The sequence below is a fragment of the Gilvirhabdus luticola genome, assembly GCF_040117515.1.
Classification (GTDB): Bacteria; Bacteroidota; Bacteroidia; order Flavobacteriales; family Flavobacteriaceae; genus Gilvirhabdus; species Gilvirhabdus luticola.
This window is the reverse complement of record NZ_JBEEEN010000007.1, coordinates 115,343-173,013: the sequence shown is the minus strand read 5'-3', so window position 1 is coordinate 173,013 and position 57,671 is coordinate 115,343. Positions and strand designations below refer to the sequence as shown.

The window sequence follows — 57,671 nt, the reverse complement described above, 5'->3', positions numbered from 1 at the left end:
TATAGGATGAACCCAACATTAATTTTTAGTATCATTTTAGTCATATTCATATTTAGTGGTATTCGCATTATTTTTGAATATAAAAGAGCTTTAAAATTTAGGTTTGGAAAATATGTTAATACTTTAAAACCTGGTTTTAGATGGATTATTCCAATTATAGAAACTGTACAAGTGGTTGATATTCGTGTTATTACCATTAATATAGTATCACAAGAGGTTATGACCGAAGACAATGTGCCTTGTAGTATTGATGGCGTTGTTTTTTTTAAAATCAATGATCCTGAAAAAGCCGTATTGGAAGTAGAAGAATATCAATTTGCCATTACACAATTATCTCAAGCTGCTTTAAGGGATGTTTGTGGTAAGGTAGAATTGGACACAATTCTTTCTAAACGGGAAGAAATGGGAAAGAATATTAAAGGGATTGTGGAATTAGAAACTAAAGAATGGGGTATTAAAATTCTGGATGTTAAAATTAAAGACATTCAATTACCTGAAAATATGAAACGTATGATGGCAGGTCAAGCTGAAGCAGAGCGATCCAGAAGGGCAAGAATTATTCTGGCACTTGCCGAAGAACAAGCTGCAGGAAAACTTTTGGATGCAGGAAAACTTATAGACCAATCACCATCTGCAATAAAACTACGGCTTTATCAGACCTTGTCAAATATCGCGGCCGAAAAGAATTCAACAATTCTTTTCCCATTTCCTGAAGAGGTGTTGCCAAAAAAACCGAAAGATTAATAGTGATCCCAAGAATGTTCATCATCCATATTTTTTGGAGATAATCCTAAAATTTCGTTTTTAGTAGTTACACCAAGACCTAAAACGGTTCTGTTGGCATAATTAAAGTATGCTACCACTTGATTTACTTCTAATATTTCGCCATCGCTATACCCAAACGATTTAAGTTTGATAATATCTTCTTCAACTAATGCACTAGCCTTCAACGTTAGTTTGTTGGCATAATCAATTAAAGCCAATTCCTTTTCCTTTAGTATTTCAGACAAGGTATTATGTTCAATATGATACTTAATTAGATTTGCTTTTTTATCATCATTTAAAAAACGTTTCATTCCAGTAAAGTGGTGAACGTAGCAATATTGGCAGTCATTAATATAACTTGTAGAGGTTCCTAATAATTCCAGAAACCAATTAGGGAATGTATTATTGCTGTGATGTAATGTATTTTTGTAAAGTGCCATGTGCCCAGTTAGAGTATGTGGACGCAAACCATGAATGCTTAATACGTTATCAATTTGATTATTAGGACCTTTTATTCGGTTATAAATGGTTTTTAATTTTGCCTGTGGCATCTTCAAATGGAATGATTTTAATCCAGCTCATTATTGTCTGATTAGTATTTTGTTAAAAATAAGAATAAATTCAAACTAATATTATTGGAAATTTGCAATATGGCATACATTTTGAAATTATATAATTGTGAGTTAATGAAACATAAAGTAAACGTTTTGTCACTAAAAAGAAACATTGACTTACATGCTATTAATCAGTAAAAAAAGCTCTTGATATTCAAGAGCTTTTATTTGTTAAAACAACATTATGTTATTCGTATTTCAATGAATTAACAGGATCCGAATTTGCGGCGATATAAGCTTGTGAGCTTACAGTAATCAAAGCAATTATTAGCGCTAAAAATGTAGCAAGCAGATAAGGTAAAATAGGCATGTCTATTTGATATGAGAAATTGGACAGCCAATCTTTGGCCAATAAATATGTAATTGGCCACGCAAAAATATTAGCAATAAGCACCAATTTTATAAAATCTTTGGTGAGCATTGCCATTATACTAGATACAGTAGCGCCTAGCACTTTTCTTATCCCAATTTCTTTGGTACGTTGTTCAGCCGTATAGGACGAAAGCCCGTATAATCCCATTGCAGAAATGATAATGGCCAGAATAGTTAAGAAAAGAAACATAGTTCCAAAATTTTCTTGTTGTCTCAATAATGCTCCAAAATTCTGATCTAAAAATGAATATCTAAAAGGATGTGACGGTTCTAATTTGCCCCATTCTTTTTCAATAAAATCTATGGTAGCATTCATATCGTTTGGCGTAATTTTAAAAGATACCAAATGTGTGTAGTTGCTAATTCCTATAACCATTGGGCGAATAGGTTGATTAAAACCTTGTATATGAAAATCTTTGACAACACCAATTACGGTTCCGTAATTTGCTCCTTCGCTTGCATCATAGCTTTCAGCTATTCTCTTGCCAATAGGGTTTTCTATATTCAATTCTTTTACAGCGGATTCATTTAGGATATAATAATTCAAAGAATCTGAATCTTTTTTTTGATCAAATACTCTTCCTTCTAAAAGTTGGATACCTAATGTTTTAAAAAAGTCATAATCAACATGAATTTCCCGAATTAGAAATTGTTCATCACTACCTTCAAGTATATAAGATTCAACATCTGATCCTCCTCCGGGATAGTGGTCTGCACGAGAAATACTTTGGATGTTTTTATTCTTATAAAAAATATCCTTGTAATTTCTAAAATTTTCAAGCATAGTGCTAGTCTGAATAGGGACTATCATAACTTGATCACCTTTAAACCCAATATCTTTATTTTGAAGATAAGACAACTGTTTGAAGATAATAATCATACCAATTATTAGAATAGTTGAAGCAGTAAATTGAATTACTACAAGCCCTTTTCTTAACAGAGCTCCACTCTTAGTCTTTGTAAAATCTCCTTTTAATACTGCTATTGGTCTAAAATTAGAAAGGTAAAAAGCAGGATAACTACCCGCAAAGATACCATACAATAAAGTAACAATTAAAGCTAACAAAATAGTCTTGTTAATATTGCTATCAAAAAGAGTTAGCTCTGATTGCATAATGTTATTAAAACCTGGCAGAAATAACTCCACTAATATGAAGGCTAAAAACAAGGCTATAAGGCTTTGTATTATTGATTCTGTTAAAAATTGAAATATCAACATTTTACGAGATGCTCCAGAAACTTTACGTACCCCAACTTCTTTTGCTCTATTCCCAGAACGAGCAGTTGACAAATTCATAAAATTAATACCAGCTATAAGTATCACTAATAGAGCTATTCCTATAAAGACATATATGTAAGTTATATTTCCGTTTTCTCGAATTTCCTGGTCTAGATGTGAATGCAAGTGTATGTCTTTTAGAGGCTGCAGTTGTAATTCAAAGGCATTATTTTCATTCTCAATAAAGTCACTCCATGTAGTCTGTAAAATCCTTTCAATTTCAGGTTCAATTTTTTTTAGGATATTTATATCCATTTCTTTTTTAAAAGTAGTGACATTTACACCTTCATTTAATTTAAGATAAGTATACCAGTTATATCCAACCCAATTGTTTCGAACTTCATTATCAGATAGAAACATTTCAAATTTAAAATGTGCAGGACCTTTAGACTCTTTAACTATCCCTTTTACAATATAGTCCTCTCTTTCATCGAGATTTACAATTTGTCCCATGGCATTGTTATCGCCAAAAAATTTATTAGCAGTTTCTTGAGTTAGAACAATGGCATTATTCTCTTTTAAAGCTGTAATAGGATCTCCATGTACAAATTCATAATCAAATATTTTGAAGAAAGTACTGTCAACACTTGCAAAATTCTGAATATAAAGTTTAGTTTGTTCATGACGCATTAAAACTTCTTGTCTACCCACATTAACTCTCGTCGCAGTTTCTACATTAGGAAACTCTGTTCTTAATGTTTGAGCCATTGGATGTGCAGAAATAGGTGCATTTATTTTTTGCCCCATCAAAGCAGCATTTAAACCTGTTCTGTATATACGATCATATTCAGCCCAATGTTTGTCATAGCTAGTTTCATATTGTACAAATAGATACACTAATATTGAAACTGTTAAACCCAAGGCAAGACCTAGAATATTGATTACAGCATATATTCTGTTCTTATTAAGACTTCTGAAGGCAACTTTTAAATAATTTTTAAACATAACTAACTAAATTATTTAATGTTGTTATTCGTACTTTAGAGCGTTTATAGGATCTGAATTTGCTGCTAAATAGGCCTGAGAACTTACAGTTATTAATGCAATGATTAAGGCTAATACAGTTGCAAAAACATAAGGTAAAACGGGCATATCAATTTGATATGAAAAATTAGATAGCCAGTCTTTTGCCAGTAGATAAGTAATTGGCCAAGCAAAAAGATTTGCAATTAAAACAAGTTTCATAAAATCTGTGGTTAGCATTTTCATGATTTGAGAAACAGAAGCTCCAAGCACCTTTCTTATTCCTATTTCTTTTGTACGCTGTTCAGCAGTATATGATGATAAACCATATAGTCCCATTGCAGAAATAATAATAGCAAGGATGGTTAAGAATAAAAACATCGTTGCAAAATTTTCTTGTTGTCTTAACAATGCACCAAATTTTTGATCCAAAAATGTATATCTAAACGGATGTGATGGTTCTAATTTATTCCATTCTGATTCAATGTAATCAATAGTTGCATTCATATTATTTGGGGCAATTTTGAATGCTGCGAACCATACATTATTGCTATTAGATAAAAGCATAGGTCTAATTTCTTGGTTAAAACCTTCAATATGAAAATCTTTAACAATACCTATAACTTTACCATATATAATATTTTCAGGGTTCGGTCCAAAAGATGTTCCTAAACGTTTTCCAATTGGATTTTCAATATTCAAATTCTTAACAGCCGTTTCATTTAAAATATATGACGGAATAGAATCATTATCCATTTCTCTATTAAACTTTCGTCCTTCAGCCATTTGAATATCAAGGGTTTCGAAAAAATCATAATCTACATCCATATTCCAAAAAGGCAAATATTCAGAACTTCCTTCAAACTTAAACATGTTTTGATTTGGATTATCTCCAGGATAAAATGCTGCTCTAGTAACATTTAAAACGTTACTGTTTTTAAGAAAAATATCTTTATAGTTTCTAAAATTAGCAGTCATTTGATCTGTTTGCACTGGAACTACTATAACTTGATCACCTTTAAATCCAATGTCCTTATTATGTAGAAAAGAAATTTGTTGAAAAATAATTATCATACCAATAATTAATACAGTTGATGCTGTAAATTGTGTAACCACGAGAGCTTTTCGTAACATGCCTCCACCTTTTGTTTTTGTAAAATCACCTTTAAGGACAGCAATTGGTTTAAAGGCAGATAAAAAGAATGCTGGATAACTACCAGAAAATAATCCGTAAATAAAAGTTATAAGAAGTGAAAAAATAATAGTTTGACCTAAATTCTCGTTAAACAGACTAATATTTGTTTCTAAAATATTGTTAAAACCTGGTAAGAATAACTCAACAAGTATAAAAGCTAAAAATAAGGCTATAAAACTTTGAATGATAGACTCTGTTAAGAATTGAAAAATCAGCATTTTTCTAGAAGCTCCTGTTACTTTTCTAACACCTACTTCTTTCGCTCTTTTACCAGAACGAGCAGTTGATAAATTCATAAAATTAATTCCTGCAATTAATATCACTAACAATGCAATACCAATAAAAACATAGATGTACATGATATTTCCATTTGGTCTTATTTCATAATCACCATTTGAGTTTAAATGAATGTCTTGTAATGGCATTACATGATATTCAAAGGCGTTACCTAACGCCATAAATTCTTCTAAAGGCATTTGTGCAAAACGCTCTACTTGTGGCGCTATTTTTTTCATAAAATTTCGATCCATTTCTTCCTTGAAAGTAATAATATTTGCACCTTCTTTTAATTTGAAATATGTATGATGATTATTGCTCATCCAAATTTTATTATTACCATTCTGAGAAAGAAACATATCAAACTCAAAATGTGAATTACCTATTGGCTTTTCAACGATTCCTTTAACGATATAATCATTTCTATTATCATAATTTACAATGCCGCCCATAGCATTTTTATCGCCAAATAGTTTACGAGCAGCTTCTTGGCTTAATACGATAGCATTATCCTCCTTTAATGCGGTTTCAGGATCACCATGAACAAATTTGTAATCAAAGACTTTAAAAAATACACTGTCTGCACGAGCTGCATTTTGAATATATACTTTTGTTTGCTCATGTCGCATCAATATTTCTTGTCTTATACTTTGGAATCTGGTGGCCGTTTCAATATCTGTAAATTCAGTTCTTAATGCACCAGCCATAGGTTCTGGAGAAATGGGACCTGATAAAGTTTGTCCCATCATATTTGCATTGATACCAACTCTATAAATTCGATCAGAATCGCTCCAGTGCTTATCATAACTTGTCTCATCTTTTATAAATAGAAATACAAGTATGGTTACGGTAAGACCTAATGCTAAACCTAATATGTTGATGATTGCATAGGCTCTATTTTTATTTAAGCTTCTTAAAGCTACTTTTAAATAATTTTTAAACATGATTTTAAAGTTTAAATTATACAGCAGCTTGAGCTAATTTACTTTTCTTTTCAGACACTATTTGTCCATCCAATAAATTGATAGTGCGCTGTGAATAGCTTGCATCATGAGAAGAGTGCGTAACCATCACAATGGTCGTTCCTTCTTCATTTAACTCACAAAGTAACTCCATGACTTCATTACCATTAGAGCTGTCAAGATTACCTGTAGGTTCATCTGCCAAAATTAGTGGCGGTCTTGTAATTAAAGCTCTAGCAACAGCAACACGTTGTTGTTGACCTCCAGATAATTGTTGTGGAAAATGTGAGGCTCTGTGTGAGATTCCAATTTTATCAATGAGCTCATTGACACGTTTCTTTCGCTCGGAGGCGCTTACATTATTATAAATTAGTGGTAATTCAATATTTTCAAAGACGGTGAGTTCATCTATAAGGTTGAAATTTTGAAATATAAAACCGATATTCTTTTTTCTTACTTCCGAACGTCCTTTTTCATTTAATTTACTTACTTCATTTCCAAGAAATTCATAGCTGCCACTTTCAGGTTTATCCAACATTCCTAAAATGTTTAATAGCGTAGATTTCCCACAGCCAGATGGTCCCATTACTGAAACAAATTCTCCTTCTTTTATTTCAAATGACACTTCATTCAAAGCGGTTGATTCTATTTCATCCGTTCTGTAGACCTTTGTTAATTTGTTTAATTTAATCATGATTTTTTAGTTTTAATTTATTTTGATTGATTCGTAATTTTTAAAGTCTTCGTATGATGAGGAAATAAATTCTTCACCTTCATTTAAGCCTTCTAATACTTGATAATAGCTCGGGTTTTGACTTCCTAATTTTATATAACGTTTGGTTGCTTCGCCTTCATTATTAATCACAAAAACATATTGACCACCAGAGGATTGGAAATAATTTCCTCTTGGAATCAATAATGAGCGCTGAGCTTTTGATAGTTCTAATCTAACTTGCAATGATTGTCCTATAGTTATTGCTTTTGGCGGATCGTTTACAAATACTAGTTCTATTTCAAACCGTCTATTTATAACTTCTGGTAATACTTTTTTCACTTTTAAATCAATTAGCTCTCCATCAAACGAAAATTGTGCTAATTGTCCTGGTTTTACCATGCTTAAATAGTATTCATCTACTTGGCCTATAATTTTAAAACCAGATTGGACATCTATTTTTGCGACGGTTTGATTACTTCTGTAAGATTCTCCTATCACTGGACTAAAAGATGACAACATGCCTGTAACAGGAGCTCTAACTAGCATTTTTTCTAAATTTTCATGAATCAAATTCAGATTTCGTTGCATTAAAGCAATGGAGTTATCTATTTGTCGAATTTGAATTTCATTATCAGCGCGGCTTTTTTTAACGTTAGTGTTCATGAAGTCACGCTTGTTTTGAAGATATTTGTAAGCTTCGCGCCTATCTATATAATCGTTTTTAGCTATAACATCTTTGGTGTAAAGAACAGAATCTACTTTATAATCGCGTTCAATATCTGCTAAACTGTTTTCACTGTCTATTAACGACTCTGTTAAATCTCTTTGGTCTTTTTCTAACGACAGCTTTAGATTTCTCAAATTATTTATTTGCTCTACAATAGCTGTTTCCTGATTCATATAGCTTAACTCTACAGCTGGATTACTTAATTTTACTAGTGGTGTGTTCTTTTCAACCATAACACCATCTTCAATAAATACTTCATCAACAGTCCCACCTTCAAGTGTATTTACTAATACTAGATTAATAGATTCTACTGTTCCGTCTATTAAAATAACATCTTGAAAATCTCCTTCTATAACCTTCTTTACCGATATTTTTGAGGCGTTAACCTTATATGTTTTTTTATTCATGGCGTAAAAGCCAAAAAAAGCTAAAACAAAAAAGACTACAAACCCTATTAGATAAAGCGTTTTTGTTTTGCTCCAATTTTTCTTTTCTATCTTTTTGTCCATTCCCATTTGTCTCATGACTAAATTATTTTACAATTATATTTTATAGTAAACTCATTCCAACATAGTCTATAATAAATATGATTAATTCAATAAGTATAGATAACATGACTTTTTAAATTATAAATTTTAAATAAAGAATTTTGATGAATGCTAAAATTGATATTTTGCATTGTGCTTGTATAAGCGCTATCGATGTAAGTAATTTCATAAGGTTCGATTTTTTTGATTGATGATTGCTCTTATATTACCAATCCTTATGCCAAAACATTATAACACTTTAACTAACTGATAAACAATTATTTAAATTTATAACTAAATAATAATAGTGTTCATTTTCGAACATAATATTGTTCGTTATCGAACATTTCGTACTTTAGCAATTAGGAATCAATTCAATTAAAATGTCTAAAATAAATGCTACTATTTTAATAATAGATGATGATGAAGATGTATTATTATCGGCTAAATTATTACTGAAAAAGCATTATTTAAATGTGATAACTCAAAATAATCCGAGAGAAATAAATCAAATAATCTCTAAACAGAAAATCGATATTATTGTTTTAGATATGAACTATCGTATTGGATATAATGATGGTAAAGAAGGAATGTATTGGTTGAATCATATATTAAATATTGATTCTAGAATGATTGTAATTTTAATGACTGCGTATGGTGAAGTTAGGTTAGCAGTAAATGCCATAAAGAATGGGGCATTTGACTTTATTCTTAAACCATGGTCTAACGAAAAATTTTTATCAACAATCAGAGCAGGATTGGAGCTTAAAAGAACCAATGAAAAAATAGACATTTTAAAGCAAACCAATGAAACATTATTAATTGAGAATGATAAAAAGTTTGGACCTTTAATAGGCAAGTCAAAAGCAATGAATGTAGTGATGGATGTTGTTGAGAGAGTAAGTGTAACAGATGCCAATGTTTTAATTCTTGGAGAAAATGGAACTGGAAAACAGCATTTGGCCAGAGAGATTCACAAAAGATCAAAACAATCAAAGGGACCTTTTATTCATGTTGATTTGGGCTCGTTAAGTGAAAATCTTTTTGAAAGTGAATTATTTGGTCATAAAAAAGGTTCTTTTACTGATGCCTATGAAGACAAACCAGGTAGATTTGAAATTGCGGAAAATGGAACAATATTTTTAGATGAGATTGGTAACCTTCCAATAAATCTTCAATCAAAGCTTTTAGCTGTTCTGCAAGAACGAAAAACCACGAGAATAGGTGAAAGCATAGAAAGACCATTTAATGCAAGAATTCTTTTTGCTACAAATGCACCATTAAAGCAATGGGTTGCAGAAGGTATATTTAGGCAAGACTTACTCTTTAGAATTAATACTGTTGAGATAGAGATTCCACCTTTAAGAGATCGTCCAGAAGATATTTTAGATTTTATCAATCATTTTTTAAATGTTTATAAAACTAAATACAATAAACCCAATTTGAAGATTTCTAAAGAAGCTATTCAGGCACTAAAATCTCATAATTGGCCTGGGAACGTTAGAGAGATACAACATACCATAGAACGTAGTGTAATAATGTCTGATAGCGGACAAATTATGCCGTCAGATTTTAATCTAACCATTATACCAAAATCAGCAAAGGGTAGGAGTTTAGAATTTGATAACTTTAATATTCAGGAAGTAGAAAAATTGTTAGTTGAAAAAGCGATAGAAAAGCATGACGGAAACATTTCAAAGGCTGCTAAAGAGTTAGGATTAACAAGAGCAGCATTATACAGAAGAATGGAAAAATACGATCTGTAAATTTTAAGGTTTGATAAAAAAGTTTACCATACAAGTTGTCTCCCGCATTTTAATCATTGTAATTTTTTGTTTACTTCTTTCTTATGTACTACAAAAGGAGTATTGGTTTAGTACATCTGGAATCGGGATCCTAATTATTTTGCAAGTTATTTTTTTAATCAAGTATGTTAATAACACAAACTATTCTTTGGTTAAATTTTTAGATGCATTAAAGAATGAGGACTATTCTGTGTATTTTTCACCAACAAAAAAGGGAGATTCTTTTTCAAAAGTATATGATGATTTTAATTTAATAATTAAGATTTTTAAGCGAAACAAGATTGAAAAAGAGGCACAATACAAATACTTCAAATACATTATTGAGCACGTCAATCTAGGTATTATTTCTATTCTAAAATCCGATTTGTTTAGCGCACATTCTGAAAACGAAATATTATTTTTAAACAAAGCTGCATGTAAAATTCTTCATCAACCTGAACATAAATACTGGCATCGCTTATCTAATCAAGTTCCATGGCTGGTAAAAGAAATAAAAAGAATAGCTGATGGAGGCAGGACGTTAGTTGATTATGACGTTGATTTAGAAAGAAAACAACTTTCGTTGGAAGTAATAAATATACAATTACTAAATGAAGACTATCTCATTATAACATTTCAGGATATTAGATCCGAAATTGAACAAAAAGAAATTGAAGCATGGCATAATGTAATTAGAATTTTAGCGCATGAAATGCTAAATTCTTTCACGCCAGTTGCATCTTTAGCATCCACTATTAAATCGCTAACCGAAAATGAAAAAGGAGAGCCTCTTAAAGATGCAAAAATAGATAAGGATGATATTAATGATATCAATGCGGCAGCAACTACCATAAAAAAAAGATCTGATGGTTTATTAACGTTTGTAAAGGATTACAGAACGATTTCTAATGTTCCAGTACCCCAATTAAAAAAGTTGAATATTAAAAAGCTGTTGTTGAATGTAAAGTTACTTATGCAACATTTGGCTGATGATAATAAGATTAATTTAACAGTTGATAATATACCTGCAAATGCTATGATAGTCGCAGACAGTAATTTGATAGAACAAGTTTTAATAAATTTAATAAACAATAGCATTCATGCATTAAATGGTAGAGAAAATCCAACCATTAAACTCCATTGTATAATTGAACCAGACAAGACCTCCATTATTGTTACTGATAATGGAAAAGGTATTGAAGAAGAAATTATGAATCAGATATTTATTCCATTTTACACAACAAAAAAGAATGGTTCAGGCATAGGTTTGAGTCTTTCAAAAAATATTCTAAAAAAGCATGGAGGCAACTTGCTAGTAAGTTCAGAGGTTGGAAAGTACACTTCTTTTTCGCTCGTTTTTAAAAATACTATTTAGCTTAATTAGGTATAATAACTTATAAGGTTTCACTATTATTTCAGTATCTTTAAAAAATGATAAAAGACATAAAACTGGCTGTCTTAATAGATGGCGACAATATACCATCAAAGTACATTAAGGAAATGATGGAAGAGATTACCAAGTATGGTACACCAACCATAAAGCGTATTTACGGAGATTGGACAAAACCACATTTGTCTAAATGGAAAAATATTCTACTCGAAAATGCGATTACACCAATACAACAATATGGTTATACCACGGGAAAGAATGCGACAGATTCTGCCATGATTATAGACGCTATGGACATTTTATATTCTGGAAAAGTTAATGGTTTTTGTTTAGTGTCTTCAGATAGCGATTTTACAAAACTTGCTACAAGATTGCGAGAGGCTGGTTTACAGGTTTTCGGTATAGGCGAAAAGAAGACTCCAGATCCTTTTATTGTTGCTTGTGATAAATTTATTTATCTCGAAATTTTAAAGAAAGATACAGAAAAACCAGACGCTCAAGGAAAATCTAAAAAGGAAAACCTGTATAATATTACACCAAAAGTGATAAGACTTCTTAAAAATTCTGTTTCAGATGCAGCCGATGAAGATGGATGGGCTTTTCTTGGTGATGTTGGCTCCTTAATAATTAAAAAGCAACCGAACTTTGATTCTCGTAATTTTGGTTTTGAGAAATTAACACCATTATTCAAATCTTTAGATCAGTTTGAAATAGAACAACGAGACCAAAGCAATACTCGATTTAAACTTATTTACGTAAGAAATAAATAAAAAAATCAACTCAATTTTCTATTCTTATACAGAGCAATAAGTCCAAATAATGGACCAATAGTCAATATTGTGAACACATATTTGGGAGTCCAATGCCCGATAAGTAAATTGATTAATTGAATGCTGAATATGGTAATTGAAAATCCAATACAATTGACTATAGTTAATGCAGTTCCTTTTATTTCAGCTTCTGCATTTTGTGCAACCATGGTTGAAAACAATGGTGAATCGGCAATAACAACCAAACCCCAGAACATAAGAAAAACCACTATCACATGGGAAGAATTGATATAAAAAATAATTGGAGATATAACGCAACATATACCTGAAAGTAGCAACGCAGTAAAAGCAGTATTCTTAATGCCTTTAATTTGTGAAATATAGCCTCCAAAAACACATGAAACACCTCCTAAACCAATAATTAAAAACGAAAGAAAAGGAACATTAAATTGTGTTTCAGGATGAATTTTGGAATAAGAGGTCAGTATAACTGGAACGAAAGCCCAGAATGTATACAATTCCCACATATGCCCAAAATAACCAAAAGCTGCTGAGCGAAAGTTATTATTTTTAAATACTTTGAACAAAGCTGTGAAATCTAACTTTTGACTTCTCTTTCTGTAAGGTCCATTTGGAACTAACAAAACCAATAGCAAACCACCAAGAGATGCTATTGAAGAGGTAAATATCAGTACTGATTTCCAGGATAACTCTGTTGAGAATTCTTTTATCAGATGTGGGAAAGCTGTACCTATAACCAAGGCGCCAACCAAAAAGCTTAATGATTTTCCTAAACCTTTATCATAATAATCGGCTGCTATCTTCATGCCCACAGGATAAATTCCTGCTAAAAAGAAACCAACCATAAACCTTAAAAAAATTAATGATGTAAAACTGTTAGTTTCTATAATCGTTCCAAGATTAAATAGTGCACCACATAACGCACTGATAAGAAATACTTTTGAAGGAGAAAAGCGATCTGCAATAGTAAGAAGTGCAAAGATTAGTGTGCCAACAATAAATCCAAATTGAACTGCAGAAGTTAAATGGCCAAGAGCTGCACTGTTTAAATTAAAAGCCTCGATCAAATCACTCATGACGCCATTTCCTGCAAACCAGAGTGATGTACAACAAAATTGAGATATTACAATAATTGGTAAAATCAATTTTGTTTTGGCCATAAGCTTAATATTATATTACTTATTCGGAAGCTTCCTCCATAGTATGATATACGTTTTGCACGTCATCATCTTCTTCTATCTTTTCGAGAAGTTTTTCAACGTCAGCAGCTTGTTCTTCAGTTAATTTTTTTGTGACTTGCGGAATACGTTCAAATCCTGAAGATAATATGTCAATATTTCGCTCTTCTAAAGCTGATTGAATAGCTCCGAAACTTTCAAAAGGTGCATAAATTAGAATACCATCGTCATCAACAAAAACTTCTTCGGCTCCATAATCTATAAATTCAAGTTCAATTTCTTCAGGATCTAATCCTTCACTTGGAATTCTAAAATTACAAGTATGGTCAAACATAAAAACCACTGAACCTGATGTTCCTAAACTGCCATCACATTTATTAAAATAACTTCTAATATTAGCAACAGTTCGTGTATTATTATCTGTTGCAGTTTCAACCAATATAGCAATACCATGTGGAGCATAACCTTCAAACAAAACTTCTTTGTAATCGCCTTGATTTTTATCGTTTGCTCTTTTAATAGCACGTTCTATATTATCTTTTGGCATGTTTACAGACTTGGCATTCTGTATCACCGCTCTTAACCTTGCATTGCTATCAGGATCTGGGCCACCTTCTTTCACAGCCATGACTATATCTTTGCCAATACGAGTAAAGGCTTTGCTCATGGCAGCCCAACGTTTCATTTTTCGTGCTTTACGAAATTCAAAAGCTCTTCCCATAAATTTTGTTTAAAGGTTTGTCTTAATTTGAGTTGTCAAATTTAATAAAATGGATTTTTACATTAAAAGTTATTCTTCAACTTCAACAATGGCTTCAATTGCTTCTGCCAATTGAAAATCTTTTAAGGTAACACCATTAGCATCGTGAGTAGAAAGTGAAATAGAAAGAATATTATATACGTTAGACCAGTCTGGATGATGGTTCAAAGCTTCACACTCAAAAGCAATACGGCTCATGGCGCTAAAGCAATCTTTAAAATTTTCGAATTCAAATTCTGCATGTATCGCATTATCAAAATAATCCCAATCCGGAAAATGCAATAATCTTTTTTCTATGTCTTGTTCTGAAAGTTTTTCCATTTTTCTTATTTTTTAAGATTACTAAATGTAATCATTTTTTTAGGTTATAGAAAGTTCAGTAAGGATTTCCTGACTATCAATTTGCAGGTGTTTAGGTAGCTTATTGTTTTTTGGTAGAACAGCCAAGTATCTGTCATTATTAGTGGTAAAAACTTGCTTGAAAACAGGAATTGGATAATTTAATGTATGAATTATATCCTTAATAAATTCGTCGTGATGCACTAAATCTCTACTTCCTAAATGAAAAATACCACTTTTGTTTCTATTTATAATATAATGAATTTGTTGAGTAACTTTATTATCTGTTGTAACATTCATTATTAGATTAGGAAAGACTTCAATAGGTTCATTGGTTTTTAGAAACATTTTGAGTTCCTGTATCCTAGGAGATTGCGAACCAAAAACCATGGGCAGTCTAATGATGGCTACCTGTCTTTTTGGCAAACGCAAAAGCATGTTTTCAATTTTGATCTTAAAATGCCCATAAATACTGTTACTTAATGTTTTGTCTGTTTCATAACTAGGATATTGGCTATAGGCATCAAATACATTGGCTGATGACAAAAAAATAATTTTACTTCTACTGGTTTTTAAGTATTCTAAAATATGGGTATGTGCAATGACTTGCGCAGAAAAATCACCTCTTAATGCCGAAATTATGATGGTTGGCCTAACAGCTTTAAGAATTCCAACCACGTCGTCCTCTTCAACTTGATATTGAAAGAAGTGTTTGTTTTTTTCAAATTCTCGTTTAGGTGTTTGGTAAGTACCAAATGTTTTAAAATAGGAGCAGAGTTCTTTGTAGATGGCATTGCCTATAAAACCGCTTGCGCCTAAAATTAAGATACGATGTTTGCTTTCTTTCTCCTTCATTAATATCACTTAAGTTAAGAAGCATTTTTAACCTTTATAAAAGGGTAGTTTCACAACAGTTGCAGGAACCGCATTTTTACGTATTTGGATTTGGATTTTACTGCCAATTTCCGAAAATATAGTTGGCACATACCCTAAACCAATACCCTTGGCAAGTGATGGTGACATCGTTCCGGAAGTTACTTCACCAATTTTTATACCATGGCCATCTACAATGTCATAACCATGACGAGGAATACCACGTTCGTCGAGTTCAAAAGCTATAAGTTTGCGTTCTGGACCACGACGTTTTTCGTCTTCTAAAGCAAGGGAATTTGTAAATTCTTTTGTGAATTTGGTAATCCAACCTAAACCAGCTTCAATAGGAGACGTTGTATCATCAATATCGTTTCCGTAGAGACAATACCCCATTTCTAGACGAAGTGTATCTCGCGCAGCCAGACCAATTGGTTTAATGCCATAATCTTTACCTGCTTCGAGTACCTTATCCCAAACTTGTTTTACTTCACTGTTCTTGCAATAGATTTCAAATCCACCACTACCAGTGTAACCAGTTGCAGAAATAATAACGTAATCAATACCTGCAAAATCACCAACTATAAAATTGTAGAACTTTATTTCAGATAAATCGTGACTGGTAAGACTTTGCATAGCTTCGATAGCCTTTGGACCTTGAATGGCAAGTAAGGAATAATCGTTACTTAAATCTCGCATAATTGCACCAACATCATTTTTAGAATGAATCCAGTTCCAATCTTTTTCAATATTACTAGCATTTACAACTAGGAGATAGGTTTTCTCTTTAACTCTGTAAATAATTAAATCATCAACAATTCCTCCATCATCATTTGGTAAACAACTATATTGTGCTTTGCCTATGGTCAATTTTGAAGCATCATTGCTTGACACCTTCTGGATGAGTTCTAAAGCATGTTCACCTTCTATTAAAAATTCGCCCATGTGTGAAACATCAAAAACACCAACTGCATGTCTTACGGTTTCATGCTCTATATTTACACCTTCATATTGCACAGGCATATTATATCCTGCAAAAGGCACCATTTTTGCACCTAAAGCTATATGAGTTTCTGATAAGGCAGTGTCTTTCATTCTTTATTTTTATGATAAATAATGAGGCAAAAGTATTGAAAATTATTCGTATTAAATGGTTAAGTTTTAGATTAAAACTTTGTTAAATTCGTATAATTATTTCTTACCATTAAATATTAGGTTTAATTTTACGTATACTTATATTCTTTCTATGAAAACTACACTATTAACTATTTTTTCTATTTTATTTTCATTATTAATTTTTGCTCAAGATGGAATTCCTGATGATTATTTAAGCTCAGAATTTCATAAAGGGAGAAGAGAAGCTTTACGCCAAAGTATGCCAGAGAATAGCGTTGCAGTTTTTTTTGCAAATGCTATAAGAAATAGAGCAAACGATGTAGATTATGTGTATCATCAGGATCCAGATTTTTATTATTTAACAGGATATAAAGAACCCAATTCTGTTTTGGTTATTTTTTCTGAAGACCAAACAAATGAAATGGGAGAAACGTATAATGAATTAATATATGTTCAAAAGCGAGATGCAGTGAGAGAACAATGGGATGGTATTCGTTTAGGTGTAGAAGGTGTCAAAGAAAAGCTTGGTTTCGATATGGCCTTTAACGGAATAGAATTTTTAGATTCTGGTATAGATTATACAAAATTTGACGCAGTTCTTTTTGATGAGTTTAAGAACGATTATCGTGATTCTGAAAAAAACGACGCTGATTTATTTGATTTGATTGAAGCTTTTAAAAGTCAGATACAACAAACTGAAACCGTTATTTCAAATTCCAATTCAAATCCAGATATTAATAATGAGGCAAATCTTAAAGAACGAAAAGTAATAACAGATACTAATACGCTTACTACACTCATGGCTGCTTTACGTCAAATTAAGACGGCAGAAGAAATGAAATTGCTTATAAAAGCAATTAGAATTTCTGCAATGGGCCAGCGCGAGATTATGAAAGCCATGCATGTTGGTATGTCTGAAGCCGAAATACAAGGTATTCATGAATACATTTATAAAAAGTACGGCAGTGAGTATGAAGGCTATCCTAGTATTGTAGGTGCTGGCAATAATGGTTGTGTACTACACTATATAGAAAATACCAAAATGAAAGTTGATAATGATTTGGTGTTGATGGATCTTGGTGCAGAATATCATGGTTATACGGCTGATGTCACTAGAACCATTCCTGCAAACGGTAAATTTTCTCCAGAACAAAAAATCATTTACGATTTGGTATATGAAGCACAAGAAGCTGGTATTGCTGCCTCTGTAATAGGTAATAATTTACATTCTCCAGATGCAGCAGGTAGAAAAATTATAAATCAAGGACTCATTGATTTGGGTATTGCTAAAGACGAGGCTGATGCACATAAATATTTCCCTCATGGTACTTCGCATCACATTGGTTTGGATGTGCATGATGCAAATTTGAGAGGTGATTTTGAGGCTAATATGGTTATTACTGTTGAGCCTGGTATCTATATTCCTAAAGGTAGTGATTGTGATGAAAAATGGTGGGGAATAGCTGTAAGGATTGAAGACGATATTCTAATCACAGAGAAAGGTCCAGTTTTACTTTCTGGTGAAGCACCGCGTAAATCTGAAGAGATCGAAGAACTTATGAAAGAAACCAGCGTTCTGGATGGTTTTAAACTACCAGATTTGGATTAATGCAACTAAAAAAATTCTTTTCATTAATTGTTTTTCTTGTCGTTTTAGTTTCATACGGGCAGAAGAAATATTCTGTTGTCTTACCAGAGAATTTTAATAATGAAAAAAACTATCCTTTATTTATAGCATTGCATGGAGGTCATGGCAATATGAAAGACATGCAAACCTATTGGAAAAGTCCAAAATTGTATAAGGACTTTATTGTAGTTTATATGGAAGCTTCAACTCTGGATAGACCACCTAACCGATATGGCTGGAGAAATATTGAACTTGAACGTAAAAATATTAAAGGTTATTATGACAGCCTTATAAATGAGTATAATATTGATCTTAAAGAAGTTTATATTGGTGGATTTTCTTTAGGTGCAAGAACAAGTATAGATTTGGTGTTGAATAACATAATTCCTACAAAAGGGTTTATTCTGTTAAATATTGGAGGAGGTTTATCTGAAGCTTGTACAGAAGAAAATGTAAAAAGTGCCAAAGAGAGACATGTTAAAGGAGTTGTTATGGTAGGTGAAATAGATTATAAATATAAACAACAATCATTAGCTCTTATAGCATTATTAGAAGCTGTAGACTTTAATTTTAAGTTTATAGAAAATAAAAACACAGGGCATACAACGCCTTCAAATTTTGAATCTGTTTTAGATAATTGTTTGGAGTATATTAAATAATAATATTTAAATTACTAGGGTTCAATCTTTTTATTCCTAGTAAAGCTCACCATTGAAGCTTATTGGTTTAAAAAAGGTAGTATCTTTAGCTCTTTGACCATTGTGAATAATATCATAGATATCTTTGATTATCCGCCAAGATTCACCAAATATGAATGTCCTAAACAGACACAACAATATCTTCAAGTATTTCATCAGAAGGATATAACGAAATATTTATTATTGTCAGAGTTTCTACAAAAACTTCCTAACTCAAATAACCAATTTATTCGAATATCAAAATCGCACTTTTATTAGGCACTTTAATAGTATAATTATCATCAAAATCTGTAATACTTCATGCTGCAGTTCCCTTTAAGGTAGTTGTTGCACCTACTAATTTTGAATCAACTAGTGAAAGCAAAGAATCTTAAATCGTAACAGTACCAATTATTGAGATTTATTTTAACGATAACCAATAGATACTTGTGAGAAAAAAACAATCATATTGAGAAATGTTTGTCATAATTATTGTTTTATTTTTTATAAAATCTCCTTTGGTATGATTTTTCTTGTCCAAGTTTTTAAGCGCTTATAGTTGTTTACCTCTGAATCTGGGTTGTAATCTAGAGTTGTTTCCCAAGAATTTTCTGGTTTAAATTCTTCTTCCATACCTTTCAAAACACTACTTGAGACCTTATCAGAATTTAGAATAACAACACATTCTGTATTTAAATTCGCACTCCTTGGGTCAAGATTAAAAGTACCGATAACTGTTGTTTTATTATCAATAACCATTGACTTTGCGTGTAATCCAAATATTGGTTTATGATCTAATTCTAGTTGTAATTCGCCAGTCATTATTCTTTTTCTTTCAGCAGCATCTGGACGAAATTCGAATATTCTAACACCAGTTTTTAGTAGTTTTTCTCGATCCGTTTGATAACTGCTAAATGCTTCTACATTATCTGTAGATGCAAGACTGTTAGTAAGAATTCTAATTTTTACACCGCGATCAACTGCTTCTTTAAATAAATTCTGACTTAATTCTGTTGTTATTAAATATGGGGTCTGAATATCAATAGATGTTTTAGCTCCCTTTAGTAAATTAATTAATGCAGTTGTAGTAATTCCTCCACCACCTAATCCTTTTTCTTCATTATTTTTGCCTGGTTTATCAGAAATAAACTTAATATCTTCTAGCCAAACTAACTCTCCAGAATTTAAAATTGATTTAAATGCAATTGGTAAATCCTCAATTCTTTGCCTTACTTGTGGCCAAAAATTTTCTGGATTGCATGCATAAGCATGAAGGTTATCAAATCGATTATCAGGATAAACAATATCAGATTCTGTTTTAATTACACTTTCAACGGTTTTACTCAATGGACTATTCCAAAACTCATTAAATGATTTAGTTACATTTTTCGATTCTTTTCCTAGCATTAAAATATCTCTATCTCTAAAATTATACTCATGGTCATAGTCAAAATATTCATCAGCAATATTTCGACCACCTGTAATAACAACTTTCCCATCAACAATAAATGTTTTATTATGCATTCTTTGATTGGCAGATTTAAAATCAGTTGCAAATTTTTCGATCTTCTGAAATAGATTCTTACCTAAATTAACTCCTGGATTGTAAATTTTTACAGAAATATTTTCATGTGAATTAAACATTATTATATCTTCAACATCAGCATCAACCATAATATCATCAACAATAATCCTTACTTTAACGCCTCTATCTGCCGCTCTAATTAGATAATCACAAGCAATTAGTCCTACATTATCTGTTGAAAAAATAAAATATTGTATGTCTATAGTTTTCTCTGAATATTCAGTTAACCAGGCCCTTGCAACCATGGAGCCACTACCATCTTCAAGAACATATACCCCAGTTTTTTTCTCCATAAGTTGAGAGACACTATTAAGCTCTGATGATAGGGTTATGCTATCGTTTCTATGAATATTATTACAGAAATCCAATTCACTTTTTTTTTCCTTTTTTTCATGACATGATGAAAACAAGATTAATAAAATAATATAAAAATTAAAATATTTCATCATAATATCATTTAGTCTTTTTATTAGATAACGTGTTTCCAACTGCAGCTCCAATCGCAATTCCAACGGCAAGCCATAATCCAATATTATCTGTAATAACACCTACCACAGTTCCAATTACAATGCCTAAAGCGACTCCTTTTACTAATTTTTTATTTTTCATATAGAATATGGGTTTAGTTATTTGTTTAAGCACCTAATTTAACAAATACAAACGGAATAGAAAATCAGTAGTATTTTTGGAGTAAGAATTAACCCAAGTTAAATGTAATTTTTTTTGGTTTAGCTATTAGCAAGCAAAGCAATACACGACTTTGTACTGCGTTATTTTAATTTTTTTTAAGAAATTTGAAAATTTTATTCCAAGCATCATCACCTGCCTTTTGATTTCTACCGATAGTTAGATTATTACCAACAGATAGCATTTTTGGACCTTCAGTCAAGTCAAATCCATGACGAGCGTTTGGATAACTTATCACAGATACATTAGTTTTGTTTTGTAGCGATTGTACTAATGAATTACAAATATTAGGGAGTGCAATGTCATCAGCCTCACCAAGAATCATAAGCACAGGTAGTAAGGTTTTCCAAGGTTTATTCGAACTGCATCCTGGATAGACCGCAATTGCAGACTTAACATCCCTTGGCTCTATGTCTAATTTGTTTAGCCATGCTAGCACACCTTCACCTCCGTGTGACCAACCAATTACATGAATTCTGGTTAAATTACCATTTGGTATCGATTTGGCAAATGAGACGGCCTCGTATATGTATTCGCCAATTCGTTTTGGATGGATTTCCCAACCACATGTATTTGAAACACCTTCTGCAGTTAGATAGTCAACCAATAAGACCAAGAAACCAGCTTCTTGTAACCTTACAGCCATTCGTGAATAGTGCCTACGGAAAAGTCTATCAGCCTCATCACCAGGTCTTCCAGTATCAGTTTCTGGCCCATTCAATGAAACCCCACTACAGCCTGGAAAGACAATAACAACAGGGAAATTTCCTTTACCTTCTGGAATATAAATTTTGTGGTTTGCCCTAATTCTTTCATGAAGTACTTGTGCATAAATATTAAAACTGTTGATAAACAAAATGAAAACGATAAGGTTTGATGTGATTATCTTTAGTTTCATGATTAATGTGGTACAACTGTTTTGTGTATAATTCCGTTGCTTGTTTCAGCAACTAAATTAGCAAATACAAACTCAATAGAAAATCCTCGAGGATTTTCGTATGTATTCAGTAATCGAGCAATTTATTATACACAGTATTGTAGTTTTTATTCATCCTTTTTTACTTGAAATTTATAATCTCTATACATTTTGTGCTCAATAACTTGAGAAGGCATTTCAATATTGTTTTTGTCGAGTATTTCTTTAATATCTGAAATAACTTTGCTACGAATGTTATGTCCAAGGTAGCTATCTGGTAGTTTTTTATTTGATAAGATATCTACCCAAAACAGGACTTGTAAATCAGTGGTAAATTCACCTAATTCTTGAACAACTATGTTTGGCATAGGTGTTTTTAATATTTGTTTATTCTGTTTTAAATATTCAATAATTAAGCTTCGAGTTTGAGTTATATCATTTTCAGGTGCAATACCTATCATAAAGCTCATTCTTAAATTACCATCTTTTGTGTAATTTATTAGGGTGTTTTTTATTATTGACGAATTGGGAATATAAATATCTTTTCCTTCAACATTTCTTAAATGAGTTATTCTCAAATCAAGGTCTTTCACATTCCCTTTATAACCATCTACTTCTATTATATCTCCTATTTCAAATGGTCGTTTTAATGCTAAAATAATTCCAGCTAAAAAATTTTCTCCTATATCCTTAAATGCAAATCCAAAGATAATAGCACTAATACCTGCTCCAGCAATTAGACTACTTGCAATACCGCCAAAACCAACAATATTCAATGCTACAATTAAACCAAAAATGTAAAAAAACCATTTAGTAGCTTCTGCCGTGAAGTTCGAAATAATACTGTCTTTCCATTTTAATTGGATTCTTTTACCAATAAATCGATAAAATAACTTTCCAAGAATTATGAAGAATAATATTGCAATTATAGCAGTTATTATTTTTGGCAACATTGAACTAATGTCCAAGTAAAAATCATTAAAAATTTTACTAAAATCTATGTTCATAAACTGTTAATCGTCAAATTGGTTATATGCCATCAAATATATGGATTTATCGACTTAATTTTTGGCACAAGAGAACTTTTGGTTTGGTTTTATAAATTATATTGTATACCAAAACTTAAGTTTCTTCCAATATTGTATATACCTTCTGGTTTTAATCTGGATAAATGGTTAATATACCTTTTGTTGGTGAGGTTATTTCCAGAAATTGTAAGTTGTAAATCTTTTTTAAACAACTTAACTGTACCACCAAAACCAGCACTTAATAACGTGTAGCCATTAGTTTGGGTTTCAAACATACTGACCTTGTCTTGTTTGAGCGTAGTGCGTAATTTTGTAAAAGCATAACCTTTGTTTAACCATTGGTTATTAAATTCTATACGTATGGTGTTGCTAAATGTATTGGCTGGGATTAAAGGTAAATAATCATCATTATTTTGCTTTCCAGTGACTGTTTCAAAACTGCTTTCAAAGTGAAGCCAATCCAATGGATGTGGATGAAAATGTAAACCAAATTCACCTCCATACAATTTAGCATCGTTTTGTAAATAATTATATACAGGAGTATTATCTATAAAACTTCCATTTGGAGACAGGTAGATATAATTGTTAACCATATTGTAAAATGCATTGGCAAAAACCTCTACATGTTCGTTCTTAAATTCTAGGGCTAAATCTGTTTGAAAGTTTTGCTCGTAAGTCAGGTCTACATTTCCAACCTCATACCTATTTGAACCATGATGTACACCATCTGAAGTTAATTCTGCCAGATTTGGTGCTCTAAAACCTGTTGCAAGATTAAGCCTTAATGTAATATTTTCTTTAAGGTTTGTTTTTATTCCAGCTGCACCATTAAAACTTTTGTAATTTGGATTGATGTTATTTAGAACATCAATACTTCTGTGATCATAACGAGCACCGAACTCAAGTTCGGATGTATTTAAGTGAATATGTGTTACTACCAGAAAGCCAATATCGTTAGTTGTTGCATCTGGTATGAGCTGCTCTTCTCCATAATTACTATTTTCCTGAAGCATACCTTGTAAACCAACAATAGTTTCAAACTTTCCAAACATTGGAAGATTATATTTAATATCGTAATTGAAAGTTTTAAGTTTCATTTGTAAAGCAGGTTGTAAGTCGTCATGATGTTCATCTTCATGCTTTTCGTCTTCTTGTCCTACTTCCTCATCATGATCTTCGTGGTCATCTTCATGCTCATCTTCAAACTCTTTTCTATCATTATAAAGCAAACCAAAATTGACGTTTAAACTCGAATTTTTAAAGAATATTGTAGACTTTGAACTCAATACATGATTAGTGACTTCCTGATAAGGTGGAAGCGGTGTTTTGTTGGTAGATTGTATACCAATGTCTTCAGGAATTCCTGGTTTGATTATATTAGCATTATATCTTAATTCAGTTTTAAAAGTTGTTGATTGAAAGCCTAAAGCTGTTTTAAAATCTTTCTCTCCAAAACGTGTATTAGATACTCTGTAATCTTTGGTCTTATAATCTGAATGTTCTGCAAGACTTCCTCTAAAAATAAACTTAAATGTATCTCCAGAAGACTTATAACCTGCATTTGTAGTATAGCCATTTGTATTTGTAAAATAGTTGAAAGTCACATCCCCAGAGTTTGTGTTGGCTTCTGCAAACCGTTCTGGATTAAGATAGAGAACACCACCAAGAGCATCGCTTCCATAAAGCAACGAAGCAGGACCTTTAATGACTTCTACACTTTCAATTCCGGCATCGTTAATACCCAAACCATGCTCATCACCAAATTGTTGATTCTCTAATCTCACACCTTGCGTATAAACTAAAACTCTATTGGAGCTTAAACCTCTTATTACGGGTTTGCTAATGCTCAAACCTGTTGATATGCTTTCTACTCCTGCTATGTCTGTAATACCATCTGCTAATGTCACTGCACCATTGGCTTTTAGATCGTTTATATTTTCTTTTTCAACTTTCATAACATTTTCACTCTGCAGTTTGTGAAAAGGCGTTGAAACTATGATTTCCTCCATTTCAATTGCAGAAGGATTTAATACAATTTGTAAATCTTCGATTTGAGGAACTTCAATATTTTTTGAAAGCGTTTCATAACCAATAATGGAAAAAATGACTTTATAATTTCCTGGGGGAATATTGTTTAATGTAAATGTCCCGTTTTCGTCAGATATGGTTCCTTTTTCCAATTGAGGAATGTAAATATTTACAAACGGAATATTATTGTTTGTATTTGCTTCCTTGATACTTCCTGTAATACTATGTTGTGAATATAGATTTAGTACTGTAAAGAATAGTACAATATGAATTAATATTTTCATGTATTGTTAATTTAATAATTAGTAATAGCCAAAAATTCAGCTTTAAAAAGTACTAAACTAACTGTGGTGGTGCACGAAGCGAAAAGTGAAGAGATTGAAAATGACTTATAAAACTATAATGGGATAGAATTGGTTTATGCTCCTTTTTTAATACGGCTATCTCAATATTAAATACTGGAATAGTAAACGTATTGTTTACTTTGAATTTATAGAATTTACATTCCAGATCTAAAGTATGTAAATGAGTTTTGTGCTGTTCAAGACAAACTTCGTGTTTATGATTCTGAAACACATGAGCGAGTTTTACAGCCGAAGGTATAAGTATTGTTATCAATAAGGCTATTGATAGTATTTTAAAGACTATATGTTGCTTTAATTCTTGCATTAATTAAAAAATCGCTTAAACCCAATTCTGCAAAGCATCTTTTTTTCAAAATTCCAAAAAAACTGAAACTGTCCAAACAACCAACCGAAAAACACCAACATGATCTGATAGACAATAAACAGCAACGAAACTCTGATAAACCAATACAAAACCAAGTTAATATTTTCTGGAGTAATATTAAAAAATCCTAAAATAGGTTTTCCAATGTAGGCAGCTGTAGATCCTGTAATTGAAAATACAATCAGAATGATTGCAATTTGCCAATTTGAAGTAATGTTCCAGCGTTTTTTTAATTTATTCACCTAAAAAATTTTACTGATGCAAAAGTAACAAAACTTCGTTAGATTCTAGGTCTACCAACGCCTAATTCTTGATTGTATTTGATTTGAAAATAGACAAAATAATTGTAAAGCTTATAATTGACCTCATAGCCATAATCAATGCCGCTTCTGTAGTCTATTTGCATTTCATAAAGGTTCGGATTGTAATTAAGTGGTTGGGACGCTCTAATATTCCATTCTGTGACATAGAAAATATTTTTATTTTCTAAATACTGTTGGGAGTAGAATCCTTCTGGTTTTGCAGTACTTACTAACCAAGCATTAAAACCCGGTTCAATAATAATGATTTCGTATTCTAATTCTTCATTAGAGATACTAATAGTATCATTATCGGTATAGCTTACAATCTCTTGGTTTCTATTGTTAATGTCTTTTGTCGAATTGCAGCCAATAAAAAAGACACCAACAAAAAGAATGAATACAAAAGTTTTCATAGTCTTGTTTTACACTAAAAATACGAAATATTTTGCTTAAAGTTTTTGATTTTAAGAGAGTTTAACAAACATGAAACCTGATTAGGATTTCAAAATGCCAATAATTTGTGATGCTAACTCTGAACCGATTCTATCCTGTGCTTCATTAGTAGCAGCTCCAGTATGTGGTGTTAAAGATAATGCAGGATTCATAAGCAATTGAATTTCTGGCTTTGGTTCTTTTTCAAAAACATCTAAAGCAGCTCTAGCTACTTTCCCGCTTTCAATAGCTTGTACCAATGCAACTTCATCGATAACACCGCCACGAGCAGCATTAACCAAGATGACTCCATTTTTCATCTTGTCAAATTCAGGCTTCCCAATAACATAATCTTTTTGTGCTGGAACGTGAAGAGTTATAAAGTCTGATTGCTTTAAAACTTCTTCTTTAGAAATGGTTTCGATATCAAAGTCGAGAGTTCTACCATCAAAGAAATCAAGTTTTAAACTGGCCTTGTCTATAAAAGGATCAAAAGCAATAACTTTCATACCAGCTCCAATCGCTACTTTTGCAGTAGCTTGACCAATACGACCAAAACCTAGAACGCCTAATGTTTTTCCTTTAAGTTCTATACCTTTAGCATATGCTTTCTTGAGATCTTTAAACTTGGTATCTCCATCCAAAGGCATATCTCTATTCGAGTTATGTAAATATCGGGCCAATCCATATAAATGACCAAAAACTAATTCCGCTACAGAATGTGATGATGCAGCTGGCGTGTTGATAACATGAATGCCCTTTTCACGAGCATATTCAACGTCTATATTATCCATACCAACACCTCCACGACCAATAATTTTTAGACTTGGGCAGTTATCTATAATATCCTTTCTTACTTGAGTAGCACTTCTAACAAGTAATACGTCAATATTGTTTTCATTTAGATAGTTAACCAATTGTTCTTGCGCAACTGTAGTTGTATATATTTCTATTCCTGCTTTTTTAAGGTCATTAATTCCACTTTGTGAAATTCCATCATTAGCTAATACTTTCATTTTATATTTTTTATGCTTTGCTTTCTAATTCACTCATAACTTCTACCAATGCCTTTACACTATCTAAAGATAAAGCATTGTACATTGATGCTCTATAGCCACCAACACTTCTATGTCCATTAATACCACTGATTCCAGCTTCTTTTAGCATCGTGTCGAATGTCTCTTTTAAAGTGTCATCAACTAAATTAAAAGTGGCATTCATATAAGATCTATCTTCCTTTACAGAAAACCCTTTAAAAAGAGGATTTAAATCAATTTCAGAATACATCAATCGAGCTTTTTTCTCATTCTCTTTTTCAATGGCTTTAATACCTCCTAAATCTTTTAACCATTCTAGCGTGAGCATAGACGTATATACAGCAAAAACTGGAGGCGTATTGAACATACTGCTTTTACTAATATGAACTTTATAATCCATCATTGAAGGTATCTTTCTTGAAACCTTACCCAGAATATCTTCTTTCACAACAACTAGTGTTGTTCCAGCTGGACCCATATTTTTTTGTGCTCCTGCATAAATCAAATCAAATTTCGAAAAATCTAACTGACGGGAAAAAATATCACTACTCATGTCACAAACCATAGGGATAGGGCAGTCTGGAAATTCTTTTATTTGAGTACCAAAAATGGTGTTGTTTGAGGTACAATGAAAATAATCATAATCTGTAGGAATGTCATATCCTTTAGGGATGTAGTTATAATTAGCACTTTTTGACGAACCTACTTCATAGATATCGTCAAAGATTTTCGCCTCTTTTATAGCTTTATCACTCCAAGAACCAGTGTTTAAATAACCAGCTCTCTTTTCCAATAAGTTTAAAGCAACCATCAAAAATTGAGTACTTGCTCCACCTTGCAAGAACAAGGCTTTGTAACCTTTGCCTTCAAGTCCAAGCAATTCTAAAGCAAGCGCTCGAGCTTTTTCCATAACATCAACAAATGGCTTACTACGATGAGAGATTTCTAATATAGAAAGGTTGTCGTTATTAAAATTTAATACGGCTTCAGAAGCTTGTAATAAGACTTGTGGTGGTAAGATTGACGGACCAGCACTGAAATTATGTATTTTCATCTGTTTATATTTATTGTTTTTTTATCTGTCGGATATAATTCATCAAAACCTGTCGAAACAACATCAAGATTTGTTATGATTCATTTCATTTTTGGGTTAAAAATTTGACAGATGCAAAGTTCCTAATTAATTCGTTATTTTGTGTTATTAAAATGATAATTTTTAGGCTAAATCGTTAGCAAAAATTCAATAATATCTATTTCATCTGCATAATCCCAAAGTTGAGGTTTTTGTGTTTCGCCGAAGCCAATTTCTTTTTCTCTGACATTTTCTGAAACGACACACTGTATATGATCTTTGTCTGCATCTAATTTTTTGTTCAGTTCCTCCAAAAAGTTGTAATTTTCATAAAAAATCGTAGCAATTGGTGATGAATAACTACTATCTTCTTTTAAGATTAGGAAACCATTATCCAACATATCAAACTCGCTCATAAGGTATACAGCCTTATTATAGTCATAATTGTTAGCATACTTGGCTTTCTCTACAATTGGATGCCAATGGTAAACAGCTTCAAAGAATGAATCAAAATTGTAACCTTCGGGTACAAATAGTTTAGATACATTTCTGCAGCCTAAACCGTAGTATCTAAAAATATCATTAGATAATAATTTTAATTGTACTTTAGATTCATTTCCAGTAAGCACGGCAACGGAGTTTCTATTTTTTCTGATAATGGATGGTTTGCCTCTAAAATAGTATTCAAAGTATCTGGCTGTGTTGTTGCTTCCAGTTGCAATAACGGCATCAAAGGAATCTAACTTATCTTCAGTAAACTGTATTTTGTTTTTGAATTCTGGTTCTACATGTTCCAAATATTTAGTCAAAAAGGGTAGAAGGCGTTTGTCGTTTGATGATTGTTTTACAATAACGTCATGACCAGAAATCAACACAGAAATAAAGTCATGAAAACCAACTAATGGAATATTTCCTGCCATAATTATGGCAACTTTTTTTGATTTAACGTTATTAAAGTTATAGTTTTTAATCCATGCATTAATATTGCTTATATTCAATAAGTTAGACCAAGTATTTAATGCAAATAATATATTCTCTTCGCTAAACCAGCCATTGTATTCTTCTGCCAGTTTTATTTGATGTTTAAATCCATCATAAAACAAATCGTTAAATGCAATATCATTTTTTTTATGAATATCTTTATTAGAGAATTGACCTAAAAAACCGCCTAATTTTGCGAATGCGTTAATTCTTTGTTGTAATTGCATACTCTGTTTGGTTATGATAACATTTGGCTTTATTTTTGCCTGCAAAGTTAGAAAAAGAAAATGCTATGGCAATTATAATAACAGACGAATGTATTAACTGTGGAGCTTGTGAACCAGAATGTCCAAATACTGCCATTTATGAAGGCGCAGACGATTGGAGATATAATGACGGAACAAGTTTGGAAGGCGATATCGTTCTGCCTAACGGAAAAGCTGTAAATGCTGAAGAGGCGCAAGAACCTATTAGTGACGAGCTATACTACATAGTTCCAGATAAATGTACAGAATGCAAAGGTTTTCATGAAGAGCCTCAGTGCGCAGCTGTTTGTCCAGTAGATTGTTGCGTACCTGATGAAGACCATGTAGAGGACGAAGAAACATTACTTGGTAAACAAGCATTTATGCATAAAGAATAATTGTAATTAATTATTCATGAATAATAATATTTCCCAGACCTTGAGTTTGGGATTTTTTGTTTAATAGTATTTGTATAAGTAAATTTTACTACTATTGATTTTATAATTTTAAAAACCTAACTCCGCTTATCGTTTGATATAAATCTTTAAAACGATAAATATCATATCGTTGGCAATAATTACATAAGTTATTTATTAGCACATTTAACCAAATTAATTCACCCTTTAACTATTTAAATTTTAAAAAAAGATAATTTTATGTAATTTAATCTTCCTTCATTTCTTTCTAGCTTATCTACTTTTTTAAAATCTTATTTATGAAAAGCTCTATTTTTAGAAGAAGTGTACTTTGTTCAGAATCAATTATTTTATGTTTATTATTTGTATTCAGTATTTCTTTGCAGGCACAAAGAGGAAACAATAATGGTAATAATAGGAATAATTTTAAACAATGGTCTTGGGAAGAAGTTAACAATAATGCAAATTGGAGTCCAAGAGCTGGACTTCAAGTTTTAAATCATCAAGATCAATTTTTTTTATTTGGAGGAAGAACTCCATTAGATCCAGCATCCTTGCCTTTTCCAGTCCCAGGATTAAGTATAATTTGGGGAGATGTTTGGACAAGTGAGGACCATGGTAATTCTTGGAACAATCTTTTACAAACGGACGACGATTCACATTGGCCAGCACGAGCATATTTCCAGGCCGTGAGCAAAGGTGAATACATGTATATAATTGGTGGTCAAAATTTTAATATTGTAGAAAATCCTGGGATACCAGATTTACCTCCTTTTTTCGCACAATCTGATTTTTTTAATGATGTCTGGCGAAGTACTGACGGCATTATTTGGGAAAATATGACTGAAGCTGCGGAATGGAGTGAGCGAGCTGGTTTAAGTGCCGTTGTCTTTAATAACGAAATTTATGTCATGGGTGGATCTGTTAATGATGACTCTTCCATTACTCCTCAAGGTCCTGCAAGAATCTATTACAATGATGTCTGGAAATCTACAGATGGAATAGAATGGGAACTAGTTACAGAACATGCTCCTTGGGCCGAACGAGCTGGAGGTATTGCAGTGGTTAAGGACAACTATATGTACATGATAGGTGGCGAAGAAGGATTTATCTGTCCTTTCGATCCAAGTTATCCTCCGACACAGCAACCACCATGTCTTAATCCTCCATACTTTAATGACGTATGGCGGACACAAAATGGTGTAGACTGGGAATTAGTTACTGATGATGCTCCATGGGTTGCGAGACCTGGTCATCAGGTTGTAGTTGCACAAAACAGACTTGTTCTATTTGGTGGTTTTGGACTTGGACTAGATAATGGTATCAACCCTGCAAATCCAATGGACATATGGATTAGTAATAATGGTAGTAATTGGAAGAAGGTTAGTGATTCACCTTGGAATGCTAACGATCCTTCAGAAATAAAATATGACTTTGATGCAGTTGTCGTTGAGGGAAAAGGAAATAATTCAGATATGATTTTTAGTTTTGGTGGAGATAGAGAAACATTTAATTTCTTTGATCCTTTCAATTATTTAAACGTTGATAATGACGTATGGATATTTTCATATGAGGGTGGAAATAATCGAGGACGATTGAGACTTAATCAAAAATTACCTAGTATTGATAGTAATACTACGACGTTATATTATGAAATACCGTCAAGAGGTGACGTTCTTTTAAATATTTATAATTTAAATGGTCAACAGGTAAAAAGTTTTGAGTTACCGAACCAAATGACTGGAAAACATAAAATAGATTGGAATGAATTTAATTCTCATGGGAAAAAAATAAAGGCTGGAGTTTATATTTCTAAATTAATATTCGAAGGTAATTCTGTGTCAAATAATATTTTGATTTTAGATTAAAAGGAGTTAAAACAGTTATGTTAATATCTTAACTTTTGCCTACATCGAGTGTATAATTAATTGCTTGATTTTAGGCTGCTTACGAAAATTCTATTGAATTTTCTATTCGGTTTGTATTTGCTAAATTAGTTGCTCAAAAACGCAACTGATCATAGCAGAGACCGAAAAGAGTAATTCTAAAAAATTAATGAATCATTCAGAACTTTTAAACTGCTTCATTTCTTCCAAAGGTTCGATCACGTTATAGTCTTTCCAGATATTAGCATCATAACGATCTAATTCTTGATAGATAATATGTTCTGGTTGCGTAAACTGATTGTATTCAGCTTGACTTAAAGGATTGGTCTCTAGAAGTAATAATTCATGTTTTTCTTTAATACTTCCTTCTAAAAGAAAATCGAAAGACACCTTGTCTCTTGAGCTAGAGTTTTCGATAAACTTAAATGGTCTGTGTACATAAATATATCTGCCAATTTCTCTGTAAGCATATTTTAGCTGGTAGTAACCTTCTATGTTCTTATCATATAAAACAGTACCATTGCTTATATTTTCAACATATTTTACACCAATAAGTAGTCTTAAATTAAATTTTTCACCACGTTTTCCTTTGGCAAAACTAAAATCGGTTCTTAAAATACCATAATCTGCACTCGAGATATAATGTGTTCCAGAATATTTTGAGGAAGACCTTCTTGGCTTAAAATTCACAACATAAACCATCTCGTTCATATAGAAAGTAACATCTTGCAATATAAATCTGTACAAATCTGTATCTATAAGTTGTTGCATAAAAGTATCCTGATCAAAAAAGCCTTTATTCAACTGACTAGAAGCTGTCTCTTTGAGGCTTTCTACACCTAGCTCTTTCTTTTCGTTTTCTTCTTGCTCTTTCTTTATTTCTTCTTTCAAGGACAAAGAATCTTCAACCTTAAATAAACCTGTTTTTACTTTGTATGTTGCGTTAGGATCTAGATATTTCAGAATAATTTCTTTGCCTTTTTTTTCAATAGTTTCCATAGAGAAATCTCTTTTCTTATCTAAAAGCAAAGTGGCTTTGTCAACATTTAGTTTTTTGTTTTTAGCATCCAACACAAAAAATGTCCCCGCAAAATCTGTGTAATGTGCAATGTTGGCATTAATCACCACATTTGTAAGCGAATCTAAACTCTTGTTGGCGCTTTCTAATTTCGATTTTCGCATTCCAGAAGCTTTGTCTATATCAAAATTTAACTCATCAAAGTCCATATAAGCTGTACTCCTATGAAAAATTTTGTTGGACACGTTGTTTGGTCTGTAATTGGTTTTAATGTTTCGGTTTGTTCGGGCCATAATGCTATCTATTGATGGTCTTTCGCCAGTAAGAATTACAGCATCCAATTCATTTAAATGTTCACTTAAATAGATAACAGTTCCATCAGATTTTAAGTTGTTTAATAAAACAGATTTAGTACCATAACCCAAACAGGAGATATTTAAAACGTCGGAATCTTTAACAGCATCAAGCGAAATAGTAAAATAACCATCTATATTGCTTATCACACCATGAGTTGTGCTATTAAATTGTATTGCAACATACGGAATGGGTTGTTGGTTAATGGTATCTAAAACTCTACCTGAAAAATTTTGAGCCGATAACAGGCTTGAAAAACTTAACAAGGTGATAAGTAGGAATTTCTTTAATGTCATGTTGATGGTTTAATACAAAAACGACGAATCTTTCAAAAATTTGTTGCACAAACATACATAAAGCTATTAAAGAGTTTTCTTAAAAAAGAATTAAATAAGTACATTTGCAGCCTTAAAAAATATTTACGAATGAAAGCAGGTATTGTGGGATTGCCAAATGTTGGAAAATCGACTTTATTTAATTGTTTATCAAATGCTAAAGCGCAAAGTGCAAATTTTCCGTTTTGTACTATTGAGCCAAACATTGGTGTGGTTAATGTTCCTGATTCAAGATTACAAAAATTGGAAGAATTGGTTAAACCACAACGTGTGTTACCTGCTACTGTGGAAATTGTTGACATTGCTGGTTTGGTAAAAGGTGCTAGCAAAGGTGAAGGATTGGGAAATCAGTTTTTGGCGAACATTCGTGAAACAGATGCCATTCTGCATGTTTTGCGTTGTTTTGATAATGATAACATTGTACATGTTGATGGTAATATAAATCCTATTAGAGATAAGGAAACCATTGATATGGAGCTTCAGCTCAAGGATTTGGAAACCGTTGATAAGAAGTTGGATAAGGTAAGCCGTACTGCAAAAACAGGTAATAAAGACGCCCAAAAAGAACAAGCCGTTTTACAAAAAGTAAAATCTGGATTAGAAGCAGGTATTTCTGTTAGAGCCATTGAGTTTGAAGACGATGATTATATAGACTTTGTTAAACCTTCACAATTTATTACAGATAAACCAGTCATGTACGTTTGTAATGTTGATGAAGGTTCAGCTGTTTCTGGAAATGATTATGTAGAGCAAGTCAAAGACGCTGTTAAAGATGAAAAAGCAGAAGTTCTGGTTTTGGCAGTTGGTACAGAAGCAGATATTAACGAATTAGATGATTATGAAGAACGCCAAATGTTCTTACAAGATATTGGGTTGGACGAACCAGGTTCTTCAAAATTGATTCGTTCAGCGTACAAATTATTAAATCAGCAAACTTATTTTACAGCTGGCGAAAAAGAAGTTAGAGCTTGGACCATAGATGTTGGTGCTACAGCTCCGCAAGCTGCAGGAGTAATTCATACCGATTTTGAAAAAGGATTTATCAGAGCTGAAGTCATTGCTTACAATGATTACGTTTCTTACGGAAGCGAAGCCAAAGTGAAAGAAGCTGGAAAAATGCGTGTTGAAGGAAAGAATTATATAGTTAAGGACGGCGATGTAATGCATTTCTTATTTAATGTATGATAAAATAATAGTCGGGTATGTTTAGATTTTTGATTTAATCTACTAAAACAAGTTTTAATTCTTGGTTAGCCTCATCTTTTGTAAGGACTTCAAAAGACTTTTCTAAATTATGTTTAGAATTTGAAACTACAATTTTGTACTCTGTATTTTTAAGTAATTTAAAATTCAAGAATTTATTCATATCATCTGTAGCATTAGGTGAATAGCCAAAGTCAACAGTTTCGCCATTTTTTAGTACATTAACGCGGCTTGCTAATCTTGAATCGCTTTTGTTAGTATTTTTATCTTTAAATACTACAATTTCAACCATAATTTCATCGTCAGAAAGACCAGTGTTTTTAATTGATTCATTATATAAATCTATATAGTGCTGTGTAACATTAACACCATGAATGTAAGGTTCGTCATTTGTTGTTATTTCTCCTTTTGAAGATTGTTGCCATTCTTTCAATTTATTACGAAAGTCTTCAGGTATCTGACTGTCTTCCAATTGGTCGTACAAATATTTTACAGCCTTGCCTGCGTAGTAATACTGCCCTGTTGGTTTGTAAGAAACTGCATAAATCCAATGCAATGGATTGCTACGATCTGCTTTGCCAGCATCTTTTAAAAACCAGGATTCATTAAGGTCTTCTGGGTAATACTCAATAAATTTCCATTGGTTATCTATCCATACTTCTGTCCATGTATGGTTTCCTCGCATGTTAGTCCACATGGCTGTTCCTGCCAGACGTGAAGGAATTCCAACAGACCTAAATGCATCTGTTAAAATTATAGAAAGCCCAGTACAGGTAGCCATATTTTCAGCCATTGCCTCTTTGGGGCTAGAATCTACTATCGATCGATTAATATTATACTCAACATTTACTTCTTTATTAATGGGTTTCGCAATAGCAAAAATGGCATCTTTTAAATTCTCTTTATCATCAACATATTTCGAAAAACGTTCAAAGAAGTCTTTTCTCCAAGGATCACGAGTTTCTGCAACATTCGCATAGGGCAGAACTTCGTTAAAAAAAATAGAGTCCGGAAGTGCTTTGCACCAAGGATAAATAGTTCTAGCTTTATAAGCGTATTCGGCATTTTCAAGCAGAAAAGAAGCCGTTAAGGTTGTTAAATCCTTTTTTGGCATATAACTAATAAGAAATGCCATACCTTCTTTTTGTTCTTTAGGGGCTTTCGTAAGTGCTGTTAAAATTTCGGATGCATTAGAATCTGCTTTAACTATAGCTTCATCAAGCAAGGAATGATAAGACTCTGGGACACCAGAATACTTTGCTTGGCAACTAATTATAAAAATGAAACTTGAAAGTAATAAGATAAGATTCTTCATAAATGCTAAAAAATGATAAATAGACAGTGATTTGTAAAAATATGAAAATGGCTTAACAATAACTTCGATTTTCATAAAATCAAATAAAGAAGAATAGAAAGGTTAGGCATTAATCTCTTTTTGTAATCTGAATTTAGAAATTTCATTGCTAACGCTTCAGCAAAAATGTAGTGAAAACATTGTTAATTACTTTGTGTTTATGCTGTTTTATATTATTTATCGTTATATTATATTAGCACACTATCATTAAAACCTCATGTAATCTATGGCTGTACAATCCAATTATACCGAAGACAATATACGTTCACTAGACTGGAAAGAGCATATTCGTATGCGTCCTGGTATGTATATTGGTAAATTGGGTGATGGATCTTCGCCAGATGATGGTATTTATATTCTTATAAAAGAAGTACTTGACAACTCTATTGACGAATACGTCATGGGAGCTGGAAAAACCATTGAAATTTCAGTGCACAGCAATAAAGTTATTGTAAGGGATTATGGTCGAGGTATTCCACTTGGAAAAGTTGTTGATGTGGTTTCAAAAATGAATACTGGAGGGAAATATGATTCTAGAGCATTTAAAAAATCAGTAGGATTAAATGGTGTAGGCACAAAAGCGGTTAACGCATTATCATCTTATTTTAGAGTTGAATCTACTCGTGACGGAAAATCTGCGGCAGCAGAATTCGAAATGGGAAATCTTGTTGATGAAGAGTTATTGGATGATACATCAAGACGCAAAGGAACAAAGGTAACCTTCGTACCTGACGAAGGGATCTTTAAACATTACAAATTCAGAAATGAGTACGTTGAGCGAATGCTTAAAAATTATGTATATCTCAATCCTGGATTGACGATTATGTTTAATGGCGAGAAGTATTACAGCGAGAATGGTTTAAAGGATTTATTGCAAGAAAATATTAATGAATCTGATATGGCTTATCCAATTATTCATTTAAAAGGAGAAGACATAGAAGTTGCCATTACACATAGCAAAACCCAATATAGTGAAGAATACCATTCCTTTGTGAATGGACAGAATACAACGCAAGGAGGTACACACCTTTTAGCCTTTAGAGAAGCTCTAGTAAAAACGATTAGAGATTACTTCGGAAAGAATTATGATGCCTCTGATGTTAGAAAATCTATTGTTTCTGCAGTTTCTATTAAAGTTATGGAACCCGTTTTTGAAAGTCAGACCAAAACAAAATTAGGTTCGACAGAAATGGGTGGAGGTTTACCAACCGTAAGGACTTATGTGAATGATTTTTTAAAAACACAACTTGATAATTATTTACATAAAAATCCTGATACAGCAGAAAAAATACAACGAAAGATTCTTCAGGCAGAGCGTGAGCGTAAAGAACTTTCAGGTATAAGAAAATTAGCTAAAGAACGTGCAAAAAAAGCCAGTTTGCATAATAAAAAACTTCGAGATTGCAGAGTTCATTTTGGTGATTTAAAAAAAGATAATCGTTTAGAAAGCACCTTGTTTATAACTGAAGGAGATTCAGCTTCAGGAAGTATTACAAAATCAAGGAATGTAAATACGCAAGCCGTTTTCAGTTTACGAGGTAAACCTTTGAATTCTTATGGCATGAGCAAAAAAATTGTTTATGAAAATGAAGAGTTTAATTTACTTCAAGCAGCTTTGAATATTGAAGAAAGTATAGAGGACTTGAGATATAATAACATTGTAATTGCTACTGATGCAGATGTAGATGGCATGCATATTCGATTGCTTTTAATTACATTCTTTTTGCAGTTTTTCCCAGAATTAATCAAAGAAGGACACTTATATATTTTACAGACACCATTATTTAGAGTTCGTAATAAAAAGGAAACCATTTATTGTTATTCAGAACAAGAACGTAAAGATGCTATTGAAAAGTTAAAACCAAAGCCCGAAATAACACGATTTAAAGGTTTAGGAGAAATCTCTCCCGATGAGTTCAAACATTTTATAGGAGATAATATCCGTTTAGATCCTGTAATGTTGGATAAAGACATGTCTATAGAAGAATTATTACAGTTTTACATGGGAAAAAATACACCAAGTAGACAAGAGTTTATCATTAATAACCTAAAAGTTGAACTAGATTTAGTAGAAGATTCAAATGAGAACTAACAACGGTAAAGTAAAAAATATTATCATTTCGGTTTACTTTGTGTTGGTTTTATTAGCAATTGTTTTAATAACTGTTTTCAGCGCATTTAGAGAAGTTTCCAAAAATCCAACAATGTTATTGTTAACAATGCTTTTGGGTTTTATAATAGTTTCATTTATCGTTCATAGAATAAGTAAATATTTTGAGTATGATAGTGATGGTGTAAAGGTTGTATTAATTAATAAAGGCCTATTGCTATCAGAATACTTTAATTATAGAGAACATATTGTTGAATTTGATAAACCTAAACTAGTATCATTTAAATTTAATAATTATATTATTTTCAAAGAGTTGGTACTTTATATAAAAGATAGAAAAGACAAAGTTCATAAACATAGTTTTAATGTTACATTAGTGCAAAGGAAGAAACGAAAATACATTAAGCAGTCATTAAGAAAGATGATCAAAGAGAATAGAAAAAAGGAAAATGAATGATTGAAGAAAATGATAATATAAATAGCGAACAAAACGAAAACCAGGAAACCATTACCAGAGTTACTGGTATGTACAAAGAATGGTTTTTAGATTACGCCTCGTACGTTATTTTAGAACGAGCTGTACCTGCTATAGAAGATGGTTTTAAGCCTGTACAACGTCGTATTATGCACTCCATGAAAGATTTGGATGATGGTCGCTATAATAAAGTTGCCAATATTGTTGGTCATACCATGCAATACCATCCACATGGTGATGCCAGTATTGCAGACGCTATGGTACAAATTGGTCAGAAAGATTTACTAATAGACACTCAAGGAAACTGGGGAAATATTTTAACTGGCGATAGTGCTGCAGCTTCACGTTATATTGAAGCACGTTTATCAAAATTTGCGCTTGATGTTGTTTATAATCCTAAAATAACCGAATGGCAGGCATCTTACGATGGGCGGCGTAAAGAACCTGTTAATTTGCCCGTAATGTTCCCATTGTTATTGGCTCAAGGAGGCGAAGGCATTGCCGTAGGTCTATCAACAAAAATATTACCTCATAATTTCATTGAACTGATTGATGCTTCAATAAAACATTTACAAGGCAAACGATTTACCATTCTACCAGATTTTCCAACTGCAGGTGTTGCAGACTTCACCAATTATAATGATGGTTTACGAGGAGGAAAAGTACGCGTACGAGCAAAAATTTCGCAGTTAGACAAAACCACACTGGTAATTTCAGAAATTCCATTTGCCACTACCACATCGTCACTTATAGATTCTATTTTAAAAGCAAATGATAAAGGTAAAATCAAGATTAAAAAAATTGAAGATAATACCGCTGCTGAAGTTGAAATTTTAATTCATTTACCTTCAGGATTGTCGCCAGATAAAACTATAGACGCTTTGTTTGCATTTACAAGTTGCGAAACATCAATTTCTCCATTGGGTTGTGTTATTGAAGATAATAAGCCACTATTTGTTGGTGTTTCCGAAATGTTACGTCGCTCTACAGATAATACAGTGCAACTTTTAAAAAGTGATTTAGAAATCAAACTTTCCGAACTAGAAGAACAATGGCATTTTGCATCGCTTGAAAGGATTTTTATTGAAAATAGAATTTATCGTGATATAGAAGAAGAGGAAACTTGGGAAGGAGTTATACAAGCTATTGATAAAGGATTACAACCTCATATTAAGCATCTAAAACGAGCAATAACAGAAGACGATATTGTACGATTGACCGAAATAAGAATTAAGCGAATCTCTAAATTTGATATTGACAAAGCTCAACAAAAAATAGCCTCGCTTGAAGATCAAATTGAACAAATAAAGCACCATCTCGCCAATTTAATCGAATATGCAATTAACTATTTTACGCGTTTAAAAAAGGATTATGGAAGTGGTCGTGAACGTAAAACCGAAATAAGGGTTTTTGATGATGTCGATGCTACAAAAGTTGTGATTAGAAACACCAAACTCTATGTGAATAGAGAAGAAGGTTTTGTAGGTACTTCTTTAAGACGAGACGAATATGTTTGTGATTGTAGCGATATAGATGATATTATAGTATTTACCAAAGAAGGTAAAATGATGGTCACAAAAGTTGATTCTAAAACATTTGTTGGAAAAGATATTGTGCATGTCGCTGTGTTTAAAAAGAAAGACAAGCGTACCATTTATAATATGATTTACCGTGATGGTAGCCGAGGACCTTCTTATGTTAAGCGTTTTGCGGTGACCAGTGTAACTCGTGATAGGGAATATGATCTTACCAACGAAAGCAAAGGAACTGTTGTTTGGTATTTTTCAGCCAACCCAAATGGTGAGGCCGAAGTGGTGACCATTATGTTGCGCCAAGTAGGTAAGATCAAAAAATTAAAATGGGATTTAGACTTTGCAGATATTACTATTAAAGGGCGAAACTCTAAAGGAAACCTCGTTACAAAGAATTCAATAAAACGAGTTGAATTAAAAGAAAAAGGCGTGTCTACTTTAAAACCTCGAAAAATTTGGTTTGATGATGCTGTACAAAGATTAAATGTTGATGGTAGAGGTGAACTGGTCGGTGAATTTAGAGGAGAAGACCGTATTTTAGTAATCAACCAATCTGGTGTTTTAAAAACTATTATTCCAGATCTTTCAACTCATTTTGATCAAGATATGATTGTGATGGAAAAGTGGATTCCTAAAAAACCCATATCTGCTATTTATTATAATGGTGAGCGTGAATTGTATTACGTAAAGCGGTTTTTGGTAGAAAATGAAGGAAAAGAAGAACTATTTATTTCAGATCATCCAAACTCACAATTAGAAATTGTATCAACGGACTGGAAACCTGTTGCTGAAGTAGAATTTACCAAAGAAAGAGGTAAAGATCGAAAAGATAATATGCGAATTCTATTAGAAGAGTTTATTACTGTAAAAGGTATTACTGCTATTGGAAATCAGCTAACTAAAGATAAGATCAATCAGATTAATTTACTAGAGCCTATTCCTTACGTCCCTCCTGAAGAAACTCCGGCAGACGAAATTGAAGTTGTAGACGAGGAGACTTTAGAGCAATCTGAAGAAGAGAAAAATGAGGTAAACCCAAAATCTAATGGAGTTAGTCATGACGCTCCAGAAAATTTTGACGTTGATGAGGAAGGACAAATAACTTTATTCTAAAGTAGGTATAATCTAACTAGATTTTTCACTTCTTTTTTGTACTTTAAAGTTAATAAACTCGATAAGTAATGAGAAGGCAATTGCAAAATACAGATAGCCTTTTGGTATTGCACCAACACTTTTATCAAAGAACTCTGTTTGAGAGAGATGTGCAGCTTCAGTGATAAGCATAAACCCAATTAGAATTAAAAAAGCTAAACCCAGTATTTGTATACTCGGATGCTTATCTATAAACTCTCTAATGCCATTAGCAAACAAGATCATAATAACAATTGAAATTATCACGGCAATCATCATCAATACTAAATTATAATTGTGGTTTTCATGTAGACCGTTGGTCATTCCAACTGCAGTAAGGATAGAGTCTATGGAGAAAATAAAGTCAATAATCATTATTTGTACTATTGCTTTAGATAGAGTATTGATTTTTTTTCCTTTTAATTCCAGTTCATCGTGTGAAGGCAATTCAATTTTTTCATGAATTTCTGAAGTGCTCTTGTAAATTAAAAAGATACCTCCAAAAAATAAAATTAAACTTTGCCAGCTAACTGCTATATAGAACCAGCTCCAATCAATAAAATAAAATGGGTCTTTTAAACTCACCAAAAATGAGGCAAAGCCAAGAAGTATTAGCCTCTGAAGCATCGCAAAGAGTAGCCCAATATTAGTTACTTTACGCCTTTTGTCTACAGATAATTTGTTGGCTGCAATGGATATAAATATGATGTTGTCTATACCTAAAACAATTTCTAGGAAAGTTAAGGTTAACAGAGCCATAATGGCGTCACTTGATAATAAAAACTCAACCATTTTGAAATGAAATAATATTCAAAATTAATCAAATATTATATTGAATATGTAGTTAATTGATTAATTATTTTATCAAATGAATTTTGATAGTTAAACCATAAAATACTTGGATCTTTTCTAAACCAAGTCAATTGTCTTTTGGCAAATCTTCGTGAGTTTTTCTTAATTTCAGAAACTGCAAAATTGAGCGTCCATTCACCATTAAGATAATTAAATAATTCTTTATAGCCAACAGTATTTAATGCATTTAAATGTTGATATTGCTGTAGGTTTTTTACTTCATCCAGTAAACCATCTTCCATCATTTTGTCAACCCTTTGATTAATACGATGGTAAATAATATCTCTTTCAGCTTTAAGCCCAATTGTAATAGTTTGAAAAGGGCGTTTGGCTTTCTTTTGGTTTAAAAAAGATGAATATGGCTTTTTTGAACCAATGCAAATTTCTAAAGCTCGGATAATGCGATGTGGATTTTCAAGTTCTATATTTTGGTACGTTTTTTCGTCTAAATCCTTAAGTTGTTGCTGTAAAGATTCAATACCAGTAGTTTTGAGTTCTTTGTTTAATTCTTTTCTTATGCTTGGATCGACATCAGGAAAATCATCCAGGCCTTTTACTACAGCATCGACATAAAGACCAGAACCACCAACCATAATGACAACATTATGTGATTTGAAAAGCAATTTTAAACATTGTAATGCATCTCTTTCAAAAGCACCAACATTATAATTGTCTTCAATAGATTTGTGATGAATAAAATAATGTTTAATTCTTGCAAGTTCTTCTGGAGTAGGAGCAGCTGTCCCAATTTTCATTTCTTTATAGAATTGTCTTGAATCGGCTGAAATAATTTTGGTATTGAAATGTTCAGCAAGTTTTAAACTCAATGAAGTCTTGCCAATGGCTGTAGGACCTACAACTGAAATAAGATAGCTATTCATTATGTAATTTAAAGCCACATTTACTACAATAATCAGCGTCAATTGTTTGATTATCATATAGACAGTTCGGACAAGATTCTACTTCGGTTACTACAGCTTTTTTAGTAGGTTGTTTAACCATTTGAGCTGAAACAATTCCAGTTGGAATGGCAATAATACCATAACCAAGAATCATTATTGCAGATGCAATGAGTTGTCCTAAAGGAGTTGCAGGTGCAATATCTCCATATCCAACTGTAGTTAGTGTTACAATAGCCCAATAGACACTTCTTGGTATACTAGTAAAACCGCTTTCTGGAGTTTCAATAAGATACATAATAGTGCCTAGTATAATACAAATAATAACGACAAAGGACAGAAAAACACCAATTTTAGCTCGGCTTTCTTTTAATGCAATTACAAAATTTGTTGATTCACCCATGTAGCGAGCTAATTTTAATATTCTAAACACACGCAATAATCTTAAAGCTCTTAATGCAACCAAAGAATGGGAGCCAACAATAAAAAAGGATAGATACATTGGTATGGTAGACAGTAAATCTATGATGCCATAAAAGCTAAAGACATATTTCCGAGGGCTTTTTATGGTAATAATTCGGGTTATATATTCAATTGTAAATAGAATGGTAATAATCCACTCCAAAATTTTAAACAGTAAATGAAATTTAGCGTCTAATTCTCTAACGCTTTCAAGCATTACCAGAATAATACTTGCGATAATGACATAAAATAAAACAACATCAAATAACTTTCCAGATTTTGTATTCGCTCCAAAAATTATTTCATGAAGTTTTATTTGCCATGGTTTAAGTTCTCTTTTTTTTAAGAATAGCAGATCTGCAATTTTGAGAAAATTAATTTTGACTTTCAAAAAATATCTCCGAAGTCTTCTCAAATGCCTGTTTGTTGTTTTATTGCTCATTTCATCAAAAATAGTAAAAGATTAGCTATTATTTGAATTAGCGTTGAACTCTAAAACTTTTAATTTTTTATTGCGTCTTAAGTAGCTTTGAATAATATGTTGTGTGTCTCTGTTATTTTGCATTGGTGTAATGATTGATTGCAAAACCTCTATATTATTAATTTGATAATTTAAATTATAGAACCCAAGCCCTCTAAAAACACCATTTTCAATTAAGATAGCACTTCGTTCATCAACAGATCTTCCACGATCGATAATAACCATATTCTGGTTTTCAAAACGGTGCTTATGTATTAGTTGTGAGGTTCTGGAATTATAATCTGTTGGGTCTTCTTTTTCTATACAAGCACCAAAGCATTGCTTTATCGTATAATTAAAACAATTACTTCTAGTCGAGTACATACCTGTTAGTTTTTGACAAAGATTGTATTCATCAGTTATTTTAGACATAAAGCTTTTGGCGCTTTGCAAATTAGAAAAAGTAGTAATTGGTTTTACTTTACCATTAATTTTAGCAACCTTTAAATTCAGATATCCTTGACTATCTGTAAAACTATACAAACCATGAGTGAAAATAGTACGCCTTAATGCACGATTATATATGGGTTTGTTTCTCTTTATTTCTTCACTCTCTTTTAAAAGAGCCACTAGTTCACTACCGGTTTCTTCATAAGTTACGGCTGCGACTTGTAATTGTATTCGTTTAGATTTCGGATTATCACTTGTAAAATGCTGATTTACACGTGTTCTGATGTTCTTACTTTTGCCAATGTAAATAATTTCGCCATCTGCTTTGTGCATATAGTAAACACCTGTTATAGAGGGAAGTTCGTCAAGAATGTCCAATAGCCTTGGTTCCATCTGGTATTTAGGTTCCAAACGAATGGATTCTTGTACAATTTTTTTATTGACATCTTTCGCCAGTAGCATTTTGAATAGTTTTACTGTTGCCAAAGCATCACCAGATGCTCGATGCCTTTCGCCAACTGGAATACCTAATGATCTGGTTAACTTGCCTAAACTGTAGGAATTCTGATCAGGAATAAGGTCTTTGGCCAATTCTACGGTACACAATGTTTTTCGGCTAAAATCATACCCTAAACGTTTAAATTCAGTTCGTAGAATTCGGTAGTCAAATTTTGCATTGTGGGCAACAAGAATGGTTTCTTCGGTAATTTCTATAATACGTTTTGCAATTTCATAAAACTTGGGAGCATTGCGTAACATGCTATTGTTAATACCTGTAAGATTAACAACAAAAGGTTGAATATCACGCTCTGGGTTGATGAGGCTAATAAACTGATCTACAATTTCATGACCATTGTATTTGTAAATTGCAATTTCAGTTATACCTTCTTCATTATACTTACCTCCAGTAGTTTCTATGTCTAAAATTGTGTACAAATAGAATATTTAAAATTAATGATATGTTCTTTCACCAAAAATACTACTTCCAATTCTAACCATGTTACTTCCACATTCTATGGCAAGTAGATAATCTCCGCTCATTCCCATAGAAATAGTTTGCAGTTTGCAGTTTGCAGTTTGCAGTTGTTTTAGTTTTTCAAAAGTCGATTTCAGAAAATTAAATTCCTTAACAACTTTATTCTCATCATCAGTAAATGTAGCCATTCCCATCAGTCCAACTATATTAACGTTGCTTAATTCTGAAAATTCTTGTGAAGTCAAAATATATTCTGCTTCATTTGTTGTCATTCCAAATTTAGAATCTTCGTCAGCTATTTTAATTTGTAGCAAACAATCAATAACACGATTATGTTTATAGGCTTGTTTATTAATTTCTTTAAGCAGTTTAAAATTATCTACACCATGAATTAAACTCACAAAACTAGCCATATATTTCACTTTGTTTCGCTGCACATGACCAATCATATGCCATTGGATGTCTTTAGGCAGTTGTTCATATTTTTCAACCATTTCCTGGATTTTGTTCTCACCAAAAACTCGTTGTCCAGAATGGTATGCTTCTAAAATATCTTCTATAGGCTTTGTCTTTGTTACAGCCACAAGTGTGACATCTTTTGGTAATGTTGCTTTTAATTGTTCAATATTTTTTGAAATACTCATAATTAATTCTAATAATACATAATGAGATCCTGAATCAAGTTCAGTATGACATAAATGTCAAAACTCATAAATAGTTACTCCACTGCGTAGTTTGGGTTCAATAAAGGTGCTTTTTGGAGGCATCCTTAAACCCTCGTTGGCAATGGCTTTCATCTCTTCAATGGTAATTGGTAAAAGTCCAAAACCTACGACAAATTCACCTTGGTCTATTTTGCTTTTTATGGTAACCATACCTTCTTTTCCGTAGGTGTAATGAATACGTTTGTCGTTTCTTAAATTAGTGATACCTAAAATAGGTTCTAAAATCGTTTTAAACAGGATTTGAGCATCCAAAGCATCGAGCGATGTTTCGATGTTATAGTTATGTTTTCTCAAATACAGTGAATAAAACTCACCATCAAGATACATGCTAAAATGATGTTTTCTTGTTGGCCTGTAAAGCGTATAACCACGATTTTCTATTCGAAAGATGGTGTCTAGTTTGATTAAGAACTCTTCTTTGGTTAATCCGTTAAGGTCTTTTATAATTCTGTTGAACTCATAAATTTTCAATTCAGACTCTGGAATTAAATAACTCATAAAATAGTTATAAGCTTCATCGCCTTTATGATTTTTATTACTTGCTTTCAATTCTTTTGCCAATAAATATGAAGAAGCAGAACGATGATGTCCATCTGCAATATAGATTGTTTTCATTTTTTCGAATTCATGCTTTATAATGTCGATTGTTTTGGAGTGATTAAGAAGCCAAAGATAATGCGTGTCTCTATAGGTGGTTGTGAATTCGAATTCTGCTCTTTCTTGCTGTGTTTTCTTGATAATACCTGTAATGGTTGTATTATCAGGATAGGTAAGGAGTACCGGTTCTGCATTAAAACCGACAGTTTTTAGATAGTCTTTAAAAATATTCTCGCGATATTCTATGGTGTCTTCGTGCTTTTTTATGCAGTCTTTTTCATAATCTTCTGCACTAACAGCAGCCACAATACCAGAAAACTCATTTCCGTTACGATTTACTATTTTATAAATATAATAGTTAGGCCTTTCGTCTTGAATAAAAATATGGTCTTCTTTAAATTCCAAATATCTATTTCTAACTAAAGCATATCTTTTTTTACCAGAAACCTCTTTCTGGTATTTATATCCAGGATTTATGATATGCAAAAAAGAAAATGGGTTGTAATCTAGCCTAGCTTCAAGTTCTGCTTGTGTATAACTTTGATAAGAACGTGAGGCCACAAGGCTTACTTTGTCTCGTGTAGGTCTTACTGCTTTAAACGGAATTATTTTTGCCAAATTGAATTATAAAAACTGTTTAGAAACTTTTTCTGCTTTCTTGCTTTCAGAGTAATCATAAAAACCTTCTCCAGATTTTATGCCAAGCTTTCCAGCTCTTACCATATTTACCAATAAAGGGCTAGGCGCATATTTAGGGTTTTTGAACCCTTCGTACATGACATTTAAAATTGAGAGACAAACATCAAGCCCAATAAAATCTGCTAATTGCAATGGACCCATTGGATGAGCCATACCGAGTTTCATGACTGTATCTATTTCCTGAACTCCAGCAACATGGTTATAGAGGGTTTCAATAGATTCATTAATCATGGGCATTAAAATTCTATTAGCTACAAAACCTGGATAATCATTAACCTCAACAGGAATTTTCCCTAATGCGCTGGACATATCCATAATGAGTTTAGTGATTTCATCACTTGTATTATAACCACGAATAATCTCTACCAACTTCATAATTGGTACTGGATTCATAAAATGCATGCCAATAACCATTTCTGGTCTTGAGGTTACAGATGCTATATGAGTAATTGAAATCGAAGATGTATTGGTAGCCAGAATAGTATCTTCTGGGCAGGCTTCGTCTAATTGTCTAAAAATTTTAAGTTTAAGTTCCACATTTTCTGTTGCAGCTTCAATAACCAAACTAGCATATTCTACACCTTCTACTAAACTTGTAAACGTTGTAATATTATTTAAAGTTTCTGCTTTTTGAGCTTCGGTTATTTTCTCTTTAGCTAACATTCTATCAAGATTGGAAGTAATAGTTTCCATTCCTTTTTTTAATGCAGATTCATTAATATCTATAAGTTGAACTTTAAACCCGTTTTGAGCAAAAGAATGAGCAATACCATTTCCCATAGTTCCAGCTCCAATAACTGCTACGTTTTTCATTAGAATATTTATTTAAAACAATTTATAATTTGTGTAGCTACACGCAAGGCTTCTGTACCATCGTTTAATGTTACTATTGGTGTAGTATTATTGTTAATGGCATTAGCAAAAGATTCCAATTCGTCCAAAATAGCATTGTTACTACCAACATTGGGATTGTCAAAGTAGATTTGCTTTTTAATACCTTCTGCATTTTGAAGAATCATATCAAAATCTCCAGGATGTTCTGGAGCATCTTTCATCTTTACCACTTCACATTTCTTTTCCAAAAAATCAACTGAAATGTAAGCATCCCTCTGGAAGAAACGCGTTTTACGCATGTTTTTTAAAGAAATTCTACTCGCGGTAAGATTGGCAACACAGCCATTTTCAAATTCCAGTCTTGCATTGGCAATATCTGGTGTATCACTAATGACTGAAACACCACTGGCAGATACATTTTTAACCTCTGATTTTACAACGCTTAAAATAATATCGATATCATGAATCATTAAATCCAAGACTACCGGAACATCTGTACCTCGAGGATTAAATTCTGCCAACCGATGCGTTTCAATAAACATTGGGTTTTCAACCTTATCTTTTACCGCAATAAATGCTGGATTAAATCGCTCCACATGACCAACCTGACCTCTGATATTGTTTTCGGCCAATAATTCTCTAATATGCTCTGCTTCTTCAACAGTATTGGTAATAGGTTTTTCAATAAAGATATGCTTTCCTTTGGCTATGGCTTGTTTGGCACACTCGTAATGAGATAATGTTGGTGTTACGATATCTACCATATCTACAGCATCTATAAGTTCTTCAACTGAATTGAAAAGTGTATAGCCGAATTCATCAGCAACTTTTTGCGCATTTACTGTATCTTGGTCATAAAAACCAACTAATTTATATTGATTGGATTGATTAAGAAGTCTTAAATGTATTTTTCCTAAATGCCCAGCACCAAGAACACCTGCTTTTAGCATATTGTTTTGTTTTGAACAAAAATAAGGTTTTTAAGTATTTATCTATATCAAAATAGAATAAAATGTATCAAACACTATTTGCTAAAAATTCTTTTCACAAATAACTTTTATCTTAAAAATGTTTGATTAATTTTAACAGAAAATACACCAATATAAGTTGAAAGATACGTTTAAGCACAAAGGATTACGACAAAAGTTAGTTAATGTTATAAAGGCTAAAGGAATACAAGATGAAAAGGTTTTGGAAGCTATTGGTAGAGTGCCGAGACATTTATTTATGGATTCGGGTTTTTTAGATCACGCGTACCAAGACAAAGCATTCCCTATTGCCGCAGACCAAACCATATCACAACCTTATACTGTAGCTTTCCAAACCGAATTATTAAAAGTTAAAGCAGGAGACAAAATTCTTGAAATAGGTACAGGCAGTGGTTACCAAGCTGCAGTTTTGTGTGAGCTTGGTGTTAAATTGTACAGTATTGAACGCCAATTAGAACTCTTTAAGAAAACCAATAAGTTTTTACCAAAATTAGGATATCGACCCAAAAAACTCATTTTTGGAGATGGCTATAAAGGCCTTGAAGAAGAATCTCCTTTTGATGGAATTATTGTTACTGCAGGTGCTCCATTTGTGCCAAAGCCTTTATTGACACAATTAAAAATAGGAGGTAGGCTTGTGATTCCTGTTGGAGATGACGTACAAGTCATGACTCTCTTTATTAGGAAAGGAGACAAAGAGTTTGAAAAACACGAATTTGGTGAGTTCAGGTTTGTACCATTACTTGAAGATAAATCCTAATTTTCTAAATAATTTTTTTGCTTTAGCTCTTTATGACTATTTGCTTCATCCACTTGTTTCTTAAATCAAGTTGAGCATCTGTTGGATTTTCCATTAGAGAAAATGTTGAAGTAGCTTCATCAAAATAGATTCCTAGTTTTTCATAGTATTCTTTAAAAGGAAGAGGTTCTGAAGCTTTCACATATTTATCGAAAAAATCACTTATTTCAGGATGTGTTTCGTCAGCAAAATCGTCAAAAAATGTGTTTTCATTAAAAGGTCTGTTAGGTCCATATTCTTTGGCTAATTCATTTATTACATCTGCTAATCCTCTTTCTCCGTTAGAAAGCTCTAGAAGTCTTATATCAAGAAGCCCAGCAACCAAAGCACCTTTCATGTAAATATTTGCATATTGCTTATGTCCTTCTGGTGTATAAGAAGTTCTGGCCAATTCTACAAGGCTAATATTGGGGTTGAAATAATTATTATTGATGATAATTTTCTGTCTTAATGTGTTTAAATAGTCTTCCGTAGATTTTAATCTAGAACGAAATAACATCATATGTGCTGCCCATTCTGTAGTGCCTTCGTACAACCATAAATGATCTGATGTTACAGGAGTCATAAAATTAAACTGTTCCACAACTTCACTATGAATATTAAGAGGAGTCACAATATGAAAGAACTCGTGAGCTGCTACATCCAGTAGATTTTTTTCAAGGTATTCCCATGGAGCTTCTCTATAAACATATTCAGAACTATATGAATGTTCCCAAGCACCTTGTGTTAAATCTTCAAAATGATATAAGAATGTATATCTGTTTACTGGCAATCCATTTAAAAAACCACTCGCAGAAAGTAGCATGTCTCTCATAGAATCTAATATTTGATTAGATTTTACTAGACCTGTTTTAGAATATGTGAAAATATCTATTGTTGTTCCTTGCACATCCATAGATGCCTTTGTTAAATCACCAAGAAGAATGGGTGAATCTACAACATGATCGTAATCTTCTGCTAAATAAATACCATTATTGGTTCTATCTAAAGCAGTGCCTACAAGCCATTGTTCTGGGTAATCAATTTTTATTTTAATAGGGTTGGCTTGTTTTCCTTTGAAATAACCAAAAACTCCTTGTCCATTAATTAAAGAATGATCATCTTCAATTGAGGTGCCGCACATTAAATAAAGTTTATTTTCTGTAACGGGTGTATCCCAAGTTTCAGCAATGTGGTATTCAATTTTTGCAATGCTTTCTGGAGAAGTTAGTTCGTACTGATTGATCGAAATCTTTTTTGTTTCTATTTCGTTTCCTTTACTATCAAAAGCTTTAAACGAACGCACAAACCTTCCTATGTCCATAACTGCATAAGTTCCTGGTGCTGTTGATGCAAATTGATAAATACTGTTACTGTCTGTTAAAGATGGTGGTAAAACGATTACTTTAAAGGTGTCACCAGATCTATCTAAAAGATTAACATTAAAGAAAACGTCATGAGTTTGAACAGTTGAATTCTTACTACTTCCACATGAAACCAGAACGATAGAAATGGCAATAAACCAAAACTTAAAAAGATACTTCATTTTTAAAAATTAAAATTTCCGCAAAATATGAATAACAGTGAGTTTTAAGAGTTAAGAATCTCTTAAATTATTTATAGGTTTTTTTAATTCGGTCTAGGTTACGCTTGTTATCTCTGTCCCGAATGGTTTCTCGCTTATCATGAAGTTTTTTACCTTTAGCTAAAGCAATTTCTAATTTTGCATACCCTTTTTCATTGATGAATAACCGAAGTGGAATAATGGTGAGACCTGTATTTTGAACTTCTTTATTTAATTTTTTCAGTTCTTTTTTGTTCAACAATAGTTTTCTAGTGGCTTTGGGTTTATGATTATAGTAAGTGCCATAGATGTATTCTTCAATAGTCATATTGACCACAAACAGTTCGCCACGGTCATTAAACTCACAAAAGCTTTCTGCAATAGAAGCCTTACAGTTTCTAATGGATTTAATTTCAGTACCGGTTAATACAATACCTGCCGTATACTTATCCAATATTTCATATTGAAACCGAGCTTTTTTATTTTGTATGTTTATGCTTTTTTGCATGGGTTGCCAAAGGTAGATAATTTAAGATAATTTTTAAATAAGTAAAAAAACTATTGTATAGCTTTACACTTTATTGCAGAAAAGTATATAAATGAAGACGAAACTGACTTCCTTTTTTTTGATTTTAATTTTTATTTCTGGATGTAAAATAGATGTTGATGGTAGTTTTGTAGATACCATTATTAATCGATCCATTGAAGTTTCTGGTGGCTCTAAATTTAAAAATTCAGTGATAGATTTTGATTTTAGAGGAAGACATTATAAAGCCATTCGTATAGATGGTTTATTTCAATACGAAAGAGAATTTCAGGATTCTTTAGGAGTCATCAAAGATGTTTTGTCCAATTCTGGTTATGAACGCTTTTTGAATAACCAGCCATTTTTACCTCATGATACTATGGCAGTAAAGTATGCCAGATCTGTGAACTCCGTGCATTATTTTTCTGTTTTACCTTTTGGATTGAATGATGAAGCTGTAAATAAAACGTATTTGGACAGCTTGTTGATAAAAGGAAAAAAGTATCACAAGATTAAAGTTGATTTTGATAAAGATGGTGGAGGAGAAGACCATGAAGATGTATTTGTTTATTATGTTAATGCAGAGACCTACAAAGTAGATTATTTGTCATATATCTATTTTGTAGATGGAGGTGGTATAAGGTTTAGAGAAGCTTATAATGAAAGATATGTCAACGGATTACGATTTGTGGATTATAATAATTATAAATCTGAAAATGACAGTATTGATTTATATGCATTAGATAGTTTGTACCAACTGAACAAACTAAAACTTTTATCAAAAATAGAGCTTGAAAATATTTCGGTTCAATAAATTTACTCGATAAATAATACCGTATCAGATATGGTATCACCAAAAACAGTAACAATATAAAGATTGGCATTATTGCTATCGTCAATATGCTCATACTTTTCTTTACCTAAAAGTTTATTTACAAACTCTGGTGTTGAATTACTATGTCCAACAACCAAAACAGATTTCCCTATAGTATTATTTAAAAATCCCTGAATATTGATTTCTTTTGGATTATAAAAGGTAATTTCAACATTGTTTTTTATTGCTGTTGGTTGTGCAGTTTCAATAGTTCGGTGATAGTCTGTTGAATATACAGCATCAAATTTTATATTTTTAAAAACGTCTTTCCAGTGCTCTGCACGTTGTTTACCCTTTTCAATTAGATGCGGATTATTATTAGATGCATCACTTCTGTCTTTTTCTGCATGCCTGATAAAATAGTATGTAGATGTTTCAGTTTTAAATTGCTCTTCTTTGGTTTGCAAGCAAGATGTTAGAGTAGTTGATAATATTAAGGTAAGGAGAATTATTTTTTTCATAAGAATTCGTTTATGCTCAAAGATATAAATTTAAGATACTCGATTTTTACAGTTGTTTCCAAAAAATGATCATCCCACTAAAGTCTTTTTTAATTAATTCAAAATCTAAAGATGTTTTTCCTATATTTTCATATTCTAGTTTGGTGTAAAAATGCAATGCTTGTTCTTGAGTATCCATAGCTTTCAACCAAATAGAGCTATTCCCTTTTTCTTTTGCACGTTTTTCAACCCAATTAAATAAAGCCTTTCCAATACCTTTTCCATGTACTTCACTTCCTAAATAGATTCTGTGCAAATACACATTAGAATCTTTTATATGACTTTCAAGTGGCCTGTTGAAATCAATTCTTAAAATACCAACATCTTGAGATTTAAATATTACGAAATAATATTCGGCATCAATATTACTTAACTCTTTTTTTAGGTTTTCTTTACTATAAAATTTGTTAATATACCAGCTAGAGTCTTCATTTTTCCAAAGGTGTTTGTATACAGGACGATAAACTTTAGCAACTAATTTTTCAAGCTTTTTCTGGTCTTGAAAACAAATCTCTTGAAGTTGAATATGTTCTGAAATTTGAATCACTAAAAGTTAATTTTTACAATATTAACTTAAAAATTATTACAAAAGAAAAAGCAACGCTTACTAAATATATAGTTCACGCTGCTTTTCTACTAACTAACCAACTAAATAAAAAACGGTTTGAGATCCGTTTTATTGTTTTTTTAACTTAAAATTAAGATTCCTCAATTACCAAATCTCCTTGGTTTCTGAAAACTAATCTACTATCAAATGAATCCAATAAAATGATACTGTCTGTAGTAATTCTTCCTGAAAGAATTTCTTTGCTTAATTCATTCAAAACTTCTTTTTGAATCACACGCTTTACAGGTCTTGCTCCATATTCTGGATTATATCCTTTTTCTGCTAAATATGCAATTGCTTCTGGAGTGGCATCAAAAGTAATTCCTTGTTTTGCAATTATTTTGGTAATTGCTTTTAATTGAAGACCTACAATGGCTGTAATGTTTGCTTTAGTTAAAGGTGTAAACATGATGGTATCATCAATTCTGTTTAAAAATTCTGGACGTATGCTTTGTTTTAATAGCGCCATAACATCAACTTTTGCAGCTTCAATTGCAGAATCAATATCTTTTGTTGCTTCAAAACGGTCATGAATAATACTACTTCCCATGTTTGAAGTCATGATAATGATCGTGTTTTTAAAATCAGCTACACGACCTTTGTTATCTGTTAGCCTGCCTTCATCCAAAACTTGTAATAGAATATTGAACGTATCGGGATGTGCTTTTTCAATTTCATCTAGTAAAACAACAGAATATGGTTTTCGTCTTACAGCTTCTGTTAATTGTCCGCCTTCATCATAACCAACATATCCAGGAGGAGCACCAACCAATCTGCTCACAGCGTGACGTTCTTGATATTCGCTCATATCTATACGAGTCATGGCATTTTCATCATCAAAAAGATATTCTGCAAGTGCTTTAGCCAATTCGGTTTTACCAACACCTGTTGTTCCTAAAAATAAGAAGGTGCCTATTGGTTTTTGTGGATTTTGTAATCCAGCCCTACTGCGTCTTACAGCATCACTTACAGCCATAATAGCTTCTTCTTGTCCTACAACCCTTTTATGGAGTTGATCCTCAAGCTTTAGAAGCTTCTCGCGCTCACTTTGTAACATTTTGGTTACTGGAATTCCGGTCCATTTAGCAACTACTTCAGCAATATCGTCATAGGTTACTTCTTCTTTAATAAGTGAATTACCGGATTGGTTTTCTTGCAACTCTTTTTGAAGTTTCTCCAGTCGCTCCTGTGCTTCTTTGATTTTTCCGTAGCGTAATTCTGCTACTTTACCATAGTTACCATCACGTTCTGCACGTTCTGCTTCAAGTTTAAAGTTTTCTATTTCTAATTTTGTATTCTGAATGTTATCTACAACTTCTTTTTCACTTTTCCATTTGGCATTAATTTCATTACGTTGTTCTTTTAAATTGGCTAAATCAGAACGTAAAGTTTTTAATTTAGATTCATCCTTTTCACGCTTAATGGCTTCAATCTCAATTTCCAACTGCATTATTTTTCTATCCAGAACATCTAACTCTTCCGGTTTCGAATTGATTTCCATGCGTAGTTTTGAAGCTGCTTCATCCATTAAGTCAATGGCTTTATCAGGAAGAAATCTGTTTGTGATGTAGCGTTCTGAAAGTTCTACTGCACCAATAATGGCTTCATCTTTGATACGAACCTTGTGATGTGTTTCGTATTTTTCTTTGATTCCTCGAAGTATTGAAATGGCACTTTCTGTATCTGGTTCATCAACCATAACTTTTTGGAAACGTCTTTCTAGAGCCTTGTCTTTTTCAAAATATTTTTGGTATTCGTCTAAAGTCGTAGCTCCAATAGCTCGCAATTCACCGCGTGCTAAAGCAGGTTTTAATATGTTAGCCGCATCCATTGCACCTTGTCCACCACCAGCACCTACAAGGGTATGAATTTCGTCTATAAATAGAACAATATCGCCATCACTTTCTGTAACCTCTTTAATAACAGCTTTTAAGCGCTCTTCAAATTCTCCTTTGTATTTAGCACCAGCTATCAAAGCACCCATATCAAGTGCAAAAATTTGCTTTTCTTTTAAATTTTCAGGTACATCGCCGTCAACAATCCTGTGTGCTAAACCTTCGGCAATAGCAGTTTTGCCAGTTCCAGGTTCACCAACCAAAATTGGATTGTTCTTGGTTCTTCGTGACAGAATTTGAAGTATTCTTCGAATTTCTTCATCACGACCAATAACTGGGTCCAATTTACCATCTTTCGCCAACTGGTTTAAGTTTTTAGCATATTTATTCAAAGAATTGTAAGTGTCTTCTTGACTTTGAGAAGTAACACGGTCTCCTTTACGCAATTCTTCAATAGCGGCTTTTAAATCTTTTTCTGTGATGCCTTGATCTTTTAGCATTTGTGCAATTTTACTATTTGATTTAAAAACAGCTAGAATTAAATGCTCAATGGAAACAAAATCATCATTCATCTTTTTTGCAATAATAGATGCCTCGTTCAAAGTTTTACCTGCTTCACGAGATAGCATGATTTCTCCTCCAGAAACTTTAGCAAAGCTTTCTATTTGTTTGGTTAAAGTCTGTTGCAAAACAGCAATGTTTACATTAAGTTTCTTTAAAATAAAAGGCAGTACATTTTCATCAACTTCGAAAATAGCTTTAAATATATGCTCATTCTCAATTTGTTGATTAGAGAAGCTTTGTGCAATTTGTTGTGCTTGCTGAACAGCTTCTTGTGATTTTATAGTATAATTATTAAAGTTCATTGTATATTTTTTTCCTTTTGATATCTATATTTCAATAATCTTACCATTGCATTTTACAAGACAAAATGTCTGTTTAAATCAATAATAATGTGACTTTTAGGCAGTTTGTAAGGAGTTGAATAAGCTTATGACTACTTTGAAAATTAAAAAGAAAATTTTATGGGTTTATTTAAAAAAATTTTTGCTGCTTCATCTGGATCAATAGAAGAGAAAGTTCTACCATGGATTGCCTTAACCACAATTGAGCAATTGGATGGTATTTTAAAAAACTCAAAAAAGAGACCTCAAATAATTTTTAAATACTCAACTAGATGTGGAATAAGTCGAGTCGTATTGAAGGAATTTGAAAGGGATAATCTAGTGCTTGAAAATTATTTTGATTTTTATTTTAATGA

Annotated in this window: 51 protein-coding genes (1 of these 51 cut by a window edge); 15 read left to right on the top strand and 36 right to left on the bottom strand. The window is 32.1% G+C overall.

What is annotated here, in order from left to right:
- Positions 1-6 precede the first annotated feature (6 nt).
- Positions 7-744: a slipin family protein gene (locus AAFP94_RS12320; protein WP_316663042.1), complete on the top strand. Its 738-nt coding sequence runs from the start codon at positions 7-9 to the stop codon at positions 742-744.
- On the opposite strand, the gene AAFP94_RS12315 is transcribed toward AAFP94_RS12320, so the two are convergent.
- The 5 genes from AAFP94_RS12315 to AAFP94_RS12295 all read right to left on the bottom strand — a co-directional run bounded on the left by AAFP94_RS12315 (position 741) and on the right by AAFP94_RS12295 (position 8,392).
- A complete protein-coding gene (locus tag AAFP94_RS12315; protein WP_316663041.1) occupies positions 741-1,316 on the bottom strand; it encodes a carboxymuconolactone decarboxylase family protein in 576 nt (191 codons plus the stop codon). The two genes, AAFP94_RS12320 and AAFP94_RS12315, sit on opposite strands and share 4 nt — an antisense overlap.
- Positions 1,317-1,566: 250 nt before the next feature.
- The gene (locus tag AAFP94_RS12310; RefSeq protein WP_316663040.1) at positions 1,567-3,975 is read right to left on the bottom strand and encodes an ABC transporter permease; all 2,409 of its coding nucleotides are present in this window, start codon (positions 3,973-3,975) and stop codon (positions 1,567-1,569) included.
- A 24-nt stretch (positions 3,976-3,999) separates the two neighbouring features.
- Positions 4,000-6,408, bottom strand: coding sequence for an ABC transporter permease (locus AAFP94_RS12305; protein WP_316663039.1), 2,409 nt, complete (start codon positions 6,406-6,408; stop codon positions 4,000-4,002).
- A gap of 16 nt (positions 6,409-6,424) precedes the next feature.
- Entirely contained in the window at positions 6,425-7,120 is a 696-nt protein-coding gene (locus tag AAFP94_RS12300; protein WP_316663038.1) for an ABC transporter ATP-binding protein, read from the bottom strand.
- A gap of 12 nt (positions 7,121-7,132) precedes the next feature.
- The gene (locus AAFP94_RS12295; RefSeq protein ID WP_316663037.1) at positions 7,133-8,392 is read right to left on the bottom strand and encodes an efflux RND transporter periplasmic adaptor subunit; all 1,260 of its coding nucleotides are present in this window, start codon (positions 8,390-8,392) and stop codon (positions 7,133-7,135) included.
- Between the two features lie 386 nt (positions 8,393-8,778).
- On the opposite strand from AAFP94_RS12295, the gene AAFP94_RS12290 reads away from it, so the two are divergent.
- The 3 genes from AAFP94_RS12290 (at position 8,779) to AAFP94_RS12280 (ending at position 12,339) form a co-directional block, all read left to right on the top strand.
- Positions 8,779-10,161, top strand: coding sequence for a sigma-54-dependent transcriptional regulator (locus AAFP94_RS12290; protein ID WP_316663036.1), 1,383 nt, complete (start codon positions 8,779-8,781; stop codon positions 10,159-10,161).
- 187 nt (positions 10,162-10,348) lie between these two features.
- Entirely contained in the window at positions 10,349-11,554 is a 1,206-nt protein-coding gene (locus AAFP94_RS12285; protein WP_316663035.1) for a sensor histidine kinase, read from the top strand.
- Positions 11,555-11,610: 56 nt separating this feature from the next.
- Positions 11,611-12,339, top strand: coding sequence for an NYN domain-containing protein (locus tag AAFP94_RS12280; protein ID WP_316663034.1), 729 nt, complete (start codon positions 11,611-11,613; stop codon positions 12,337-12,339).
- A 5-nt stretch (positions 12,340-12,344) separates the two neighbouring features.
- Here AAFP94_RS12280 and AAFP94_RS12275 read toward each other — a convergent pair whose 3' ends face one another.
- The 5 genes from AAFP94_RS12275 to gcvT form a co-directional block, all read right to left on the bottom strand.
- Positions 12,345-13,520 carry an MFS transporter gene (locus AAFP94_RS12275; protein WP_316663033.1) on the bottom strand — a complete coding sequence of 392 codons (1,176 nt, stop codon included), beginning with the start codon at positions 13,518-13,520 and terminating at the stop codon, positions 12,345-12,347.
- 19 nt (positions 13,521-13,539) lie between these two features.
- Positions 13,540-14,259, bottom strand: a complete 720-nt coding sequence (locus tag AAFP94_RS12270; RefSeq protein ID WP_316663032.1) for a YebC/PmpR family DNA-binding transcriptional regulator — start codon at positions 14,257-14,259, stop codon at positions 13,540-13,542.
- A 69-nt stretch (positions 14,260-14,328) separates the two neighbouring features.
- Entirely contained in the window at positions 14,329-14,619 is a 291-nt protein-coding gene (locus tag AAFP94_RS12265) for a 4a-hydroxytetrahydrobiopterin dehydratase (RefSeq protein ID WP_316663031.1), read from the bottom strand.
- Positions 14,620-14,658: 39 nt separating this feature from the next.
- On the bottom strand, positions 14,659-15,492 hold the full coding sequence (locus AAFP94_RS12260) for a sugar nucleotide-binding protein (protein WP_316663030.1): 834 nt from the start codon (positions 15,490-15,492) through the stop codon (positions 14,659-14,661).
- Positions 15,493-15,519: 27 nt separating this feature from the next.
- Complete coding sequence (gcvT, locus tag AAFP94_RS12255; protein WP_316663029.1) at positions 15,520-16,602, bottom strand: glycine cleavage system aminomethyltransferase GcvT; 1,083 nt, start codon at positions 16,600-16,602, stop codon at positions 15,520-15,522.
- Positions 16,603-16,753: 151 nt separating this feature from the next.
- Here gcvT and AAFP94_RS12250 point away from each other — a divergent pair, with 151 nt between their 5' ends.
- Both AAFP94_RS12250 and AAFP94_RS12245 read left to right on the top strand, forming a co-directional pair.
- Positions 16,754-18,232 (top strand): aminopeptidase P N-terminal domain-containing protein, encoded by a 1,479-nt coding sequence (locus AAFP94_RS12250; protein ID WP_316663028.1) that lies wholly within the window; start codon positions 16,754-16,756, stop codon positions 18,230-18,232.
- Positions 18,232-18,909, top strand: a complete 678-nt coding sequence (locus tag AAFP94_RS12245) for a hypothetical protein (RefSeq protein ID WP_316663027.1) — start codon at positions 18,232-18,234, stop codon at positions 18,907-18,909. The genes AAFP94_RS12250 and AAFP94_RS12245 overlap by 1 nt, the downstream gene beginning before the upstream one ends.
- 522 nt (positions 18,910-19,431) lie before the next feature.
- Here AAFP94_RS12245 and AAFP94_RS12240 read toward each other — a convergent pair.
- From AAFP94_RS12240 to AAFP94_RS12190, 11 genes are all read right to left on the bottom strand, one after another.
- Positions 19,432-20,961, bottom strand: coding sequence for a phospholipase D family protein (locus tag AAFP94_RS12240; RefSeq protein WP_409628681.1), 1,530 nt, complete (start codon positions 20,959-20,961; stop codon positions 19,432-19,434).
- A gap of 4 nt (positions 20,962-20,965) precedes the next feature.
- Positions 20,966-21,121, bottom strand: coding sequence for a hypothetical protein (locus AAFP94_RS12235; RefSeq protein WP_316663025.1), 156 nt, complete (start codon positions 21,119-21,121; stop codon positions 20,966-20,968).
- A gap of 166 nt (positions 21,122-21,287) precedes the next feature.
- Positions 21,288-22,097 carry a dienelactone hydrolase family protein gene (locus tag AAFP94_RS12230; RefSeq protein WP_316663024.1) on the bottom strand — a complete coding sequence of 270 codons (810 nt, stop codon included), beginning with the start codon at positions 22,095-22,097 and terminating at the stop codon, positions 21,288-21,290.
- Positions 22,098-22,243: 146 nt separating this feature from the next.
- Positions 22,244-23,122 (bottom strand): mechanosensitive ion channel family protein, encoded by an 879-nt coding sequence (locus AAFP94_RS12225; RefSeq protein ID WP_409628677.1) that lies wholly within the window; start codon positions 23,120-23,122, stop codon positions 22,244-22,246.
- 89 nt (positions 23,123-23,211) lie between these two features.
- Positions 23,212-25,455, bottom strand: a complete 2,244-nt coding sequence (locus tag AAFP94_RS12220; RefSeq protein WP_316663022.1) for a TonB-dependent receptor — start codon at positions 25,453-25,455, stop codon at positions 23,212-23,214.
- A gap of 52 nt (positions 25,456-25,507) precedes the next feature.
- Positions 25,508-25,840 (bottom strand): hypothetical protein, encoded by a 333-nt coding sequence (locus AAFP94_RS12215; protein WP_316663021.1) that lies wholly within the window; start codon positions 25,838-25,840, stop codon positions 25,508-25,510.
- Entirely contained in the window at positions 25,840-26,142 is a 303-nt protein-coding gene (locus AAFP94_RS12210) for a DUF6787 family protein (protein WP_316663020.1), read from the bottom strand. Before AAFP94_RS12210 ends, AAFP94_RS12215 begins: the two co-directional genes overlap by 1 nt.
- Positions 26,143-26,180: 38 nt before the next feature.
- The gene (locus AAFP94_RS12205) at positions 26,181-26,615 is read right to left on the bottom strand and encodes a DUF6146 family protein (protein ID WP_316663019.1); all 435 of its coding nucleotides are present in this window, start codon (positions 26,613-26,615) and stop codon (positions 26,181-26,183) included.
- An 81-nt stretch (positions 26,616-26,696) separates the two neighbouring features.
- On the bottom strand, positions 26,697-27,650 hold the full coding sequence (locus AAFP94_RS12200) for a D-2-hydroxyacid dehydrogenase (protein WP_316663018.1): 954 nt from the start codon (positions 27,648-27,650) through the stop codon (positions 26,697-26,699).
- A 10-nt stretch (positions 27,651-27,660) separates the two neighbouring features.
- On the bottom strand, positions 27,661-28,725 hold the full coding sequence (serC, locus tag AAFP94_RS12195; RefSeq protein WP_316663017.1) for a 3-phosphoserine/phosphohydroxythreonine transaminase: 1,065 nt from the start codon (positions 28,723-28,725) through the stop codon (positions 27,661-27,663).
- A 167-nt stretch (positions 28,726-28,892) separates the two neighbouring features.
- Positions 28,893-29,951: an acyl-CoA reductase gene (locus AAFP94_RS12190; protein WP_316663016.1), complete on the bottom strand. Its 1,059-nt coding sequence runs from the start codon at positions 29,949-29,951 to the stop codon at positions 28,893-28,895.
- A gap of 65 nt (positions 29,952-30,016) precedes the next feature.
- Between AAFP94_RS12190 and AAFP94_RS12185 the strand changes: the two genes are divergently transcribed.
- Both AAFP94_RS12185 and AAFP94_RS12180 read left to right on the top strand, forming a co-directional pair.
- Complete coding sequence (locus AAFP94_RS12185; RefSeq protein WP_316663015.1) at positions 30,017-30,367, top strand: 4Fe-4S dicluster domain-containing protein; 351 nt, start codon at positions 30,017-30,019, stop codon at positions 30,365-30,367.
- 317 nt (positions 30,368-30,684) lie between these two features.
- A complete protein-coding gene (locus AAFP94_RS12180) occupies positions 30,685-32,253 on the top strand; it encodes a hypothetical protein (RefSeq protein WP_316663014.1) in 1,569 nt (522 codons plus the stop codon).
- 192 nt (positions 32,254-32,445) lie between these two features.
- Here the strand turns inward: AAFP94_RS12180 and AAFP94_RS12175 are convergent, their stop codons facing one another.
- Positions 32,446-33,939 (bottom strand): carboxypeptidase-like regulatory domain-containing protein, encoded by a 1,494-nt coding sequence (locus AAFP94_RS12175; RefSeq protein ID WP_316663013.1) that lies wholly within the window; start codon positions 33,937-33,939, stop codon positions 32,446-32,448.
- Positions 33,940-34,068: 129 nt separating this feature from the next.
- On the opposite strand from AAFP94_RS12175, the gene ychF reads away from it, so the two are divergent.
- Positions 34,069-35,163 carry a redox-regulated ATPase YchF gene (gene ychF / locus AAFP94_RS12170; protein ID WP_316663012.1) on the top strand — a complete coding sequence of 365 codons (1,095 nt, stop codon included), beginning with the start codon at positions 34,069-34,071 and terminating at the stop codon, positions 35,161-35,163.
- A 34-nt stretch (positions 35,164-35,197) separates the two neighbouring features.
- Here the strand turns inward: ychF and AAFP94_RS12165 are convergent, their stop codons facing one another.
- Positions 35,198-36,571 carry a transglutaminase-like domain-containing protein gene (locus AAFP94_RS12165; RefSeq protein WP_316663011.1) on the bottom strand — a complete coding sequence of 458 codons (1,374 nt, stop codon included), beginning with the start codon at positions 36,569-36,571 and terminating at the stop codon, positions 35,198-35,200.
- Between the two features lie 190 nt (positions 36,572-36,761).
- On the opposite strand from AAFP94_RS12165, the gene AAFP94_RS12160 reads away from it, so the two are divergent.
- Genes AAFP94_RS12160 through AAFP94_RS12150 form a run of 3 tightly spaced genes read left to right on the top strand, consistent with a single transcriptional unit; the run spans position 36,762 to position 41,765 of the window.
- Complete coding sequence (locus AAFP94_RS12160) at positions 36,762-38,627, top strand: DNA topoisomerase IV subunit B (RefSeq protein WP_316663010.1); 1,866 nt, start codon at positions 36,762-36,764, stop codon at positions 38,625-38,627.
- Positions 38,617-39,102 carry a hypothetical protein gene (locus AAFP94_RS12155; protein WP_316663009.1) on the top strand — a complete coding sequence of 162 codons (486 nt, stop codon included), beginning with the start codon at positions 38,617-38,619 and terminating at the stop codon, positions 39,100-39,102. Before AAFP94_RS12160 ends, AAFP94_RS12155 begins: the two co-directional genes overlap by 11 nt.
- Positions 39,099-41,765 (top strand): DNA gyrase/topoisomerase IV subunit A, encoded by a 2,667-nt coding sequence (locus AAFP94_RS12150; protein WP_316663008.1) that lies wholly within the window; start codon positions 39,099-39,101, stop codon positions 41,763-41,765. Before AAFP94_RS12155 ends, AAFP94_RS12150 begins: the two co-directional genes overlap by 4 nt.
- A 12-nt stretch (positions 41,766-41,777) precedes the next feature.
- Here AAFP94_RS12150 and AAFP94_RS12145 read toward each other — a convergent pair whose 3' ends face one another.
- From AAFP94_RS12145 to AAFP94_RS12110, 8 genes are read right to left on the bottom strand one after another with little or no spacing between them, the layout of a single operon-like run.
- The gene (locus tag AAFP94_RS12145) at positions 41,778-42,575 is read right to left on the bottom strand and encodes a TerC family protein (protein ID WP_316663007.1); all 798 of its coding nucleotides are present in this window, start codon (positions 42,573-42,575) and stop codon (positions 41,778-41,780) included.
- A gap of 35 nt (positions 42,576-42,610) precedes the next feature.
- A complete protein-coding gene (gene miaA, locus AAFP94_RS12140) occupies positions 42,611-43,516 on the bottom strand; it encodes a tRNA (adenosine(37)-N6)-dimethylallyltransferase MiaA (RefSeq protein WP_316663006.1) in 906 nt (301 codons plus the stop codon).
- Entirely contained in the window at positions 43,509-44,438 is a 930-nt protein-coding gene (locus AAFP94_RS12135; protein WP_316663005.1) for an ion transporter, read from the bottom strand. The genes miaA and AAFP94_RS12135 overlap by 8 nt, the downstream gene beginning before the upstream one ends.
- A gap of 21 nt (positions 44,439-44,459) precedes the next feature.
- Positions 44,460-45,842, bottom strand: coding sequence for an exonuclease domain-containing protein (locus AAFP94_RS12130; protein ID WP_316663004.1), 1,383 nt, complete (start codon positions 45,840-45,842; stop codon positions 44,460-44,462).
- Between the two features lie 15 nt (positions 45,843-45,857).
- Positions 45,858-46,526 carry a YggS family pyridoxal phosphate-dependent enzyme gene (locus AAFP94_RS12125; RefSeq protein ID WP_316663003.1) on the bottom strand — a complete coding sequence of 223 codons (669 nt, stop codon included), beginning with the start codon at positions 46,524-46,526 and terminating at the stop codon, positions 45,858-45,860.
- A gap of 57 nt (positions 46,527-46,583) precedes the next feature.
- Complete coding sequence (locus tag AAFP94_RS12120; protein ID WP_316663002.1) at positions 46,584-47,822, bottom strand: DUF1015 domain-containing protein; 1,239 nt, start codon at positions 47,820-47,822, stop codon at positions 46,584-46,586.
- Between the two features lie 6 nt (positions 47,823-47,828).
- Positions 47,829-48,716 carry a 3-hydroxyacyl-CoA dehydrogenase family protein gene (locus AAFP94_RS12115; RefSeq protein ID WP_316663001.1) on the bottom strand — a complete coding sequence of 296 codons (888 nt, stop codon included), beginning with the start codon at positions 48,714-48,716 and terminating at the stop codon, positions 47,829-47,831.
- A gap of 8 nt (positions 48,717-48,724) precedes the next feature.
- Entirely contained in the window at positions 48,725-49,687 is a 963-nt protein-coding gene (locus AAFP94_RS12110) for a Gfo/Idh/MocA family protein (protein WP_316663000.1), read from the bottom strand.
- Between the two features lie 157 nt (positions 49,688-49,844).
- On the opposite strand from AAFP94_RS12110, the gene AAFP94_RS12105 reads away from it, so the two are divergent.
- Positions 49,845-50,486, top strand: a complete 642-nt coding sequence (locus AAFP94_RS12105; protein ID WP_316662999.1) for a protein-L-isoaspartate(D-aspartate) O-methyltransferase — start codon at positions 49,845-49,847, stop codon at positions 50,484-50,486.
- Positions 50,487-50,508: 22 nt separating this feature from the next.
- On the opposite strand, the gene AAFP94_RS12100 is transcribed toward AAFP94_RS12105, so the two are convergent.
- Positions 50,509-52,050 (bottom strand): M61 family metallopeptidase, encoded by a 1,542-nt coding sequence (locus AAFP94_RS12100; protein WP_316662998.1) that lies wholly within the window; start codon positions 52,048-52,050, stop codon positions 50,509-50,511.
- 67 nt (positions 52,051-52,117) lie between these two features.
- Positions 52,118-52,576, bottom strand: a complete 459-nt coding sequence (gene smpB / locus AAFP94_RS12095; RefSeq protein ID WP_316662997.1) for an SsrA-binding protein SmpB — start codon at positions 52,574-52,576, stop codon at positions 52,118-52,120.
- A 91-nt stretch (positions 52,577-52,667) separates the two neighbouring features.
- On the opposite strand from smpB, the gene AAFP94_RS12090 reads away from it, so the two are divergent.
- Positions 52,668-53,408 carry a DUF6503 family protein gene (locus tag AAFP94_RS12090; RefSeq protein WP_316662996.1) on the top strand — a complete coding sequence of 247 codons (741 nt, stop codon included), beginning with the start codon at positions 52,668-52,670 and terminating at the stop codon, positions 53,406-53,408.
- A 2-nt stretch (positions 53,409-53,410) separates the two neighbouring features.
- Here the strand turns inward: AAFP94_RS12090 and AAFP94_RS12085 are convergent, their stop codons facing one another.
- From AAFP94_RS12085 to clpB, 3 genes are all read right to left on the bottom strand, one after another.
- Positions 53,411-53,929, bottom strand: coding sequence for a phosphoglycerate mutase family protein (locus AAFP94_RS12085; protein ID WP_316662995.1), 519 nt, complete (start codon positions 53,927-53,929; stop codon positions 53,411-53,413).
- Positions 53,930-53,975: 46 nt separating this feature from the next.
- Positions 53,976-54,515, bottom strand: a complete 540-nt coding sequence (locus tag AAFP94_RS12080) for a GNAT family N-acetyltransferase (protein WP_316662994.1) — start codon at positions 54,513-54,515, stop codon at positions 53,976-53,978.
- A gap of 151 nt (positions 54,516-54,666) precedes the next feature.
- Positions 54,667-57,276: an ATP-dependent chaperone ClpB gene (gene clpB / locus AAFP94_RS12075; protein ID WP_316662993.1), complete on the bottom strand. Its 2,610-nt coding sequence runs from the start codon at positions 57,274-57,276 to the stop codon at positions 54,667-54,669.
- Positions 57,277-57,435: 159 nt separating this feature from the next.
- On the opposite strand from clpB, the gene ytxJ reads away from it, so the two are divergent.
- Positions 57,436-57,671, top strand: partial view of a bacillithiol system redox-active protein YtxJ gene (gene ytxJ, locus AAFP94_RS12070; protein WP_316662992.1) — the 5' portion only. Its footprint extends 157 nt past the window's final position; only the first 236 of its 393 coding nucleotides appear in the window; its start codon is at positions 57,436-57,438; its stop codon lies beyond the right edge, outside the window.

Bases quoted from the DNA above. Each gene is read 5' to 3' on its own strand.
- AAFP94_RS12320 (WP_316663042.1), top strand. From the start codon at position 7: ATGAACCCAACATTAATTTTTAGTATCATTTTAGTCATATTCATATTT.
- AAFP94_RS12315 (WP_316663041.1), bottom strand. From the start codon at position 1,316: ATGCCACAGGCAAAATTAAAAACCATTTATAACCGAATAAAAGGTCCT.
- AAFP94_RS12310 (WP_316663040.1), bottom strand. From the start codon at position 3,975: ATGTTTAAAAATTATTTAAAAGTTGCCTTCAGAAGTCTTAATAAGAAC.
- AAFP94_RS12305 (WP_316663039.1), bottom strand. From the start codon at position 6,408: ATGTTTAAAAATTATTTAAAAGTAGCTTTAAGAAGCTTAAATAAAAAT.
- AAFP94_RS12300 (WP_316663038.1), bottom strand. From the start codon at position 7,120: ATGATTAAATTAAACAAATTAACAAAGGTCTACAGAACGGATGAAATA.
- AAFP94_RS12295 (WP_316663037.1), bottom strand. From the start codon at position 8,392: ATGAGACAAATGGGAATGGACAAAAAGATAGAAAAGAAAAATTGGAGC.
- AAFP94_RS12290 (WP_316663036.1), top strand. From the start codon at position 8,779: ATGTCTAAAATAAATGCTACTATTTTAATAATAGATGATGATGAAGAT.
- AAFP94_RS12280 (WP_316663034.1), top strand. From the start codon at position 11,611: ATGATAAAAGACATAAAACTGGCTGTCTTAATAGATGGCGACAATATA.
- AAFP94_RS12275 (WP_316663033.1), bottom strand. From the start codon at position 13,520: ATGGCCAAAACAAAATTGATTTTACCAATTATTGTAATATCTCAATTT.
- AAFP94_RS12270 (WP_316663032.1), bottom strand. From the start codon at position 14,259: ATGGGAAGAGCTTTTGAATTTCGTAAAGCACGAAAAATGAAACGTTGG.
- AAFP94_RS12265 (WP_316663031.1), bottom strand. From the start codon at position 14,619: ATGGAAAAACTTTCAGAACAAGACATAGAAAAAAGATTATTGCATTTT.
- AAFP94_RS12260 (WP_316663030.1), bottom strand. From the start codon at position 15,492: ATGAAGGAGAAAGAAAGCAAACATCGTATCTTAATTTTAGGCGCAAGC.
- gcvT (WP_316663029.1), bottom strand. From the start codon at position 16,602: ATGAAAGACACTGCCTTATCAGAAACTCATATAGCTTTAGGTGCAAAA.
- AAFP94_RS12250 (WP_316663028.1), top strand. From the start codon at position 16,754: ATGAAAACTACACTATTAACTATTTTTTCTATTTTATTTTCATTATTA.
- AAFP94_RS12245 (WP_316663027.1), top strand. From the start codon at position 18,232: ATGCAACTAAAAAAATTCTTTTCATTAATTGTTTTTCTTGTCGTTTTA.
- AAFP94_RS12240 (WP_409628681.1), bottom strand. From the start codon at position 20,961: ATGATGAAATATTTTAATTTTTATATTATTTTATTAATCTTGTTTTCA.
- AAFP94_RS12235 (WP_316663025.1), bottom strand. From the start codon at position 21,121: ATGAAAAATAAAAAATTAGTAAAAGGAGTCGCTTTAGGCATTGTAATT.
- AAFP94_RS12230 (WP_316663024.1), bottom strand. From the start codon at position 22,097: ATGAAACTAAAGATAATCACATCAAACCTTATCGTTTTCATTTTGTTT.
- AAFP94_RS12225 (WP_409628677.1), bottom strand. From the start codon at position 23,122: ATGAACATAGATTTTAGTAAAATTTTTAATGATTTTTACTTGGACATT.
- AAFP94_RS12220 (WP_316663022.1), bottom strand. From the start codon at position 25,455: ATGAAAATATTAATTCATATTGTACTATTCTTTACAGTACTAAATCTA.
- AAFP94_RS12215 (WP_316663021.1), bottom strand. From the start codon at position 25,840: ATGCAAGAATTAAAGCAACATATAGTCTTTAAAATACTATCAATAGCC.
- AAFP94_RS12205 (WP_316663019.1), bottom strand. From the start codon at position 26,615: ATGAAAACTTTTGTATTCATTCTTTTTGTTGGTGTCTTTTTTATTGGC.
- AAFP94_RS12200 (WP_316663018.1), bottom strand. From the start codon at position 27,650: ATGAAAGTATTAGCTAATGATGGAATTTCACAAAGTGGAATTAATGAC.
- serC (WP_316663017.1), bottom strand. From the start codon at position 28,725: ATGAAAATACATAATTTCAGTGCTGGTCCGTCAATCTTACCACCACAA.
- AAFP94_RS12190 (WP_316663016.1), bottom strand. From the start codon at position 29,951: ATGCAATTACAACAAAGAATTAACGCATTCGCAAAATTAGGCGGTTTT.
- AAFP94_RS12185 (WP_316663015.1), top strand. From the start codon at position 30,017: ATGGCAATTATAATAACAGACGAATGTATTAACTGTGGAGCTTGTGAA.
- AAFP94_RS12180 (WP_316663014.1), top strand. From the start codon at position 30,685: ATGAAAAGCTCTATTTTTAGAAGAAGTGTACTTTGTTCAGAATCAATT.
- AAFP94_RS12175 (WP_316663013.1), bottom strand. From the start codon at position 33,939: ATGACATTAAAGAAATTCCTACTTATCACCTTGTTAAGTTTTTCAAGC.
- ychF (WP_316663012.1), top strand. From the start codon at position 34,069: ATGAAAGCAGGTATTGTGGGATTGCCAAATGTTGGAAAATCGACTTTA.
- AAFP94_RS12165 (WP_316663011.1), bottom strand. From the start codon at position 36,571: ATGAAAATCGAAGTTATTGTTAAGCCATTTTCATATTTTTACAAATCA.
- AAFP94_RS12160 (WP_316663010.1), top strand. From the start codon at position 36,762: ATGGCTGTACAATCCAATTATACCGAAGACAATATACGTTCACTAGAC.
- AAFP94_RS12155 (WP_316663009.1), top strand. From the start codon at position 38,617: ATGAGAACTAACAACGGTAAAGTAAAAAATATTATCATTTCGGTTTAC.
- AAFP94_RS12150 (WP_316663008.1), top strand. From the start codon at position 39,099: ATGATTGAAGAAAATGATAATATAAATAGCGAACAAAACGAAAACCAG.
- AAFP94_RS12145 (WP_316663007.1), bottom strand. From the start codon at position 42,575: ATGGTTGAGTTTTTATTATCAAGTGACGCCATTATGGCTCTGTTAACC.
- miaA (WP_316663006.1), bottom strand. From the start codon at position 43,516: ATGAATAGCTATCTTATTTCAGTTGTAGGTCCTACAGCCATTGGCAAG.
- AAFP94_RS12135 (WP_316663005.1), bottom strand. From the start codon at position 44,438: ATGAGCAATAAAACAACAAACAGGCATTTGAGAAGACTTCGGAGATAT.
- AAFP94_RS12125 (WP_316663003.1), bottom strand. From the start codon at position 46,526: ATGAGTATTTCAAAAAATATTGAACAATTAAAAGCAACATTACCAAAA.
- AAFP94_RS12115 (WP_316663001.1), bottom strand. From the start codon at position 48,716: ATGAAAAACGTAGCAGTTATTGGAGCTGGAACTATGGGAAATGGTATT.
- AAFP94_RS12110 (WP_316663000.1), bottom strand. From the start codon at position 49,687: ATGCTAAAAGCAGGTGTTCTTGGTGCTGGGCATTTAGGAAAAATACAT.
- AAFP94_RS12100 (WP_316662998.1), bottom strand. From the start codon at position 52,050: ATGAAGTATCTTTTTAAGTTTTGGTTTATTGCCATTTCTATCGTTCTG.
- smpB (WP_316662997.1), bottom strand. From the start codon at position 52,576: ATGCAAAAAAGCATAAACATACAAAATAAAAAAGCTCGGTTTCAATAT.
- AAFP94_RS12090 (WP_316662996.1), top strand. From the start codon at position 52,668: ATGAAGACGAAACTGACTTCCTTTTTTTTGATTTTAATTTTTATTTCT.
- AAFP94_RS12085 (WP_316662995.1), bottom strand. From the start codon at position 53,929: ATGAAAAAAATAATTCTCCTTACCTTAATATTATCAACTACTCTAACA.
- clpB (WP_316662993.1), bottom strand. From the start codon at position 57,276: ATGAACTTTAATAATTATACTATAAAATCACAAGAAGCTGTTCAGCAA.